The 57671-nt window shown below is 70.0% G+C and carries 47 protein-coding genes and 1 pseudogene (2 of these 48 only partly in view); 29 read left to right on the top strand and 19 right to left on the bottom strand.

Going from position 1 to position 57671, the window contains the following annotated elements; translation table 11 throughout:
* From STRCI_RS39020 to STRCI_RS39000, 5 genes are all read left to right on the top strand, one after another.
* Positions 1–728 carry the 3' end of a DUF4139 domain-containing protein gene (locus STRCI_RS39020; protein WP_269663739.1) on the top strand. 1342 nt of this gene lie to the left of the window's left edge, so 728 of the gene's 2070 nt are visible here — the last part of the coding sequence; its start codon lies beyond the left edge, outside the window; the stop codon is at positions 726–728.
* Positions 729–736: 8 nt separating this feature from the next.
* Positions 737–2296, top strand: coding sequence for a mucoidy inhibitor MuiA family protein (locus STRCI_RS39015; protein WP_269663738.1), 1560 nt, complete (start codon positions 737–739; stop codon positions 2294–2296).
* Between the two features lie 37 nt (positions 2297–2333).
* On the top strand, positions 2334–2870 hold the full coding sequence (locus STRCI_RS39010; RefSeq protein ID WP_269663737.1) for a GNAT family N-acetyltransferase: 537 nt from the start codon (positions 2334–2336) through the stop codon (positions 2868–2870).
* A 91-nt stretch (positions 2871–2961) separates the two neighbouring features.
* Positions 2962–3537, top strand: coding sequence for an ArsR/SmtB family transcription factor (locus STRCI_RS39005; protein ID WP_269663736.1), 576 nt, complete (start codon positions 2962–2964; stop codon positions 3535–3537).
* The gene (locus STRCI_RS39000) at positions 3534–4772 is read left to right on the top strand and encodes an MFS transporter (protein WP_269663735.1); all 1239 of its coding nucleotides are present in this window, start codon (positions 3534–3536) and stop codon (positions 4770–4772) included. The genes STRCI_RS39005 and STRCI_RS39000 overlap by 4 nt, the downstream gene beginning before the upstream one ends.
* 11 nt (positions 4773–4783) lie before the next feature.
* Here STRCI_RS39000 and STRCI_RS38995 read toward each other — a convergent pair whose 3' ends face one another.
* Positions 4784–5932: a hypothetical protein gene (locus tag STRCI_RS38995; RefSeq protein WP_269663734.1), complete on the bottom strand. Its 1149-nt coding sequence runs from the start codon at positions 5930–5932 to the stop codon at positions 4784–4786.
* 168 nt (positions 5933–6100) lie between these two features.
* Between STRCI_RS38995 and STRCI_RS38990 the strand changes: the two genes are divergently transcribed.
* The gene (locus tag STRCI_RS38990) at positions 6101–6649 is read left to right on the top strand and encodes a dihydrofolate reductase family protein (protein ID WP_269663733.1); all 549 of its coding nucleotides are present in this window, start codon (positions 6101–6103) and stop codon (positions 6647–6649) included.
* A 62-nt stretch (positions 6650–6711) separates the two neighbouring features.
* Here the strand turns inward: STRCI_RS38990 and STRCI_RS38985 are convergent, their stop codons facing one another.
* Genes STRCI_RS38985 through STRCI_RS38970 form a run of 4 tightly spaced genes read right to left on the bottom strand, consistent with a single transcriptional unit; the run spans position 6712 to position 9701 of the window.
* The gene (locus STRCI_RS38985) at positions 6712–7302 is read right to left on the bottom strand and encodes a P-loop nucleotide/nucleoside kinase family protein (RefSeq protein ID WP_269663732.1); all 591 of its coding nucleotides are present in this window, start codon (positions 7300–7302) and stop codon (positions 6712–6714) included.
* Positions 7299–7883 carry a hypothetical protein gene (locus STRCI_RS38980; protein ID WP_269663731.1) on the bottom strand — a complete coding sequence of 195 codons (585 nt, stop codon included), beginning with the start codon at positions 7881–7883 and terminating at the stop codon, positions 7299–7301. Before STRCI_RS38980 ends, STRCI_RS38985 begins: the two co-directional genes overlap by 4 nt.
* 32 nt (positions 7884–7915) lie before the next feature.
* The gene (locus tag STRCI_RS38975) at positions 7916–8995 is read right to left on the bottom strand and encodes a sensor histidine kinase (RefSeq protein ID WP_269663730.1); all 1080 of its coding nucleotides are present in this window, start codon (positions 8993–8995) and stop codon (positions 7916–7918) included.
* Positions 8996–9005: 10 nt separating this feature from the next.
* On the bottom strand, positions 9006–9701 hold the full coding sequence (locus STRCI_RS38970; protein WP_269663729.1) for a response regulator transcription factor: 696 nt from the start codon (positions 9699–9701) through the stop codon (positions 9006–9008).
* Between the two features lie 88 nt (positions 9702–9789).
* Between STRCI_RS38970 and STRCI_RS38965 the strand changes: the two genes are divergently transcribed.
* Positions 9790–10458 carry a M15 family metallopeptidase gene (locus tag STRCI_RS38965; RefSeq protein ID WP_269663728.1) on the top strand — a complete coding sequence of 223 codons (669 nt, stop codon included), beginning with the start codon at positions 9790–9792 and terminating at the stop codon, positions 10456–10458.
* Positions 10459–10520: 62 nt separating this feature from the next.
* Positions 10521–11549 (top strand): endonuclease/exonuclease/phosphatase family protein, encoded by a 1029-nt coding sequence (locus STRCI_RS38960; protein WP_269663727.1) that lies wholly within the window; start codon positions 10521–10523, stop codon positions 11547–11549.
* Positions 11550–11573: 24 nt separating this feature from the next.
* On the opposite strand, the gene STRCI_RS38955 is transcribed toward STRCI_RS38960, so the two are convergent.
* Together STRCI_RS38955 and STRCI_RS38950 are read right to left on the bottom strand one after the other, a co-directional pair.
* Complete coding sequence (locus STRCI_RS38955; protein WP_269663726.1) at positions 11574–12032, bottom strand: TIGR03618 family F420-dependent PPOX class oxidoreductase; 459 nt, start codon at positions 12030–12032, stop codon at positions 11574–11576.
* A gap of 7 nt (positions 12033–12039) precedes the next feature.
* A complete protein-coding gene (locus STRCI_RS38950; RefSeq protein WP_269663725.1) occupies positions 12040–12909 on the bottom strand; it encodes a helix-turn-helix transcriptional regulator in 870 nt (289 codons plus the stop codon).
* Positions 12910–13081: 172 nt separating this feature from the next.
* Between STRCI_RS38950 and STRCI_RS38945 the strand changes: the two genes are divergently transcribed.
* The 5 genes from STRCI_RS38945 to STRCI_RS38925 all read left to right on the top strand — a co-directional run bounded on the left by STRCI_RS38945 (position 13082) and on the right by STRCI_RS38925 (position 19685).
* Positions 13082–13882: an SDR family oxidoreductase gene (locus STRCI_RS38945; protein WP_269663724.1), complete on the top strand. Its 801-nt coding sequence runs from the start codon at positions 13082–13084 to the stop codon at positions 13880–13882.
* A 124-nt stretch (positions 13883–14006) separates the two neighbouring features.
* On the top strand, positions 14007–14162 hold the full coding sequence (locus STRCI_RS38940) for a hypothetical protein (protein ID WP_269663723.1): 156 nt from the start codon (positions 14007–14009) through the stop codon (positions 14160–14162).
* 97 nt (positions 14163–14259) lie between these two features.
* Positions 14260–14820: a GNAT family N-acetyltransferase gene (locus tag STRCI_RS38935; protein ID WP_269663722.1), complete on the top strand. Its 561-nt coding sequence runs from the start codon at positions 14260–14262 to the stop codon at positions 14818–14820.
* A gap of 244 nt (positions 14821–15064) precedes the next feature.
* Positions 15065–17911, top strand: coding sequence for a PQQ-dependent sugar dehydrogenase (locus STRCI_RS38930; protein ID WP_418953421.1), 2847 nt, complete (start codon positions 15065–15067; stop codon positions 17909–17911).
* 16 nt (positions 17912–17927) lie between these two features.
* Positions 17928–19685 carry a ThuA domain-containing protein gene (locus tag STRCI_RS38925; RefSeq protein ID WP_269663721.1) on the top strand — a complete coding sequence of 586 codons (1758 nt, stop codon included), beginning with the start codon at positions 17928–17930 and terminating at the stop codon, positions 19683–19685.
* A gap of 31 nt (positions 19686–19716) precedes the next feature.
* Here STRCI_RS38925 and STRCI_RS38920 read toward each other — a convergent pair whose 3' ends face one another.
* The gene (locus tag STRCI_RS38920) at positions 19717–21324 is read right to left on the bottom strand and encodes an FAD-binding oxidoreductase (RefSeq protein WP_269663720.1); all 1608 of its coding nucleotides are present in this window, start codon (positions 21322–21324) and stop codon (positions 19717–19719) included.
* A gap of 65 nt (positions 21325–21389) precedes the next feature.
* Here STRCI_RS38920 and STRCI_RS38915 point away from each other — a divergent pair, with 65 nt between their 5' ends.
* Positions 21390–22055 (top strand): TetR/AcrR family transcriptional regulator, encoded by a 666-nt coding sequence (locus tag STRCI_RS38915; RefSeq protein WP_269663719.1) that lies wholly within the window; start codon positions 21390–21392, stop codon positions 22053–22055.
* Here STRCI_RS38915 and STRCI_RS38910 read toward each other — a convergent pair.
* On the bottom strand, positions 21985–22878 hold the full coding sequence (locus tag STRCI_RS38910) for a sigma-70 family RNA polymerase sigma factor (RefSeq protein WP_269663718.1): 894 nt from the start codon (positions 22876–22878) through the stop codon (positions 21985–21987). The genes STRCI_RS38915 and STRCI_RS38910 overlap by 71 nt on opposite strands.
* A gap of 83 nt (positions 22879–22961) precedes the next feature.
* On the opposite strand from STRCI_RS38910, the gene STRCI_RS38905 reads away from it, so the two are divergent.
* From STRCI_RS38905 to STRCI_RS38895, 3 genes are all read left to right on the top strand, one after another.
* The gene (locus STRCI_RS38905; RefSeq protein ID WP_269663717.1) at positions 22962–23411 is read left to right on the top strand and encodes a carboxymuconolactone decarboxylase family protein; all 450 of its coding nucleotides are present in this window, start codon (positions 22962–22964) and stop codon (positions 23409–23411) included.
* Between the two features lie 78 nt (positions 23412–23489).
* Positions 23490–24257, top strand: a complete 768-nt coding sequence (locus STRCI_RS38900; RefSeq protein WP_269663716.1) for a hypothetical protein — start codon at positions 23490–23492, stop codon at positions 24255–24257.
* Positions 24254–24631 carry a hypothetical protein gene (locus STRCI_RS38895; protein WP_269663715.1) on the top strand — a complete coding sequence of 126 codons (378 nt, stop codon included), beginning with the start codon at positions 24254–24256 and terminating at the stop codon, positions 24629–24631. The genes STRCI_RS38900 and STRCI_RS38895 overlap by 4 nt, the downstream gene beginning before the upstream one ends.
* Positions 24632–24679: 48 nt before the next feature.
* On the opposite strand, the gene STRCI_RS38890 is transcribed toward STRCI_RS38895, so the two are convergent.
* Positions 24680–28756, bottom strand: coding sequence for a discoidin domain-containing protein (locus STRCI_RS38890; protein WP_269663714.1), 4077 nt, complete (start codon positions 28754–28756; stop codon positions 24680–24682).
* A gap of 263 nt (positions 28757–29019) precedes the next feature.
* On the opposite strand from STRCI_RS38890, the gene STRCI_RS38885 reads away from it, so the two are divergent.
* The 3 genes and pseudogenes from STRCI_RS38885 (at position 29020) to STRCI_RS38875 (ending at position 32137) form a co-directional block, all read left to right on the top strand.
* The gene (locus tag STRCI_RS38885; protein ID WP_269663713.1) at positions 29020–30237 is read left to right on the top strand and encodes an NAD(P)/FAD-dependent oxidoreductase; all 1218 of its coding nucleotides are present in this window, start codon (positions 29020–29022) and stop codon (positions 30235–30237) included.
* Between the two features lie 10 nt (positions 30238–30247).
* Positions 30248–31201 carry a sigma-70 family RNA polymerase sigma factor gene (locus STRCI_RS38880; protein ID WP_269663712.1) on the top strand — a complete coding sequence of 318 codons (954 nt, stop codon included), beginning with the start codon at positions 30248–30250 and terminating at the stop codon, positions 31199–31201.
* Between the two features lie 43 nt (positions 31202–31244).
* A pseudogene (locus STRCI_RS38875) lies at positions 31245–32137 on the top strand (phosphorothioated DNA-binding restriction endonuclease).
* 33 nt (positions 32138–32170) lie between these two features.
* Here STRCI_RS38875 and STRCI_RS38870 read toward each other — a convergent pair.
* The gene (locus STRCI_RS38870; RefSeq protein ID WP_269663711.1) at positions 32171–32998 is read right to left on the bottom strand and encodes a calcium-binding protein; all 828 of its coding nucleotides are present in this window, start codon (positions 32996–32998) and stop codon (positions 32171–32173) included.
* A gap of 165 nt (positions 32999–33163) precedes the next feature.
* On the opposite strand from STRCI_RS38870, the gene STRCI_RS38865 reads away from it, so the two are divergent.
* The 3 genes from STRCI_RS38865 (at position 33164) to STRCI_RS38855 (ending at position 35824) form a co-directional block, all read left to right on the top strand.
* Positions 33164–34234: a hypothetical protein gene (locus STRCI_RS38865; RefSeq protein WP_269663710.1), complete on the top strand. Its 1071-nt coding sequence runs from the start codon at positions 33164–33166 to the stop codon at positions 34232–34234.
* 2 nt (positions 34235–34236) lie between these two features.
* The gene (locus tag STRCI_RS38860) at positions 34237–35346 is read left to right on the top strand and encodes a hypothetical protein (protein WP_269663709.1); all 1110 of its coding nucleotides are present in this window, start codon (positions 34237–34239) and stop codon (positions 35344–35346) included.
* Between the two features lie 79 nt (positions 35347–35425).
* Positions 35426–35824, top strand: a complete 399-nt coding sequence (locus STRCI_RS38855) for a hypothetical protein (protein ID WP_269663708.1) — start codon at positions 35426–35428, stop codon at positions 35822–35824.
* A gap of 4 nt (positions 35825–35828) precedes the next feature.
* Here STRCI_RS38855 and STRCI_RS38850 read toward each other — a convergent pair whose 3' ends face one another.
* Positions 35829–36485, bottom strand: a complete 657-nt coding sequence (locus tag STRCI_RS38850) for a maleylpyruvate isomerase N-terminal domain-containing protein (protein ID WP_269663707.1) — start codon at positions 36483–36485, stop codon at positions 35829–35831.
* Positions 36486–36644: 159 nt separating this feature from the next.
* Here STRCI_RS38850 and STRCI_RS38845 point away from each other — a divergent pair, with 159 nt between their 5' ends.
* On the top strand, positions 36645–37004 hold the full coding sequence (locus tag STRCI_RS38845) for a hypothetical protein (protein ID WP_269663706.1): 360 nt from the start codon (positions 36645–36647) through the stop codon (positions 37002–37004).
* A gap of 10 nt (positions 37005–37014) precedes the next feature.
* Here STRCI_RS38845 and STRCI_RS38840 read toward each other — a convergent pair whose 3' ends face one another.
* Positions 37015–37302: a hypothetical protein gene (locus tag STRCI_RS38840; protein ID WP_269663705.1), complete on the bottom strand. Its 288-nt coding sequence runs from the start codon at positions 37300–37302 to the stop codon at positions 37015–37017.
* Positions 37303–37520: 218 nt separating this feature from the next.
* Between STRCI_RS38840 and STRCI_RS38835 the strand changes: the two genes are divergently transcribed.
* The 5 genes from STRCI_RS38835 to STRCI_RS38815 all read left to right on the top strand — a co-directional run bounded on the left by STRCI_RS38835 (position 37521) and on the right by STRCI_RS38815 (position 49311).
* Positions 37521–40499, top strand: coding sequence for a carbohydrate binding domain-containing protein (locus STRCI_RS38835; protein WP_269663704.1), 2979 nt, complete (start codon positions 37521–37523; stop codon positions 40497–40499).
* 127 nt (positions 40500–40626) lie between these two features.
* Positions 40627–41514 carry a hypothetical protein gene (locus STRCI_RS38830; protein WP_269663703.1) on the top strand — a complete coding sequence of 296 codons (888 nt, stop codon included), beginning with the start codon at positions 40627–40629 and terminating at the stop codon, positions 41512–41514.
* Entirely contained in the window at positions 41511–43700 is a 2190-nt protein-coding gene (locus STRCI_RS38825; protein WP_269663702.1) for a bifunctional serine/threonine-protein kinase/ABC transporter substrate-binding protein, read from the top strand. Before STRCI_RS38830 ends, STRCI_RS38825 begins: the two co-directional genes overlap by 4 nt.
* Positions 43701–43742: 42 nt before the next feature.
* Positions 43743–45890, top strand: a complete 2148-nt coding sequence (locus STRCI_RS38820) for a bifunctional serine/threonine-protein kinase/ABC transporter substrate-binding protein (RefSeq protein ID WP_269663701.1) — start codon at positions 43743–43745, stop codon at positions 45888–45890.
* 148 nt (positions 45891–46038) lie between these two features.
* Entirely contained in the window at positions 46039–49311 is a 3273-nt protein-coding gene (locus tag STRCI_RS38815; RefSeq protein WP_269663700.1) for a LamG-like jellyroll fold domain-containing protein, read from the top strand.
* 85 nt (positions 49312–49396) lie between these two features.
* On the opposite strand, the gene STRCI_RS38810 is transcribed toward STRCI_RS38815, so the two are convergent.
* From STRCI_RS38810 to STRCI_RS38785, 6 genes are all read right to left on the bottom strand, one after another.
* Entirely contained in the window at positions 49397–51760 is a 2364-nt protein-coding gene (locus tag STRCI_RS38810) for an AbfB domain-containing protein (RefSeq protein WP_269663699.1), read from the bottom strand.
* Positions 51761–51889: 129 nt separating this feature from the next.
* Positions 51890–52924, bottom strand: a complete 1035-nt coding sequence (locus tag STRCI_RS38805) for an ABC transporter permease (RefSeq protein ID WP_269663698.1) — start codon at positions 52922–52924, stop codon at positions 51890–51892.
* Positions 52921–53883 (bottom strand): ABC transporter permease, encoded by a 963-nt coding sequence (locus STRCI_RS38800; RefSeq protein ID WP_269663697.1) that lies wholly within the window; start codon positions 53881–53883, stop codon positions 52921–52923. Before STRCI_RS38800 ends, STRCI_RS38805 begins: the two co-directional genes overlap by 4 nt.
* On the bottom strand, positions 53876–55417 hold the full coding sequence (locus tag STRCI_RS38795) for a sugar ABC transporter ATP-binding protein (protein ID WP_269663696.1): 1542 nt from the start codon (positions 55415–55417) through the stop codon (positions 53876–53878). Before STRCI_RS38795 ends, STRCI_RS38800 begins: the two co-directional genes overlap by 8 nt.
* Before the next feature lies 1 nt (position 55418).
* Complete coding sequence (locus STRCI_RS38790; RefSeq protein ID WP_269663695.1) at positions 55419–56513, bottom strand: ABC transporter substrate-binding protein; 1095 nt, start codon at positions 56511–56513, stop codon at positions 55419–55421.
* A gap of 201 nt (positions 56514–56714) precedes the next feature.
* Positions 56715–57671, bottom strand: the 3' portion of a protein-coding gene (locus STRCI_RS38785; RefSeq protein ID WP_269663694.1) for a LacI family DNA-binding transcriptional regulator. 78 nt of this gene lie beyond the right edge of the window; the window shows 957 of its 1035 coding nt (coding positions 79–1035); its start codon lies beyond the right edge, outside the window; it ends in the stop codon at positions 56715–56717.

Raw genomic sequence — 57671 nt, 5'->3', positions numbered from 1 at the left:
TCGCGGCCGAACACCGCCGTCGTGCCGAGACGGTGGCCGCGCTGCCGCTGCCCGGGCATGCGGTGCGCCCTCGTGTGTCGGCGGGTTCCTTCGACCATCGCTATGACGCCGTCGCCCGCGCGGACATCCCCTCGGACGGCACCTGGCACACCGTCACCATCAGCGAGATCCCGGTCGGTCTGCGCACCGAGTACCTGTGCGTGCCGTCCGTGGAGCAGCGGGTGTACGGGACACTCGTGCTGTCCAACGCCACCGATCAGGCGCTGCTGGCCGGTCCGGTGGAGGTCACCGTCGACGACGACTTCCTGCTGACCGCCGCGCTGCCCACGCTCGCACCCGGCGGCGTCCGCCGGATGGGCCTCGGGCCCGCGGAGGGCGTCCAGGTCACCCGGCGTACGCACCTCAACGAGTCGACGGCGGGCCTGCGCAACAACGTCACCGTGCTGGACCACCGCGTACAGGTGGACCTGGCCAACCGGCTCGCCCGGCCCGTCTCCGTCGAGGTCCGCGAGCAGGTGCCGGTCACCTCCGATCAGGAGGTGCGGATCGACGAGCGGGCAGCCGACTGGACGGTTCCGGACGACGGCGCCGGACCCGATCACCATGCCCCGGGCACTCGCGTGTGGCGGGTCGAGCTGCCGCCCGGCGGCACCGCCGCCCTGCACGGCGGCTACGAAATCCGTATCCCGGCCGCGAAGGCCCTGGTCGGCGGCAACCGCAGGAGCTGACACACACCATGTCCACGGATCCGGAACTGATCCCCGCCCCCATCACCGCCGTCACCTGCCTGGAGGACCGCGCCCAGGTCGAACGCACCCTCACCCTGGATCTGCGGGCGGGCGTGCAACGGCTGCGCCTGGGACCGGTCAGCGCGCTGGCGGTCGACCGCACGCTGCACGCCGAGCTGACCGCCGACCATGAGGCGAGCGTTCTCGACGCCCGCATCGTGCGTGCCTGGACACCGCGCGGACCGCTGCCCACCGCCGACGACTCGGCGCTCCAGCTGCGGGTACACGCCCTGGAGGAAGAGCAGTTCGCGCTGGAGCAGCGGACCGACCGGCTGCGCACCCGCCTCGACGTGCTGGGCAAGCTCGCCACCGATCTGCTGCGCGAGATCGGCGAGGGAGCCGGTACGGGTGAGACGGAAACTGCCCGCTGGAGCGCGGAACTCGACCGCGTGGACGACGAACGCGACGCCCGCGGCGAGGAGTTGCGCACCACGCAGGCCCGGCTGACGGAGCTCGCCACCGAACTCCGGGAGACCGAGCACGCCGTCCATCTGTCCGAGCAGCGGCCCGCCGAGCTGCTCGGTCATGTCGAGCTGGCCGTCCGGTCCGACGTCGCGGGGCAGGCACGGCTGCGGCTGACCCACCTCGTCCCCTGCGCGCTGTGGCGCCCCGCCTACCGGGCCGTGCTCGACGGGGACACGGTGACGCTGGAGACGGACGCCATGGTGTGGCAGGGCACCGGCGAGGACTGGTCCGACGTGGCCCTGACGCTGTCCACGGCCCGCTCGGCCGCGGCCAACGAGCCGCCGCGCCTCGTCGAGGACCGGCTGACGCTGACCGACCGCTCCCCCGCCGAACGGCGCACGGTCGAGGTGGAGGTGCGCGAGCAGGAGATCGCCGACCTCGGCCCGGCCCCCGTGCTCGGCCTGCCCGGCGTGGACGACGGCGGTGAAACGAGGGTGCTGCGCTCTGCCGCGCCGGTCTCCGTCCCCGCCGACGGACGCGCCCACCGTGTGCCGCTCTCCTCCGCCGCCACGCCGGCGAGCAGCGAGTACGCCTGCTCCCCCGAACTGTCCCCGCTGGTCACCCAGGTGGTGCGGTTCGACAACTCCTCCGGGCACGCGCTGCTGGCCGGTCCCGTGGACCTGGTGCGCGGCAGCGGGTTCAGCGGCCGGGGCGCACTGGACTTCACCGCTCCCGGCGGGCCCGTCGAGCTCGCCTTCGGCAGCCACGACGACTACCGGGTGCTGCGGTACGCCGAGGAGTCCCGCGACACCGCCACCATGACCCAACGCACCACGGTGACCCACTCGGTGCGCCTGCACCTGTCCCGCTTCTCCGCTCCCGGGGCGCGGGGCGATCAGACGGTCGTGCTGCGGGAACGGATTCCGGTCTCCGAGGTCTCGGCGGTGGACGTACGCCTGCGCAAGGAGGACTGTTCCCCGCTCCCCGACACGGTGGACGACGAGGGCATCGCCCGCTGGGACATCGCCCTGCCGCCCGGCGGCCGCCGCACGGTCACCCTCGTGTACGAGATTTCCGCGAGCGGCAAGGTCAGTGGTGTGTGAGGACGGCAGCCGACGCGGTGCCGGAGCGCCTGCTCTTGTGGTGCTGGAGCCCCTGGACGGAGCGGCCGCGGTGCGGGCCGAGGACGCCTTCAGGCTGATCTACGCGGAGGCGTTCGCCGAGGCTCCGTACCACGAGACCGAGGACGACGTCGCGGCCGCCTTCCGGCGCTTCCCCGCACTGGCTCAACGGCCCGCCTTCCGCGCGGTGTTGGCCCGCACCGAGAGCGGCGGGCCGATCGGTATGGCGTACGGCTTCCCGCTCGGGCCCGACACGGTGTGGTGGGACGAACTGACCGAGCCCGTGCCCGACGACATGCGGCGCGAGGACGGGCGCCGGACTTTCGGGCTCATCGAACTCGCCGTGCGCGAAGCGTGGCGTGGGCAGGGGGTCGCGGGGCGTCTGCACCGGACGCTGCTCGAAGGCGTCGACGCCGAGCGGGTACTGCTTAACGTCCACCCGGCGAGCAAGGCACCGGCCGCTTACCGGGCGTGGGGGTACCGCAAGATCGGCGAGGCTCGGCTGTGGGGCGCGAGCGCGGACGTCCATGACGTGATGCTGCTCGATCTGCGCTGACGTCGATCTGCCCTGAGATCGATCTGCACCGGAGCGCTTTCGCAGCGCGCCCAGCATTGAGAAACTTTCTTTGCATAGATATCTTCTCATCGTGTCCGACCAACAACCCCGCGTGCTGTCCGACATCGACGCGCTCAAGGCCCTGGCTCACCCCCTGCGCCAACAGTTGCTGACCCGGCTCCAGCGGCACGGCCCGGCCACGTCCGCCGACCTGGCCGTCGAGTTCGACGAGGACCGCGGCGCCACCAGCTATCACCTGCGGCAACTGGCCCGGTTCGGGTTCATCGAGGAGGACTCGGCTCGTTCGTCCGGGCGCCGCAAGTACTGGAGAGCCGTACCGCAGGACGTACGGCTGCCTCGCCGCCCGGCGGATCCCGAAGTCGCCGCAGCCGCCGAGGAGATCGGGCGGCAGTGGATGGAGGGCGCCGACCGCGCTCTGACCTCGTACCTGACCGGCCGGGAGGCGTTCGGCGAGTTCGCCGCCGCGGCCATGCACTCCTTCGGCAGCACCACGCTCACCGCCGAGGAACTGGCCCGGTTCGGCGAGGAGTACATCGCCTTCCTCAACCGCTGGCACCGCGAGCCCGGGCAGGCATCCCACGGCAGCCGGCACGTCACCGTGGTGTTCCACGCGTTCCCCACCCCCGAGCAGGGGGACACGTCATGACCGACCCCGCCGCACGAGACACCGCCGAGCAGCCGTCGTTGTGGCGCAACCGCGACTTCCTCGCGCTGTGGAGCGGTCAGGTCGTGTCGACCCTGGGCGCCCAGATCAGCGGGACGGCGATGCCGCTGCTCGTGCTCGCGACGACGGGATCGCCCTCCGACGCCGGAATCGTGGGCGCCGCCGGCACCCTGCCGTACCTCATCGCGCATCTGCCCGCCGGACCGCTGGTGGACCGATGGAATCGCCGCAGAATCCTGCTGGTCAGCGAAGTCTGCGCGGGACTGGCCATATCCACCGTCCCGATCGCCCTGTGGGCGGGCACCCCCACGGTCGCGCACCTCGCCGTGGTCGCCTTCCTGCAGGGGCTGTGCTTCGTCTTCTTCGGGCTGGCCGAGCGCGCCGCCCTTCCCACCATCGTCCCGGCGGCGCTGCTGCCCACCGCGATAGCCCACAACGAGGCCCGCAGTCGCGGTGCGGCGCTGGCCGGGCCTCCCCTGGGCGGCCTGCTCTTCGGCGTCGGCCGCGCCGTACCGTTCCTCGTCGACGCGCTCTCCTACGCCGTGGCCGTAATCGGACTGCTGTTCCTGCGCGGCGAGTTGCGGAACCGGACGACGGCACCGGCGGAACCCCTGTGGCAGGCGGCGACCGCGGGTCTGCGCTGGATCTGGCGGCATCCCTTCATCCGAGCGGCGATGCTGCTGATCGCCATGAGCAACCTCGTCTTCCAGGCCCTGGTACTGATCATCGTGGTCCTCGCCCAGCACCACGGCGCCACGTCCACCACCATCGGCCTGATGCTCGGCATCTACAGCGGGGGCGGCCTGCTCGGCGCACTCGCGGCCGCCCGGCTCCATCGTCACTTCACCCCCAGAACCGTCATCATCGGCGTCAACTGGATCTGGGCCGCGCTGCTCCCCCTGTTCGCCCTCACCTCCAGCCCGCTGCTGATCGGGACCATCGGTGCCGCCTGTGCCTTCATCGGACCGCTGTGGAACGTGGTGATCATCAGCTACGGAACTCTGCTGGTCCCCAACGAGCTGCTGGGGCGCGTCATGAGCGCGGCCATGACCCTGTCCTGGGGCGTCATGCCCCTGGCCTCCCTGGGCGCCGGCTACCTCCTCACCGCGCTCGGCCCGGTCGGCTCCGTCGTCGTCCTGACCGCGATGATGCTCACAACCGCCGCGGTCGCCACGGCCAGCCCCGCCGTACGGCACGCCCCACCGCTCCCGACCTGACGGCGCTCCCGTCAGGCGTGCGGGCCCGTACTCCCGGGGTGGCTGCTCGGGCCACGGACCGCGTCCAGTACAGCTTGCCCCTGGTTGTCGACGAATTTGGTGAACAGTTGCTGGGAGTAGCCGAAGATGATCGCCCAGGCGATGATCTGGGCGGTGGAGTCGAGAGCGCTGAGCCCCGGGACGAAGCCGCCGCGCATGAGCAGCAGGCCGAGCCCCGCCGTCAGGGCCCCGGTCGGCAGCTTCAACAGGGCCAGTACGACCGGCACGTTGTACGGCAGTGCCGTCCCCCGGATCCGTCTCAGCGCTGCCGCGGAGGCGATGGCGGCGGACAGGACGCCCACGATCTCGATGATGAGATAGTCCTGGGCGCGCGCGGTGTCGGCGATCTGCTCCGCGGTGGGCGGCCCCTCGAAATCCTGGCTGAAGGACGGACAGACCACCTTGTACCGTCCGCCGCTGATCTCCGGGGTGAAGCAGAGCGGAATAGCGGTCTCCCAGATGCAGGACATCACCGCGACGCCGATGGCGGCGAGAAACAGGCCCACCGTCACCGACATCACGATCCCCACGAAACTGCGCACACGCAGTGTTTCCTTGCGGAGCAGTCGCCGGGCGTGGCTGACGGTCTCGGCGAGGAAGGCGCGTTCGCCCAGGCGCAATCCACGATTCTGGTCGTCGTGCTGGAGTCTGCGCGCGATCTCCGTCGCGCGAATGCGCCGTGGGTCCCTGGGAGCGAAATGCTCGTCGATGAGCGCCAGCATGTCGGGGAGCATCGCCTTGATGTCCTCGCCGGAGGCCATCCAGACCATGAGGTTCATGGCGGAATCGACGTGGGACTGCGCGACGCCCAGATGTGCGGCCCCCCGCATGCGTGGATGGGAGTCGTGTGCGAGCGCGGACTGGGCCTGTACGAGCTCGTGGCGTGCCTTGACGGCGTAGGACTCCGCCACGTCCGCACGCTCCTTGTCCGCCGACGCACGGACGGCCGCAGCGTCAAGGATCGCCTCCAGTTCGGCGATTCGTGCCCGCACCGCCTCCTTCTGCTCCCACGGCCCCATCTCGCCCCGCGAGGCACGAATGGGCGTCCTCGTGTCGTACCACGTCCGCACCCTGGTGAGCCATGGCTCCCTGTCGGGTCCGCCGCCCGTCGCATCGCTCATAAGGCCTCCCTCGCCGGCGTCACCACTTGACGTCATGGATTCGGCATCGGAGCGACGGACCGGCACGAGGGTTCGACCATTCGGTTCGCGGAATTCACCGGAGAAACGATCCTCACGCTGACTGGCGATGCGTCGGACCGGTCCGGCCATCGGCGGTACTCTCGCGAAATGCGACCTCTCCGGTATTCCATCAACGTCACCCTGGACGGATGCTGCGATCACCGTGAAATCACCCCGGACGAAGAAATGCACCGCCGCGCGGCCGAGAGTATCGGCCGGGCCGATGCCCTCCTCTTCGGCCGAGTGACGTACGAAATGATGGAGGAGGCCTGGCGGCCCCCGGCACCGGCGGGAGCGCGACCTGAGTGGATGGAACCCTTCGCCGCGACGATCGACGCGGCGAAGAAATACGTCGTGTCGAGCACCCTGGAACAGGTCGACTGGAACGCGGAACTCCTGCGCGGCGACCTGGGCGAAGCCGTTCAGCGGCTCAAGCAGGAGCCGGGCGAGGGCCTGTTCGTCGGCGGCGTGCAGCTCCCGCTGGCGCTGGCGGAGCTGGGCTTGATCGACGAGTACGAGTTCGTGGTCCATCCCAGGCTGGTGGGCCACGGTCCGACGTTGTTCGCGGGGCTGTCGCGGCGTGTCGACCTGAAGCTGGTGAGTCGGCTGGAGTACGGCTCGGGGGCGGTGGCGATGCGGTACGAACCGAGACGGTAGGCATCGGGTTTGCACCTCCGACTCGCCCCCGATTCACGGACGGCAGCCACCGGGGCACGCGGTCATCGGATCAGGGAGACGGCTGCCGCTTCTATGGGCTTGATGTCCGGATCAGCCGAGTCCGAGGTGTCGACTTCCACGACGCCGTCGAATCCGGCCGGTGGGGCGAAGATCGACGGCTTCATCTCGCCCCGCTGGAACTGGGCGGAGAGCTGTCGGTCGACGGCCCCGCCTTCGGCCGCGCGGGCCCGGAGGCGCTCACCGATGACCGACTCGCGTGCGACGACATGAACGGCGAGCATTCGGGCGTCGGATGCGCGTAGGGCGTCGAGCAGCTCGGACGACAGCACCGAGGACTCCACGACGAGGCTCACGCCCGAAGAGGCGAGCAGCCGCGCAGCGTTGACCATCACGTCCTCGGCGCGACGGCTCAACGGACCTCCGGCGACATGGAAGTCCGGGCCGAACTCGACACCGCCGTCCTCGGCGGCGGAGGCGGCGGACAGCCCAAGACCCCGTTTGATCTCATCCCTGGTCAGGAACAGCACACCGAGGTGACGCGCCGTGGCACGGGCGACCGTGGTCTTTCCGGCGCCCGGGGACCCGCACACCGCGACCACAACTGGCCCGACTTCGCCCCTGTGCCGTGTCATGCCTGTGTTTCCTCGGGGAAGCCCAACTCGTCGAGCAGCGTGCTGAAAAGGTCTTCTGCGAACGTCACGTGTGAGCGCAGCAGCCTTTCGATACCGGACACCTCTGAGGCGACCGGTATGCCGGCGGCCGCGGCCCAGGCCAGTGCGCCCTCGGCATCGGCTCGAACCTCCGCGTCGAGTTCCGCGCGCTTGCGGCTGACGGCGTCGTGGAACTCCGGCGTGTCCAGCCACAGCATCTGGTCTTCGAGGTCCTCGGGCTCCTCGGCCAGGACCCTGGCGGCGACGTCCAGGTTCAGCCATGCCTGCCAACGCCGTCCGGTGATGTCCACCCCGGTCACCAGGGCGAGGTCGCTGTCCGAGACGTCGGCGACGCAGGCGGGCGCGTTGCTCCAGGCGACCAGGGCGGGCAGGTCCTCGTCGTCCCACATCCCGTTCTCGAGCTGGAGCGTCTGCCAGCCGCCCGGCCGTGACTCCCAACGGTGCACGGTGGACTTGAGCTCAGCATCGATGCTGTCGAACACGGGGGCTTCCAGCAGCGGGGCGTCGCCGCGAGCGAAGACCAGGTGGCCCGAGAATCCCACGGCAATCCCTCCTTCGAGATCTTGGCCGCACCCTATGGGCTGCCACTGACATCGGGCGCAGTGGGCAGCTCGACGGTGACGCGGAGGCCGCCGGTGGGGCGTGGGGTGAGGGTGAGGGTTCCTTCGTGGGCGTGGGTGATGGTTTTGACGATGGCCAGGCCGAGGCCGATGCCCGCGTGATCGGTGTGGGCGCGTTCGGTGCCTCGTTGGAAGGGTTCGGTGAGGGTTGCGGCGAGCTGTGGGGCGACCTTCTCGCCGGTGTTCTCCACCGTGAGCGTCACCGTGTCGGCTCGGATGCCGGTGCTCACCCACACGGTGCCCTCTCCAGGCAGGTTGTGGATGATCGCGTTGTGCACGAGGTTCGTGGTCAGCTGAAGCAGCAGGGTCGGCGAGCCCGTCGTCGGGGTGACGTCGCCCCTCGTCTCGATGGTGACGCCGTTCTTCTCCGCGACGGGAAGGAGCGTTTCGGTGGCTTCTTCCGCCAGGAGGGACAGGTCGACGCGCTCTCGGGCGAAGGATCGCTGCTCTGCGCGGCTGACCAGGAGCAGTGCCTCGGTGAGGTCGATCGCTCGGGTGTTGACGGCGTGGAGGCGGTCGATGAGTTCGCCGGTGTCCTGGTCCGGGTCGGTGCGGGCCACGTCGAGAAGCGCCTTCGAAATGGCGAGCGGGGTGCGCAGCTCGTGGGAGGCGTTGGCGGCGAATCGCCTTTGCTCGGCGACGTGCGCTTCGAGCCGGGCGAGCATCGTGTCGAAGGCGTCGGCGAGTTCGCGGAACTCGTCCTTGCGGCCCGGCAGCCGGATTCGGTGCGCGAGAGAGCCGTTCGCCGCCATGCGGGTGGCGTCCGTGATGCGGGTCAGCGGGGCGAGCATCCGCCCGGCGAGAAACCAGCCTCCCAGGAGACCGAACAGCAGCAGGAACGCCAGTACGACGGCTGCCGCGGGGGCGAAGTTGCGCAGGAGGAGTTGGCGGTTGGGATTCTCGTACAGAAGTCGGCGGTCCCAGTCGTCGGGGACGTACTCCAGGAGGAACACCCAGACGGCCGCGAGCAGCAAGACGCCTGCGAGCATGAGGAACCCGGCGTAGCTGAGGGTCAGTTTGAGGCGAATGCTCATTCCGGGCGCCCTATCCACGGTCGCCTCCCTCCAGCCCGCTCTCGGACGGCGTGTCGATGCGGTAGCCGACGCCCGGCACCGTGGCGATCAGCCAGGGTTCGCCGAGCCGTTTGCGCAGGGCCGAGACGGTGATGCGTACGGCGTTGGTGAACGGGTCGGCGTTCTCGTCCCACGCGCGCGCCAGGAGCTCCTCGGCACTGACGACACCGCCCTCGGCGGCGACGAGGACCTCCAGGACGGCGAACTGCTTCCTGGTCAGCGCGACATAGCGGCCGTCCCGGTAGACCTCCCTGCGGAACGGGTCCAGCCGTAGACCCGCGAGTTCTCGCACGGGGGGTCTGTGGTGGGCCCGTCTGCGATCGAGGGCCCTGAGCCGGAGTGCGAGTTCCTGGAGTTCGAAGGGCTTCGTGAGGTAGTCGTCGGCGCCGAGTTCAAAGCCGGAGGTCTTGTCGTCGAGTCGGTCCGCCGCGGTGAGCATGAGGATCGGCATGCCACTGCCGGAGGCGACGATGCGTCTGGCGATCTCGTCACCGGAGGGTCCGGGGATGTCGCGGTCGAGGACGGCGATGTCGTAGGCGTTGATGCTCAGCAGTTCCAGTGCGGTGACGCCGTCACCTGCGATGTCCGCGGCGATCGCCGCCAGGCGCAGGCCGTCGCGGATGGCTTCCGCCAGAAAGGGTTCGTCCTCGACGATCAGCACACGCATGTCATCAAGGCTACGAGTCGGCACATATCGTCGGCGTATCGAAAACCGCAAACGTGTCGGCAACACCGCGCTGCCTTGACTGGCCGGCATGACTCGACCTCCACCGTTAACACGAACAGCACGAAAGGTGAGCCGTCGGAATCGCCGGCTCCTGGCTGTCGGCCTGGGCATCGTCGTCGCGGCGGTCATCGCGGCCCTCACCCACCAGACGCCGACGTCCTCGTCCTTCTCGGCCGTATCGCCCCAGAGACCGTCCTCGGGCGCGTCGCCGAACGGCTCTCCGGATGAGCTCCGTGATGCGCCCGGCGAGGCGGACGGTGTCGTTCCCGACGGAGTGACGGTCTTCGACGAGGCGATTCCGGCGGTGGCCAACCTCGATCCGGCGCTGCTCGACGCTCTCCACCGGGCCGCGACAGCCGCCGCGGACGACTGGGTCATGTTCTACGTCAACAGCGGCTGGCGTTCTCCGGAGTACCAGGAGCACCTGCTTCACGAGGCGATCGCCGAGTACGGGTCCGAGGGCGAGGCCGCCCGATGGGTGGCCACCGCGGAGACCTCACCGCACGTGTCGGGGGACGCCGTCGACCTCGGCCGCTCCGACGCGACGGCGTGGCTGTCCGAGCACGGCGCCGAGTACGGGCTGTGCCCGGTCTACCGGAACGAACCCTGGCACTACGAGCTGCGCACCGACGCGGTCGGTCGTGGCTGCCCGCCCATGTACGCCGACCCCACCCAGGACCCGAGGATGCGGCAGTGACCGGCAGTGAACGAGGACAGACGACGACGCAGGTGAACACGGACACGAACACGGACCCGGCCATGACCACGGCGACAGCGGAGACGGAGCAGCCCGAGACGGGCGGGCCGCATCGCGGCACCTGGCCGGGGATATGGCAACGCGGCCCGGTGCTCACCACGCTGGCGCTGCTGCTGGGTCTGCTCATGCTGCTGCACGCGTGGATCACGGACCGCGCCGGCCTCGGCAGTCTGGTGGAGAGCTTCCTGCCGTGGTTCGGCCTGTTCGTCCCGGTGCTGCTGGCCGGTGCGCTGTGGCGCCGCTCCGCCTCCGCGGTGGCCGCGCTGCTGCTGCCGGTCGTGGTGTGGCTGAACCAGTTCAGCGGGCTGCTCATCGACAAGTCCCAGCCGGGCAGCGACCTCACCGTGGTCAGCCACAACGTCGGCGACGGCAACCCCGACCCGCTCGGCACCGCCCGCGACCTGGCCGCCTCGGGGGCGGACGTCCTGGCCTTGGAGGAGATCACCCCGCAGGCGAAGCCGCTGTACGAGAAGGGGCTGGCGAAGGCGTATCCGCACCACACGGTGCAGGGCACGGTCGGGCTGTGGAGCAGGCTGCCGCTGTCGGACATCCGGCCGGTCGACATCCAGCAGGACGCCGGGCCGCTGGGCGACGCCAAGCCGGCCGACGTCAAGCTGGCCTACAACCGGGCCCTGCGCACCACGGTGGCCACGGATCAGGGGCCGCTCACCGTGTACGTGGCCCACCTCGGGTCCGTACGGGTGATGCCCAGGACCGGCTTCTGGACGGACAGCCGGGACCGCAACGCCACGGCGCTCGCCGAGGCCCTCGCCGCCGAACGCAGCGAGCGAGTGGTGCTGCTCGGCGACCTGAACGGCACCATGGACGACGGCGCGTTCGACGGCATCGCCGCGCAGCTGCGCTCGGCACAGGAGGAGGCCGGGGACGGCTTCGGCTTCAGCTGGCCGGCGCGGTTCCCGGTGGCGCGGATCGACCAGATCCTGGTCCGCGGCGTGGAGCCGAGGAGTTCGTGGGTGCTGCCGTCCACCGGCAGCGACCACCTGCCGGTGGCGGCCGGCATCAGCTGGTGAAGGCGGCACACAAGCGCCCGGAGGTCAGGCGTCGATGTCGAGCGCGGTGCCGTACAGCCGGTCCACCTTCAGCCGGATGACCACGCGGCGCTCGGCCACCAACTGCGCCAGGAACGCGGCCTCGTCCTCGGGCCGCGCGGCCGTCGGAATCATCCCGAGCAGTTCCCGCCCGACCTCGTCGCCCGGCACCGTCGTGGTCCCGGAGACCTCGGCGTCGCCCTCGGCCACGGCGAACGACCATACGTTGCCACCCTGCACATGCAGCGCCGCACGCGGATCGCGTCGCAGGTGCCCGACCTTGACCCGGTCGGCGGTCGTCGAGAACCGCACGATGCGGGCTTCGGGGTCCCAGCTGTACATCATGGTGGTCAGGTGGGGGTGGCCACTGCGCTTGACGCTGGCGAGCGTGCCGAACTGCTGTCGGCCGAGCAGGTCGGAGAGGGCTTCGTCGGAGAGTGAGCGGGGCGCCGCAGGTTTGGTCATGTGGTGATCAACGGCCTTGGTGGTGCGGCAATTCCCGCTCGGGCGCGGTCCAACTGGCCAGGACCTGGAGGGCCTCGGCGGTCTCGGAGCCCGGCTCGACGTTGTAGACGCACAGGGTCTGTTCCGCGTCGCCGGGGGCCTGGAAGGACTCGTAGGAGAAGTGCAGGTCGGCGACGAGGGGGTGGTGGTAGTGCTTGGCGCCGTGGGTGCGGCGCAGTACCCGGTGGTCGTTCCACCAGGTGGTGAACTCGGGGCACTGGAGAGTGAGTTCACCGACGAGGTCGGCGAGCTGCCGGTCGTGGGGGTAACGGCCCGCTTCGAAGCGGAGGATGGCGACCGTCTCCGCGGCGATCCGCTCCCAGTCCCCCACGCGCTCGCGGGCCACGGGGTCCAGCAGGTAGTAGCGGGCGAGGTTGCGGTGGGTGGCGGGCAGGGCGTCGAAGTCGGTGAGGACGGCTCTGGCGAGCTGGTTGGAGGCGAGGACGTCGGTGCGCCGGCCCAGGATGAAGGCGGGTACGTGGTTCAGGGTCTCCAGCATCAGGTGCAGGCCGGGCCGCACCCGCTGGGCCCTGGCCGGAGCGCGGCGTGCGGGCCGGGCGCCGGAGGCCAGCAGATCGGTGAGGTGTTCGCGTTCGGTCTCGTCCAGCCGCAGTACGCGGGCGACGGCGTCCACGACCTCGGTGGAGGGGTTGCGCGCCCGTCCCTGCTCCAGGCGCGTGTAGTACTCGGTGCTGACCCCGGCGAGGCGGGCGACCTCGTCCCGGCGCAGGCCGGGTACCCGGCGCACCCGCCCGTCGGAGGGCAGTCCGGCCTGCTCGGGGCTGACGTTCGCGCGTCGTGAGTGCAGGAAGCCGGAGATTTCGCTGGTGCGGTCCATGGCTCCAGTGTGCGTACTCCCATTGCCCGGTGTCCGGCCGAAGGTGGTCCTGCCAGTACCTGTTCGGGCAGGGCCAGTTATGGCGTCCTGCGGGGCTCGCCCCGGTGGTGTTCTGGGTGGGCGGCCGACCAGACCGTGCCGCTCACCTCCACTTCTTCGGAAGGCATGCAGCATGTCCACGAACACCACGTCCCAGTCCATGTCCCTGCCCCTGTCCCTGCCCCTGGCCGGTCGTGTCGCGGTGGTCACCGGCGCCTCCAGCGGCATCGGTGAGGCGTCCGCCGAGCACCTGGCGTCGCTCGGTGCCCGGGTCGTCGTCCTGGCGCGGCGTGCGGACCGGTTGGCGGAGCTGGTCGCCCGTATCGAGAAGCACGGCGGGAGCGCGGTGGCGATCGCCGCCGACGTGACCGACGCCCGAGCCGTGCGGGCGGCCGCCGACCGGGTCCAGGCCGAGCTCGGGGGCGCCGACCTGTTGCTGAACAACGCCGGGGTGATGCTTCCCGCTCCGATCGAGGAGCTGGCCGCGGACCAGTGGCAGCAGCAGATCGATCTGAACATCACCGGTCTGATGAACGCGATCGGCGCGTTCACCCCACAGTTGGTCGAGGCCGCCGCCGAGCGCGGGGTGGCCGACCTGATCAACACATCCTCGATCGCGGCGCAGAACATCTTCCCGAACTTCGCCGTCTACTCGGGTACGAAGGCCTACGTCACCCACCTGTCCCGGCATCTGCGGGCCGAGCTGGGCGCGAAGAAGGTGCGGGTCTCGGCGCTGGAACCGGGCATTGTCGGCACCGAGCTTCAGGGCCATGTCACGGACCAGGGCGCCCTGGACTGGCTGGCCGGCTCCAAGGAGACGATGGAGTGGCTCACGGCACAGGACGTCGCGGAGACCGTCGGCTTCATCGCCACGCTGCCGCCTCGGGTGAACCTCCAGCAGGTCACGATCATGCCGACCGGTCAGGCCGCCTGACCGTTTGGCCTGGCGTGATGCCCGCAAAGGGGCGATCCGTTTCCTGAAATGGATCGGCCTGGATGTTTCAAGTGCGAATTTCGGTTCACTTCGTAGGCTGTCTCACTCCAGGCAGGAGGCAGCCATGCTTCTCATAGGAATTGTCCTGCTCGTCATCGGCTTCGTCACCGGCATCTCGGTCCTGTGGACGATCGGGCTCATCCTCGCCATCATCGGCGGGGTCATGTGGGTCATGGGTTCCATGGGCCGCCCGGTCGCAGGCCGACGCCACTACTGGTGATACCGAGCAGGTGCTCCGTATCAGGGATTTGACCTGACCTGCAGCTGGTCCGACCCTTCCGGACCGCTGTCACGGGTGCTGCGCTAGGTTGCCCGGCATGACCGAACTCGGACAAGACGCCTGGCCACCCGCCCCGTTACGGACCGCACGGCTCGTACTCCGCGCGTCCCAGGCCCGGGACCGCGAGACTTTCATTGAGCTCTTCGCCTCGCCGGAGGTGGGCACCTACATCGGTGGCCCCCGCCCGCGGGGCGAATTGCAGCGCGCGATGCCCGAGGTGCCGGGGCGGCGCCCGGGCCTGTTCGTGATCGAACTCGACGGGGCGATGATCGGCATCATCACGCTCGACCGGCGCGATGCCGAGCGTCCGGGGCACATCCGTCCGGATGCCGGGGAAGCAGAACTCGGCTACCTGTTCCTGCCGCGGGCGTGGGGCTACGGGTACGCCGCCGAGGCATGCGCCGCGGCACTCGACTGGTTCACCGACGCGCTTCCCGGCGAACCGGTCGTACTCACCACCCAGACCGCCAACGACCGCGCGATGCGCCTCGCGGCGAAACTGGGGTTCACCGAGGTGGAACGGTTCGAGGAGTACGGCGCCGAGCAGTGGTTCGGGGTGCGGGTGTCGACTGCGGCAGCGCGTGACGGGCGTGCCTGACGGAATGTCAACTTCTGGGTTCATGGTGGGGATTCTCGCCCAGGACACTTTGTCCTGATCATGGAAGAAGCGGAGAGTTCTGGCGCGAAAGGGGTTACGCGTCAGGACCAAGGCCGCTAACTTCCCTGAAATGAACGGGTCATGCACATGAGGCCCGGTTCGTCGGCGCGACGGCGCGCGCCGGTTCTCCCCTCGGCAGGGCCGATCATGTCCTGCTGTCATCCCCACACCTCGGGAGACGACTGTGCGCACGAGACTGCTCAGACCCAGATTCATCCGTTCGTCGGCGCTGGCGGTGGTGTGTGCCGTCAGCTTCTTCGTGCCCGGAACGGCAGCAGCCGCGCCGCCCGATCCGGCTCCCCGCGCGAGTGCGGCCGCCGCGGAGTTCCAGCAGATCACGCTCGCCAAGGGCGTGGCCGAGATGGGCGAGCCCATGACACTCGCCGTGCTGCCGAACCGTTCGGTCCTGCATACGTCACGCGACGGCACCGTCCGGCTCACCGACGCCGCCGGGAACACCGGCGTGGCCGGAAAGCTCGACGTCTACAGCCACGACGAGGAGGGCCTGCAAGGCATAGCGGTGGACCCGGGCTTCGCCGACAACCGCTTCATCTACCTCTACTACGCCCCCAAGTTGAGCACGCCGAACGGTGACGCCCCCTCCGACGGGACCGCCGCCGACTTCGCGCCGTTCGACGGCGTCAACCGGCTCTCCCGGTTCGTACTGAAAACGGACGGCACGCTCGACACCGCCGGCGAGAAGAAGATCCTCGACGTCCCCGCCTCGCGCGGCACCTGCTGCCATGTCGGCGGCGACATCGACTTCGACGCGGCCGGCAATCTGTACCTGTCCACCGGCGACGACACCAACCCCTTCGCCTCGGACGGCTTCACCCCGATCGACGAACGGGCCTCCCGCAACCCGGCGTTCGACGCCCAGCGTTCCGCGGGCAACACCAACGACCTGCGCGGCAAAGTGCTGCGTATCAAAGTGAACGCGGACGGGACGTACTCCATACCGAGCGGCAACCTCTTCGCGCCCGGCACCGCCAGGACCCGGCCCGAGATCTACGCGATGGGCTTCCGCAACCCCTTCCGGATGAGCGTGGACAAGGCCACCGGCATCGTCTACCTCGGCGACTACGGCCCCGACTCCGGAACCGCGCTGCCCGGGCGGGGGCCGGAGGGCCAGGTCGAGTTCAACCGCATTACCCAGGCGGGCAATTACGGCTGGCCGTACTGCACCGGCAAGAACGACGCCTACACCGACTTCGACTTCGCCACGGGCGCGTCGGGCGCCAAGTTCGACTGCTCCGCCCCCAGGAACACCTCACCGCGCAACACCGGACTGACCGACCTGCCCCCGGCGCGACCGGCCTGGATCCCCTACAACGGCACCTCCGTACCGGAGTTCGGCGGCGGCTCCGAATCCCCGATGGGCGGCCCCGTCTACCGCTACGACGCCGCCTCCACCTCCGAAGTCAAGTTCCCCCAGGAGTACGACGGCGACTATTTCGCCGGTGAGTTCGGCCGCCGCTGGATCAAGCGCGTCGAGGCGGCGGGCGACGGGACCGTGCAGTCCATCAACCCCTTCCCCTGGACCGGCACCCAGGTGATGGACACGGCCTTCGGCCCGGACGGCGCCCTGTACGTCCTGGACTACGGCACCGGCTACTTCAACGGCGACGAGAACTCCGCCCTGTACCGCATCGAGCATGTCACCGACGGCCTCGCCCCGATCGCGCAGGCCGAGGCGAACGTCACCTCCGGAAAGGCACCGCTGGCGGTCTCCTTCTCCTCGGCCGGCAGCTCGGACCCGGACGGCGGCACCCTCAGCCACGCCTGGACCTTCGGCGACGGCACGACCTCCACCGCCGCCAACCCCTCGCATACCTACACATCCAACGGCCAGTTCACGGCCACGCTGAAGGTCACCGACCCGACCGGCAAGACCGCGACCGCGTCCGTGCGGATCACCGTCGGCAACACCGCGCCCACCGTGCGGATCGACCTGCCCGCGGACGGCAGCATCCATGACTTCGGGGACGCGATCCCGTTCCGGGTGACGGTGACCGACCCGGAGGACGGCACCGTCGACTGCGCCAAGGTGAAGGTCTCCTTCATCGTCGGCCACGACAGCCATGGCCACCCGCAGACCTCGGCCACCGGATGCTCCGGCACGCTCCAGACCCTTGCGGACGGCGAGCACGACCCCAACGCCAACATCTTCGGCGTTCTCGATGCCGAGTACACCGACAAGGGCGCGAACGGCCAGCCCCCGCTCACCACCCACGACCAGCGCATCGTCCAGCCCTCCCACCGGCAGGCCGAGCACTACGGCGACTCCGCCGGGGTCCAGGTCGTCACCCACGGCCCCGCCCACGGCGGCCGGACCGTCGGCTACATCGACAACGGCGACTGGATCTCCTTCACGCCGTACGCCCTCGGCAACGCCACCGCGTTCACCGCCCGGGTGTCCTCGGCGGGCGCGGGCGGCACCATCGAGGTGCGCGCCGGGTCCCCGACCGGTGCCCTGCTCGGCACGGCGACCGTGCCGGTGACCGGTGGCTGGGAGACCTTCCAGGACGTCAGCACTCCCCTGACCAACCCGCCCAGCGGCTCCACACAGCTGTACCTCGTCTTCAAGGGCGGCACCGGAGCGCTGTTCGACGTCGACGAGTTCTCCTTCACCACCTCCGGCGGCGGCCCCCGCTCGGGTGCGGTCAAGGGCGTGGGCGGCAAGTGCCTGGACGTCTCCGGCGCCAACACCGCCGACGGCACACAGATCCAGCTGTGGACCTGCAACGGCACCGGCGCCCAGACCTGGGCCCCGGCCGGCGACGGCAGCGTCCAGGCGCTGGGCAAGTGCCTCGACGTCTCCGGCGGCGGCACCGCCGACGGCACGAAGATCCAGCTCTGGACGTGCAACGGCACCGGCGCCCAGAAGTGGTCCGCGCAGGCCGACGGCACCGTGCACAACCCGCAGTCCGGCAAGTGCCTCACCGCGTCCGGAAGCACGTGGGGCGACGGCACACCCGTACAGCTGTGGACCTGCCACACCGGCGCCCACCAGAAATGGACTCTTCCGTAGAAAGGAGGCGACTGACATGCGTACGCGACTCAAGACGGTTCTCGGTCTGTTCACCGGCCTCGTGCTCGGTCTGACACCGCAGGCCACCGCCGTGCCCGGCCCGTCGTCGGACTCGGCCGCGCGCTCCGCCGCCGTCGCGGCGGCTGACCCGGCGTACAAGGTTCTCGTGTTCTCCCGGACCGCGGGGTTCCGGCACTCCTCGATCGACGACGGCATCGCGGCACTGCGGGCGCTCGGCACGGACAACAACTTCACCGTGGACGCCACCGAGGATCCGCAGGCCTTCACCACCGGCAACCTCGGCCAGTACAAGACGGTCGTCTTCCTCTCCACGACCGGGGACGTGCTGGGCGACGCCCAGCAGACGGCGTTCGAGCAGTACATCCAGAGCGGCGGCGGATACGTCGGCATCCACGCGGCGGCCGATACGGAGTACAACTGGCCCTTCTACGAGGGCCTGGCCGGCGCCCTGTTCCAGTCCCACCCCGCCATCCAGTCCGCCACCGTCGAGGTCGAGGACCGGGCCCATGCCGCCACCGCCCACCTCGGCACCACCTGGCAACGCACCGATGAGTGGTACAACTACCGCACCAACCCCCGCACCACCGCGCACGTCCTCGCTTCCCTCGACGAGTCCAGCTACGCGGGCGGGACCATGTCCGGCGACCACCCGATCGCCTGGTGCAAGGACTACCGGGGCGGCCGGGCCTTCTACACCGGCGGCGGCCACACGGACGAGTCGTACGGCGAACCCGCGTTCCGGCGTCATCTCCTCGGCGGCATCCGCTGGGCCGCCGGCATGACCGAGGCGGACTGCCGCCCCGAGACCGGCTACACCTCCCTCTTCGACGGCTCGTCCACCTCCGGCTGGCGCCAGGCGGGCCCCGGCGGCTTCACCCTCGCCGACGGCAGCCTCACCTCCTACGGCGGCCTCGGCATGCTCTGGTACGCCGCCGAGGAGTTCACCGGCGACTACTCCCTCAAGCTCGACTGGAAGGCCGCCGGTGACGACAACTCCGGTGTCTTCATCGGGTTTCCCGCCTCGGACGACCCGTGGTCGGCGGTGAACAACGGCTACGAGATCCAGATCGACGCCACCGACACGGCCGACCGCACCACGGGCGCCGTGTACGGGTTCAAGTCCGCCGACATCGCGGCACGCGACGCCGCGCTGAACCCGCCGGGTGAGTGGAACACGTACGAACTCCGCGTCACCGGCGAGCGGTTGGAGATCTTCCTCAACGGCCGCAAGGTCAACGACTTCACCAACACCGACCCCGCGCGCAGCCTCCAGCAGGGCCACATCGGCATCCAGAACCACGGCGACGGCGACGACGTCGCGTTCCGCAACATACGGATCGACGGGTCGGGCGGCACCACACCGCCCGGTCCTCGTTCGGGTGCGGTGAAGGGCGTGGGCGGCAAGTGTCTGGACGTCGACGGCAGCAACACCGCCGACGGCACGAAGGTCCAGCTGTGGACCTGCAACGGCACCGGCGCCCAGACCTGGACCCTGGCCGCCAATGGAACCGTCCAGGCGCTGGGCAAGTGCCTCGACGTCTCCGGCGGCGGGAGCGCGGACGGCACGAGGATCCAGCTGTGGACCTGCAACGGCACGGGAGCCCAGGCCTGGGCACCCCAATCCGACGGCACGGTCCGCAACCCGCAGTCGGGCAAGTGCCTGGACGCGTCCGGCGGTACGTGGAACGACGGGACGCCCGTCCACTTGTGGACCTGCCACACCGGACCCAACCAGAAGTGGACCCTGCCATGACCGGTACCGGCTGAGCACTCGTGGTCGACGGTCAGCGCAGAGGGTCGACGACCGTGCCGGGGTTGAGGATTCCCCGCGGGTCGAGGACCTGTTTCCCGGCCCGCAAGGCGGCGGCGAAGAGGTCGGGGCGCTGCCGGTCGTACCAGGGCCGGTGGTCGCGGCCGACCGCGTGATGGTGGGTGATGGTGGCGCCGCTCGCGATCAGGGCTTCGGAGACGGCCTGCTTGATCTCGTCCCACTGTTCCACCGTCCTGCCCCACCGGCCCGCCGCGTAGACCCCGAAGTACGGGGCGGGCCCGTCCGGGTAGACGTGGGTGAACCGACAGGTCACCACGCCTTCCGCGCCGACCTGGCGCAGGGCGTCCTGGGCCGCTTCGTCGACGGCTGCGCGCAGCGTGGCGAAGCGGTCCCAGGTGCAGGCCGTCTCGAAGGTCTCCACGATCATGCTCTGCGCGGCGAGTGCGTCGCGCTGGTAGGGCATGCGCAGGAAGGAGGAGCGCCAGGCGTCCGCGGATTCGGTGCGCGCGGCCTCTTCCGCGCTGTCGGTGTGGCGGGCCGGTTCGGGCAGGGTGCCGCCGTGGTCGCGGCACAGTTCCAGCGCCCGCGCCATCCACGCGTCCACGGGGTGGTCGGCCGATTCGAAGCCGAGGACCAGGACGGCGGTCGAGGAGCCCGCGTTGAGGAACGCTTCCACGGGGTCGAGGAGGCGGCAGTTGGCGGGGTTCAGACCGGACTGGGACAGCGCGCGCACGGCCTGGACGCCCGCGTCGTAGTCGGTGAAGGCGACGGAGGCGCCGGACCGCCGGCGGGGTCGGTCCTGGAGGCGGACCCAGGCCCGGGTGATGATGCCGAGCGACCCCTCGGAGCCCAGGAACATACGGTCCGGGGACGGTCCGGCACCGGAGGCCGGAAGCCGACGGGTCTCCACGACACCGGCGGGGGTGATGACGCGTAGCGATTCGGTGAGGTCGTCGATGTGGGTGAGGTGCGTGGCGAAGTGGCCCCCGGCCCGGGTGGCGAGCCAGCCACCGAGCGTCGAGAACTCGAAGGACTGGGGGAAGAAGCGAAGGGTGTATCCCTTGGGCCGGAGTTGCCGCTCCAGGTGCGGGCCGAAGGCTCCGGCCTCGATGAGTGCGGCCCGGCTGGTGGCGTCGACGTCGAGGACCCGGTCCATGGAGGTGAGATCCAGACTGACGACACCGGCGTAGTCATCACCGACACGGGGTTCGACGCCGCCCACGACCGAGGACCCGCCGCCGAAAGGAACCACCGCGATGTCGGCGTCGCTGCACCAGTCCAGCACGCGGACGACGTCGTCCTCGGAGGTGGGACGCACGACGAGGTCGGGCACGTGCGGCAACTGCCCCAGCAGCGCCCGGACGACATCACGGAACGCCTGCCCATGACTGTGCGCGAGCCGGTCCCGTACGTCCTCGGAGACGAGCGCCGCGAGAGCCGGCGGCGCCTGGATCCTGCTGGAGCGCACACCGAAGGAGTCGACGGAGGGCGCCTCGTGCACAGCCAGATCGGCACTGGGCAACAACTCAGCGGTACGGCGGGTGAGTTCAGCGCGCTCCCGGCCTGTCACCGCGTCCTCGACGTTGCCCCATCCCCACCACGATCGCGTCTTGCCGCTCACGTCCGCACCGCCGATCTGAACGCTGGGTAACTTACCAGGCGGTCACTTTCGCATAGGATGGGACCATGAGCAAGCAGGCCAACGTCACGCGCACCGTGGGCACCAAGGGCATGCCCCGCAAGGACCGGGAACGGCTGATCCTGGACGCGGCGGCGGAGGAGTTCGGCCGCAGGGGCCATGCGAGCGGCTCGACGAGGGACGTGGCGGCACGCGCGGGCATCTCCAAGCCCATGATCTACGAGTACTTCGGCTCCAAGGACGGCCTGTACCTGTCCTGCCTGGACCGCGCGGGCACCCGCCTCATCGCGGCCGTCGAGTCCGCACAGAAGGGCCCGTCCGACCTCACCCGCGCCGCACGCACCCTCCAGGCCATCTTCACCGCCCTGGAGCCGCACCCACACGACTGGGACCTCGTCTACGACCCCACCCTGCCGCCAGGCACCGACCTCCACACCATGGCCACCACCTACCGCCGCGAACTCAACCGACTCGGCGCGGTGGGCGTCGCTGAATACCTCAGCGACACCCGCGCGACCGACCCCCTCGACGCCGACTTCGCCACCCACCTTTGGTACGGCACCGTGACCGCGGCGGTGGCCTGGTGGCGGCACCATCCTGAACAGACCGCTGCGGAGATGAACTCGCGGTTCGAGCGGGTCTTCACAGCGCTCGCGCCTCTGGAGCCGGAATATCCAGCCGGGCGAGCTTGGCCGGATCGACGACAGCCGTGATCTCGGTGATCCTGTCGTCGGCGATCGTGAAAGCGAGGACGGAGAGTGGGGTGCCGTCCTCGTGCCAGGAGATGATTCCCGGAAGGCCGTTGACGAGTGCGGCACGCCCCAGGGTGGCCGCGCCCGCGGCCAGTTGGGCGCCGGCTGCGATCTTGGTGGCGCCGAGGGTGACGATGACTCCGGCGGGGGTGTCGACCGTCAGTTTCACCTCGGGGTCGAGCACGCGCAGCAGTTCCTCGAAGTCGCCTCGGTGAGCCGCCGCCAGGAAGGCTTGGACCAGCTTGTGTTGGTTACGGCCGACGCTCGACGGCTGTTCGGTCGCCCGCACCTTTCTCCGGGCGCGGCTCGCGGCCATCTTGGCGGCGGCCGGGGACTTGCCGAGGATCTTGGCGATCTCGTCGAAGGGCACTGCGAACAGGTCGTGCAGTACGAACGCCAGGCGCTCGCTCGGTCCCAGTGAGTCGAGGACGACCAGGAGGGCCAGGCCCACGGAGTCCGCGAGCACCGCGTCGTCCTCGGGAGCGGCGCCTTCGTCGACCGTCACGACCAGGTCCGGCAGTTGGTCGTCGTCGTAGAGCGATTCGGGGCGGGACTGGCGCGATCTCAGGACGTCGAGGCTGATTCGGCCCACCACCGTGGTCAGCCAGCCGGCGAGGTTGTCGATGGTCGCCGTGTCCTGGCGGGACAGGCGCAGCCAGGCCTCCTGGACCGCGTCCTCGGCATCGGCGTGCGAGCCGAGCATGCGGTGGGCGACCGCGAGCAGTCGGCCGCGCTGGGACTCGAACACCTCGGCCATCGGGTCCGTCGGGCTGGTGTCGGGCATGTGGTTACCTTCCTCGGCTTCGCTCCGTCACGGGTGATGACGGGCCCGGAGGGGCGCAAGTAACCGATGAAGGAGCACGACCGATGGAAGCACGTATGAAGGGCGCGATGAACCCGGACCTGGGCACCGCGATCCAGCACCTCTACAAGGCGATCGGCGCCGGGGGCGTCGACCGGCGCCTGCTCTCACTCATCCACCTGCGGGCCAGCCAGATCAACGGGTGCAGCCCTTGCGTCCACGCCTCGATCGGGTCGGCGAAGCAGGCCGGTGAGACGGAGGAACGCCTGCACAACGTGGTCGCCTGGCGCGAGACACCCTTCTTCACCGAGGAGGAACGGGCCGCGCTGGAACTGACCGAGGCCGCCACCCGGATCCAGGACGGTGCCGCGGGGGTGACCGACGAGATCTGGGACACCGTCGCCGACCACTTCGACGAGGGGCAACTGTCCGCGATCATCCTGGAGATCGCGCTGACCAACTTCTTCAACCGGATCAACCGCACGATCCGTGAGCAGGCCGGCAAGACCTGGTGAGCAACGCGATATCCGCTTGAACGTGTCCTCCCTTGATCGCATACAGTCAGCCGGGGTCAAGGGGAGGACAGCTCACACGTGAAGCACAGCATCACCAACCGAATCGCCGCCGCGCTGCTCTGCGCGGCCACGAGCGTGTTCGTCGTCGGCTGCGGAGCGGACGGCGAGGAGACCGGGGCGTCGGGGAACGGGCACCCCTTCGACACTCTGACCCCGGAGCAGATCGACAGTCAGGCCCGGGCGGCGCTCAAGAGCGCGCCGAGCATGCGCTGGACCGGCGAGTTCAACAGCGACGGCCGACAGGTGGAAGTCGATGTGGCCGCGGACGAGCACGGTTCCTGCAACGGCACGTTCGGCCTTGACTCCCCCATGCACATCATCAAGAAGGGCTCGCTCGTCCACGTCAAGGCCGAGGAGGAGTACTGGCGGACCTCCTTCAGCCGCGGCATGTCGCCCGAGCAGACGGAGGAGATGGTGGCGCAGTTCAAGGGCCGCTGGATCAAGCCTCCCAAGCTGATGTCGCGGACCTTGGGGAGCATGTGCGACGTCTTCCACACCCAGATCGAGGATCTCAGCCTTGCGTCGGACGGCAACCCCACTCGCGAGGACGACGCCACCGTGGACGGACAGCCCGTCGCCGTGCTCACCGACAGCACGACGACCGGGACCACGACTATCTACGTGGCCAAGAAGGGCAAGCCTTACCCCTTGAGGATCACGGTCACCGGCGGTGACGAACCCCTGGACGTCACGTTCACCGACTACGGCAAGCCCGTCGACACCACCCCGCCACCGGCCGACCAGATCCTCGATCCCACCACGCTCCGACCCGAGTTCAGCCGGTGAGGAACGACCGCCGCGTCCGTCGCCTCGTCACGGATGACGCCACCTGGTACTGGACCGTACGACAGCGGGTGAGACCGGACTACGCCGACTGCCGCGTGACGCTCTCCCTCTTCACGGACGGGCACACAACAGGCACCGGGCGCCGCTTGTCCTTCGTCTTCGCCCCCACCCCCACCGGAGTCGTCTCCAACTGCTACTTCGAGTCGGGCACCGTGGTACGGCTTCCGGACCGGCACTGGCTCAACCTCTACGAGCCGGGCACCGTCCGGCGCCTCCTGGACGCCGCGGCCCCCGCACTGGAGCTTCAACCAGCGGAAAGAACCCTCGAATTGGACGGCTGGCGCTACTTCGACGAGGCATCGCTCCACCGGTGAGGAGAGCCGTGCCCCGGCCCCCGGAAGGAAGACCGGGGCACGGGGCGCTCACCCGTGCAGCGTCGTCACAGGGCTGTTGTACGCCTGCGCCGTCAGCACCGGACGCCGGGACGTACATGCCTCCGACGGCCAGGACAGCCGGACGGTGCGGGACTCACCGGGCAGCAGCCACAGGTAGTTGTCGCTGTACAGCGTCGGCAGCACCCGGCGGCCGTGGGCTTCCTCCAGCAGGGAGAGCCGGACCATGGCGGCCACCGCCGATCCCCGGTTGTGGATCGTCGCCGTCAGCCCGTGCCGGTCCCCGGAACGCGACAGCTCGGTGATGTCACCGGTCAGCTTCACCTGCCTGGCCTTGTTCAGATCCCGCAGGGAGGATGCGTCGCGGTAACGCCAGTACGTGTTCCGTGACACCTCCCGGCCCTTGGCATCCGTCAGGGTCAGTCGCAGCAGATGCAGGTCCGGCAGGTCGTTCGTCCACTCCGACGTGAAGGCCTTCGCGGTGTCCGCCCGGGCTACGTCCACCCGTGCCCGCCTGGTCGAGCCGAGCTGCCGGCCGGTCAGGTCGAACAGGCGGGCGGTGACAGTGGCTCCCCGCAGGTCGGCCGAGGTGTGGTTGACCGCGATGACCTGCCAGTTCACCGGGTCGGCCTGGACATGCAGCGGTTCGCAGGCCGAACGGGCGCCGTAGTAGGTGCCGTTGACGTCGAAGTCGTAGTCGTAGGTCTGCCAGACCGTGCTGTGCCAGGCCGGATGGGACATCCACAGCATCAGTCCGGAGGCGTTGTCCCACAGATGGGCGTTCCACGCCTCGAACATGGCGCGCGTGTTCTCGTAGTTGACGAACTGCGCCTTGCGGGCGAAGTCGTCCAGGTCCCCCGACTCACCGAGGCGTGCCTCGATGGCCGCCTTGTAGTTCTGCGGCGCCTGGTTCCCGCGCTCGCTCCAGTCGTGGTGGTACCAGGCTCCCTTGATGGGCCATTCCGGCTCGTCGCCGGTCATGCTGCGGGTGCTCGCGGCGGTGGAGACGACGGGCATGCCGATCTCGGTGTGGAAGCCGAAGTCCTTGCTGCCGTACGTCATGGGGTCGAAGTACTTCTCCGGCTCCACCCAGCCGTAGGGCCCGCCGCCGGTGACGATGCCTCCGGCCGAGTTGTTCTGGTACAGCAGGCCGGGAACCTGCTCCTGCACGGCGTCGCGCATCCCCTTGTCGATGGCGGCCGGGGGGTTGCCCTCGTTGGCGCCGCACCAGATGACCACACTCGGGTGGATGCGGTAGCGCAGCACGGTGTCGCGGGCGAGCGAGATGAACGCCTCGCGGTCCGGCGGGTCCATGCCCCACGCGTTGGGGAAGTCGTTCCACACCAGGATGCCGTGCCGGTCGCAGGCGGCGAAGAACTCCTCCCGGTCACTGCTGCCGACCCAGTTGCGGATCATGGTGAAGTTCATGTCGCGGTGCATGCGCACGGCCGCGTCCATGCGTTCCGCGGGCATCCGGCGCAGCAGTTCGTCCCAGCCCCAGTTGCCGCCGCGGGCCAGCACACGCACACCGTTGACGCTGATCTTCAGCGGGTCGGGGGTGTTGGACACGGACTTGACGTCGGTCCAGTCCGAACCGTCTGCCGAGACCTGGATGACGTACGTCTTCGGGTACGCGCTCTCCCAGACGACGGCGACGCGGTCGAAGGTACGGGAGGAGCCGAGGTCGACCTGGATCCACTGATGGTCCTCGTAGGCGGAGGACCAGCGGGAGTTCGGGTCGCCGTCGGTGGCGTGGGAGGCGGGGTGGTCGGACTCCTCGGTGGATGCGGTGGCCTGCCGGCGCAGAGCGAGGTCGGTGCCGGGCTCATTGCGGTCGATAACACTGAGGCTCCACAAGGAGTTGCCCCAACTGGTGTTTCGGAGGCCGCAGTTCAGGCGGACGTAGCGTGCTGTCCGCGCCTCGAAGTCCTGCACCTGGAGGCTGGCGTTGCCGTTGTTGAAGGGCAGCGGCACCGCCCCGTTGTCCACGGACTTCACGTCGGTCCAGTCCGAGCCGTCAGCCGAGACCTGGACCACGAAGGACTTCGCGTACGCCTGCTCCCAGGTGAGGTCGACCCGGTCGAAGGACTGGGTGGAGCCCAGGTCGACGTGTATCCACTGGTCGTCCTCGTAGGCGGAGGACCAGCGGGTGCCCGCGTCGCCGTCGGTGACGTTACCGGGGCCGTGGTCGTCCTGGTCGGTGGTGGAGGCCTCGGCGGTGGCGTGCAGGGCGAGGTCGAGGCCGGGGCGGGTGCTGTCGCCGACGGAGAGGGTCCACAGGGAGCTGCCCCAGGATGTCGCCCGGGTCAGGCATCGGACGCGGACGTGCCGGGCCTGCTGCCGGTCGAAGGTCACGGACTGCGTGTAGGCGTCGCCGGAGGCGGTGAACGGCAGCGGGGTGTCGTACTCGTAGCCGAACTGGCGGATGCCGAAGCGGGTGACGCGCCGGTCGCTCTCCTGGCCGTCGGCCGACGCCGTGAGCGTGAGGTCGTGCAGGTGGGGCTCGCCCAGGCCGTTGGGCCACCACAGCTTGGGCTCGCGCAGCCTCAACTGGTTGAAGGCGCTGGGCGCGAAGACGACATTGACGCTCTCGCCCGCCTTCACGGTGACGCTCTTGGACACCCGCACGCCGCCGAAGGCCGCGGTGACCGTCGTCTCGCGGTCGGTGGTGTCGGCGTTGCGGACCGGTACGACGACGGTGATCTCGGCGACGGACACGTCCGGGAGGTCCGGGAGGACGGTGTCCACGCGCGGGTCGCCGATGACGACGTGCCCGGTCGATCTGAGCCGCACATGGTTCCAGATGCCGGCCGCACGGTCGCGTACGGCGGGCATCCAGTCCCAGCCCGAGGAGGCGAGGTAGGTTGGGGAGTTGAGGTTCATCTGCAGTGCGCCCGCGTCGACCCACGCCTCGCCCTTGGGGCCCTTGTCCCCCGGGCTGCCGGGCACCGGCATCGGTGTGATCCGCACGGCGAGCGCGTTCTCGTCGTCCGTGTCGAGGAGCCGGGTGGCGTCGAAGGCGGAGCGGGCGTACGGATAGGTCAGGTCGCCGACCTGCTTGCCGTTGAGCCAGACCTCGGCCTTGTGGTTGATGCCGTCGAACTCCAGCCAGACGCGCCGGCCGGCGCCGGTGCGCAGGCCGCGCGGCAGGGCGAAGTCCCGCTTGTACCACCACGAGTGACGGGACAGGGCCTCCGGGATGTGGAGGTTGTTCAGGCCCGCCACGGGGTCGGGCAGTCTGCCCTGGTCCACGAGCGAGCCGAGGACCGTACCGGGAACCGTCGCGGGCAGCCAGCCCTTGGTGTCCACGGAGGTCTTCGACAGAGCGGCGCCGTCCGCGTCGGCCCAGTCGTCCATGGTGAGCCGCCAGCCCGACTCCACCGGCACGGTCCCGTCGTCGGCGACCTTCAGATTCGGCGCCTTGCCGGGGTGGGATCCCCAGTCGGTCCAGCCGGTGGCCGAGGGGCGCTCGCCCTCGGCGCTGCCGTACACCTCGAAGCCGTTGAGGCCGAGGGGCAGCGGGCTGGAGCGCTTCTGGGACGTCAGCCGCACCCAGCGGGCCCGGCTCGGGCGCGGGAGCTGGATGTTCACGACGCCGCCGGTGCCCGCCGCGGTGCGGTACACCGTGGTCCACGACTTGTTGTCGAGCGAGGTCTCCACGACGAAGACCAGCGAGTAGCTCGACTGGATCTCCTTCCCGGTGGTGCCACTGTGCACATTTCCGCTGGTGGGCGGCGTGTACACCGGATCGGAGGCGTCGGCCTCGAAGGTCAGACGGACGTGGGTGACCTCGCAGGCCGCCTGGAGGTCGACGGCGATCCACTGCGGGTCGCCGCCCTCGGCGCGCCATCCGCTGCCCTTGACGCCCGGGGCGGCGAGACGGTCGACGACGAACGAGCCGGGCGTGGCGGCGTAGGCGGTGGAGGAGACCGAGACGGGTCGGTAGAGGGCCAACTCGCCGGTGCCGACGGGTGCGCCGGTGGGGGCGGCAGCGGCATTCGGCACGGGCAGCACGGAGCTGAGGCCGAATCCGGCCAGGAGCGTGGAGCCGGTGGTGACAACAGTCCGTCGCGACGGGAGGCGCGACGGACCCGACTGATCTGTCATGTGTGTGACGTCCCATCAAAAGCACAAGCCGAACCGGCTCCACGCCCCCGCGCTGAACCGGATGACAACGTTGCCAAATCCGCGATGACAACGTTGCCAAAGGCTCTGCCGTTCAGAGATTTCTGTCAACCCCTGATGCGTGAGCGCCTCGCTCGACATCGACCGGCACACTTTGTGACCCACGTCACATCATCTTCCTGTCAGGAATCGCATCGCTGTCCCGCTCAACTCACGTGGAACGAGCGAACCGACAGGAGCACCTCATGAAGCACCGCATCGTCGTCCTCGGCGCCGGCTACGCCGGGTCCCACGTGGCCGGGAACCTGGCCCGCCGCCTCTCCCCCGCGGACACCGAGATCACCGTGATCAACGCCGAGTCGGACTTCGTCGAGCGGCTGCGGCTGCACCAGTTGGCGGCCGGCCGGAAGATCGAGGCGCAGAAGCTCACGGACGTCTTCGCGGGCACCGGGATACGGCTGCGCGTGGCCCGGGTCACCGCCCTCGACCCCGAACGCCAGGTCGTCGCCGTGGCCGACGCGGACGGCGGCGGCGAACTCGGCTACGACACGCTGGTCTACGCACTCGGCAGCCGGGTCGCCGACCAGGGCGTCCCCGGGGTGGCCGAGCACGCCTTCAATGTCGCCGGACGCCCGTCAGCATTGCGTCTGCGAAGTCATCTGGACAGCCTCGAAGGCGCCGACAAGGGAGGCGAGGGCGGCACCGTGCTGGTCGTCGGCGACGGCCTCACCGGCATCGAGACCGCCACCGAGATCGCCGAGTCCCGGCCCGGTCTGTCGGTGACACTGGTCGCCGGCGGCGAGTTGGGGGCCCGCCTCTCCCCCGGAGCCCGCGCCCACCTGCGCCAGGCCTTCGACCGACTGGGCATCACCGTCCTGGAACACACGACCGTCGAAGCCGTCGAAGCGACGCGGGTGTTGTGCACCGACGGCACCGCCCTCGCGTCCGACGCCACCGTATGGACGGCCGGGTTCGCCGTCAGCTCCCTCGCCGCCACGAGCGGTCTTGAGGTCACCGAGAACGGTCGCATCGCCGTCGACCGCACCATGCGGTCGGTCTCGCACCCGAGCGTCTACGCCGCCGGTGACTGCGCCTACGCCCTCGACGACAACGGGCGCCCGCTGCCGATGTCCTGCGCTTCGGCCGGCTACACCGGGGCGCAGGCCATAGCCGCCATCATGGGAGACCTGACCGGCCGCAAGGTCCCGCACACCAAGCTGGAGTACGTGGCCAACCACATCAGCCTCGGGCGGCGGGACGGGATCCTGCAGATGGTCGATGACGAATGGCGGGCGAAGCCCAAGTACACGGGTGGCCGGAAGGCCGCGCGGATCAAGGCGGCCATCCTCTGGATGTCGCTGTGGGCCACCTCGCATCCGACGTTCGGGCTGCCCAAGCGCAGGCGCCGGCTGGCCGCCTCGCCCGCGACGTCCTCCAGGAACGCGGGGCGCGTTGCCGCTTAAGGTGATCCACGTGGACAACACCGTCGTCGATCGCTTCGACACCGATCGCTTCGAGGCCGGCCGCAACCGGCTGGCCTCGCTGGCGTACCGACTGCTGGGCTCAGCCACCGACGCCGAGGACGCCGTACAGGATGCGTTTTTGCACTGGCAAAGTGCCGATCGGCAGCGGATCAAGGTGCCGGAGGCGTGGCTGACCAAGGTCGTGACCAACCTGTGCCTGGACCGGCTCCGCTCGGCGCAGACCCGCCGTGAACGCACCGCAGGCGCCTGGCTGCCCGAACCGCTGCTGGACGGTGACCCGATGCTCGGCCCCGCCGACACGTACGAGCAGCGCGAATCGGTCTCGCTGGCCGTACTGACGCTCATGGAGCGGCTGTCACCCGTCGAGCGAGCCGTGTACGTCCTGCGTGAGGCGTTCTCCTACGGCCATGCCGAGATCGCCGAGATCCTCGACATCTCCGAGTCCGCGAGCCAGCAGCACCTCCACCGCGCCCGCCGCCGGATCACGGCCGCGCGCCGCGGCGGCGAGGAGGTCGACCGGGCATCGGCCCGCAGGATCGTCGAGGAGTTCCTCGCCGCGGCCTCCTCGGGCCGCACGGACCGGCTGGTGGCACTGCTCACCGACGACGCGACCGCCATCTCCGACGGGGCCGGACTGGCCGAGAAGCTGCTGCGGTTCGACACCGCGCAACGCGTGGCCGCCGTCGCACGGGGCGGCTTCAAACCCACCCCCGCGAAGCGGCGTTTGGCCGGCGGCACAGCCGTCATCCACTACGCGGTCGTCAACGGCACCCCCGCCATGCTCACCGTGGTCGGCGACCGGGTCGTCGGCTCCGTGACGTTCGACATCACCGGAGGCAAGATCGCCACCGTGCGCGGCATCGCCGCCCCCGCCCGCCTGGTCCGCCTCACCGAAGCCTGGCGGCGGCACGAACCGGACGCACCGCTCGTCGCCGAGTGGTGAACCCCCGACGCGCCTCGGGAGGGCGTGGCTACGATCACGGGTCATGGATTGGCTGGAGCGCGCCGCGAGCCTGAGGCAGTGGAGCCGGAAGGGGGAACGAGCCCCGCACAAGCCGTTGTTGCTGCTGTACGCGCTGGGCCGATTCCAGGCCGACGCCGAGGGCGAGTTGCGCTACAGCGTGGTGGAGGCCGAACTGAAGCGACTGCTGGCGGAGTACGGCCCCACGCGCGGGACCAGCCCCGCCTACCCCTTCCACCACCTGGCCAACGACGAGGTGTGGGAGGTACGCACCGACCTCGGCGCGGGCAGCCCGGGTCCCAGGATTCGCGAGCTGCGCTCCAGCGGCGCCGCCGGTCGGCTGGCCCCGGACCTGCGCAGGGCGCTCGTCCGGGAGCCGTCGCTGCTGGCCCGGATGGCCAGAGTGCTGCTGGACCTGCACTTCCCGCCGTCCCTGCACCCCGACCTGTGCGAGGCGGTCGGACTGGAACCGGACCTGCTGGAGACGGGCACCCCGACAGCACCCGGACGACGGCAACGGGACCGCCGTATGCGGGAGTTGGTCCTCACCGCCTACGAGTTCCAGTGCGCCTCTGCGGCTACGACGGCATGATCGACGCCGCACCCGTCGGGCTGGAGGCCGCGCACGTGCGCTGGTGGGCCTACGACGGTCCCGACGACGTCGACAATGGACTGTGCCTGTGCTCCCTGCACCACAAGCTCTTCGACAAGGGTGTCCTCGGCGTCGGCGACGGCCATCGCATCCTGGTCTCCCAGCGCTTCGTCGGTCGCGGCCCAGCCGCCCGCGAGCACGTGACCGCACTCGCGGGCCGCCCCCTCATCGGCCCTCAGCCGGGCATCCGTCCCGTCGCGGCGACCCATCGCGCATGGCACTTCGGACAGGTCTTCAAGGGCGAGCCTCGCTCCGGCGTCGCCTGACCGCGCTCGATTTCGGATCGCCTGACGCGGCCGTCAGCGTACGTCCACGTAGTCGCCGGCGGCCTTTGCCGGACCCGTGGTCGTGGTTCCGGCGAAGTTCCAGCGCCAGTAGCCGTCCTTGGCGGCCTTGACCTTGGCGTGCAGGTTGCCGGTGCTGTTGGTGTTCACCGTGGCGACGGTGGTGTAGGTGTCGCTGTCCTTCGGGCGGAACTGCAACTTCACCGCCTGGCCGGTGTATCCCGCGTACCGGTAGGTGTCCCAGTTGGCGCGGACGAGCTTGCCGGTGACGGTGATGGTGGCGCCCTTGGCCACCGGTTCCGGTGCGGCGTTCACCGTGAGGCGTGCGGCACGCTTGAGGCCGAACGAGGCCACGCCGGGGGCGAAGACGGAATCGCCGTCGTGGGTGTCGACCAGGGCGTCGACCTTCCAGGTGCCGGCGTTGGCGTTCGCCAGGTCCACGGGATCGTCGCTGCCCGGGGCGGGGTGGGCGTTGACGGTGAACGCCGTCGTGCATGCCGTCGCGGTCTCGCAGAACGCGTCGGTGGTGTAGAAGCCGCCGTGCGGCCCCTTCAGATCCACATCGACGAACGACAGCCCGGAGTCGTCCGCTCCGGTGACCGTGACCGGGAACGCCACATCGTGCGTGATCCCTACGATGACGTCCTTACCGGAGTTGACGACGGCGCCGCTGACCACGGGCTCGGTGGGCGTGGGACCAGGCGCGGCATCGGCCGGGGCGCCGATCCCGGCCAGTGCGACCACTACGGCCCCCACGACGGCACCGCGCATGGCGGCGCCGGGCGAGGCGACGTCGGCACGGCCGCGCTGTCTGACGTCGGACGGTGCGGTGCAGCGGCTCATTGGACCCTCCCAGGAATGACGGCCGATCGGCACTCCCTACGACAGCCGAACCGGCACAATCGTTGCCCTGATGCGGTGCCGGGATCCGTCCTCGACGGTGCGACGTCTGTTCACTGCGGGTACATGCCAATAAGCTGAGCGGCCTTCGCGTTCTGGGGAGGTCGTGTGAACCGTCTCCGTGCGTTCGTCTGCTGCCTTGTGCTCGCCTGTGCCGCGGTCGTCTCACCGGCCGCCGCCGTGCCGTCGGGTGCGGCCGGTACGGCGAGTTGGTCGGCGTTGCCCGTGCCGCCCGCGGCGGTCTCGCCGGTGACCGTGTCCGACCTTGCCGCTCGTGGGCCGGGGGAGGCATGGGCTAGTGGGTACGAGCATGCGGCCGATGGGCTGCGGCCGATGCTGTACCGGTGGGACGGCACCGACTGGAGTCGGGAGACCGGTTTTCCCGGCGCCGACGAGCTGGGCTGGCTCGGCAAGGTGCAGTTCGTCGGCGAGGAGGTGTGGATCTTCCACAACCGTGTCGGGGCGGGAGAGATTCTGCGCCGGTCGGCGAGCGGGTGGAGTTCCGTCCCGCTGCCGCAGGACCTGTGGACCTACCAGGACTTCACCGCCGTACCAGGAGCCGCGTGGGTCGTCGGTGAGGACGACACCGGGCTGAAGGTCCTGCACTACGACGGCTCCGCCTGGACCGCACAGGCCGTGCCCGACGGGGTGCACTACCTCATGGGGATCACCGCGCGTACCGCCACCGACGTCTGGGCGTGGGGGGACACCAGCACCGGGACCGCCATCCTGCGCTGGGACGGCACGGCGTGGCGGGACGCGAACGTAGTGCTGCCGGCGAACAGCAATGTGCACACGGTCCTGCTCGAACCCTCCGGCCGGGCGACGATCGGCGGCACCCAGTACACCGACGGCGTGGCCCGGACCTATCTGATGACGTTCAACGGGCATGCCTGGCGCACAACTTACCCGCCGCTGGGCGACTCCTACACCGAGGCCGTGGTGCGCGGCCCGGACGGCGCGCTGTGGCTGCCGGTGCGCAGCGACCGGGCGTTCCAGTCGAAGTACGCGCGGGTGGACGGCCGCCGCGCCACCTTCTCCTACGGCCCGGAGCGCACGAACGCGATCGACGTCAAACCCCGTGTCCTGGCCAGGGCCGGGTCCTGGCTGCTGTCCTTCGGGACCGTCGAGATCTACGGCTCGAAACCGAACCTGATGAGTGAGCGGCTGGGAGGCTGACCATGGCACGCCGACTTCTCGTCGCGGCCCTCGCCGCCGTCATGACCCTTGTGGGCGTCCTGAGTTCGGCCGCGGCGGAGGACCAGTCCTGGCAGCATGTCCCGGTCCCGGCAGGTGTACGTCCGCAGGCCACGCTCAACGAGGCGGTGGCCGTGGGGCCGACCCGGGCGTGGGCGGTGGGCGCCGATGCCGTCGGACGCGAGGCGCCGGGCTTCCCGTTGCTGCTGCGCTGGGACGGAACCGCCTGGCAGCGCCAGAGCCTGCCCGGGGCGGGCTGGCAGGGCGAGTTGCTGTCCGTCGCCGCGAGCTCGCCGACGGCCGTCTGGGCGGTCGGCCGCGACACGGCGGGCGGCGCCCGGCTCCTTCGCTCCGACGGCACCGCCTGGACCGAAAGCCGGCCGCCGCGCGGTGTCGTGCTGACCAAGGTCGTCTCCGGCGGCGGTGAGACCTGGCTGATCGGTTCGCGGGACGGCGTACAGGTGCTGCTGCGCTGGGACGGGCACGGCTGGCGGGATCTTCCGGTGCCGCCGGGCGCCGTGTACGGCCTGCACATCCTGTCGGCCGGTGATGTCTGGGCCGCGGGCGCGACCAACACCGGTGCGGCCGTGTCGCACTGGGACGGGGAGGCGTGGCAACAGACGCTCGTGGACGGCTTCCCGCGCTCGGCCGTGGGCAGTGTGCTGGCGGTCTCCCCCACCGAGGTGTGGGCGGGCGGCACGGCCGGGTTCGTCGGCGGCCCACCCGGCCGTCCCATCCCGCCCCTGCTGGTCCGCTTCGACGGGCAGGCGTGGAACCGGGTGGCCGTCCCGGCCGACTTCGGCTCGGTGACCGGACTCGTGCCCGCCGCCTCCGGCGAGCTGGCCTGGGTCTCGATGGCCCGCTCGCAGAAGTGGGGCCCGCCCGGCAGTACTCCCCCGCTGATCCCGGGACCGGACTTCCTCGCCTGGAACGGGCAGGCCTTCGCCGAGCACAGCGAACCGGCGGTGCCCGGAGAAGGCGACTCCCGCACGCTGAACCTGACACCGGTACCGGGCACGGCGTCGGTGTGGTCGGTCGGCCGGGCCGACGGCCCCGAGAACACCTTCGCGCCACGGATCCTGCGGTTCGGCTGACTTCGGGAGCGAGGCAGTCTCAAGGCCGGTACTCGGCTGCGCGACACTGTCCGTGCAGCTCGCCCAAGAGGAGGCCCCGATGACGAACCGAGCCCGCCCGCGCGTGCACCTCCTCACCGGCGGCCCCACGTGGGAAGTACGCAAGGCCATGCCCGACCAGCCCGGCTTCACGAAGCGTCAGAAGCAGGCCCGCAAGCCCCTCCTCCAGGCCATGAGGCGACTGGGTGAGGCCGTGAAGCGGCGGGACTGGCGCGCCGCCCGCGCCGCCCGGGCGGCTGCCTGGGACGAGGTCGACAAGCTCAACCCGGATCTGACGCGGGAGGAGCGGCAGAGGCTTTGGAAGTACAAACAGCAGATAGCCGCGGGCGAGACCCGCGATCGGCTCCGCCCGGTCCGCCCTGACCGCACCACGACACCCGGTCCGGCCCCACCGCAACCCGCTCCGCGCCCGGCGCGAGATGGCCGCACCCGGCATTGAGTGGCTATGCCCGAGGTGTGCCGTCCCAACGCCATGTGGTCAGGCGGGGGTGGCCGGGCAGTTCGGCGCGTCCGGTGGCCCACAGCAGAGTGGGCCAGGGGTCCGTGGACTCCGGGGCGTTCGGGAACAGGCGGGTGAGCACCCGCGCGCACAGGTCGGCGGGCGGGTCCCAGTCGAGCCCCAGCCCCTGGGCCAGGTCGTGCGTGTGCACGAGGGTCTCCACGATCCCCATCGCGGCGAAGCCCTCGGGGTCCGAGGCGCCGAAGACGTGGTGGGCGCGTACCTGCGGGGGCGTCGTACGCACCATGGCGACCAGCAGCGCGCCGCTCACTTCCAGCACCTGCAACAGCCCGACGGGCCCGGCCGCACGGTCGGCGTGAATCGCGTTCGCGGGACCTCCGGGCCGCCGGCTCTCCCAAGCGAACGGCACATTGCCGCCCACGGGCAGTGTTCTGGCGCCCAGTTGCGCGGCGTAGGCGAAGAGGTCGTCGCTGAGATGCTCGACGGTCTCCCAGCAGTCCCATTCCAGCGATCCTGCCTTCTGGTCCCACACGGTCGGCGGCGCCTTGCGGAGTACCTCCACAGCGAGCCGCACGGCAAGGTCGAGGTCGTCAGCGGTGACGGGGGACGAGGAGGGGCCGTTCTCGGCTGATCCGGACATGGCAGAACCGTATCCGCCGTTCAGCGAGCACAGCGAGCCCAATTCTTCCGCCGCGTCCTCCGTCGAGGCTCAGGGAGTTCCTTCGGGTCAGAGGGCCTGCCATCGCTGATGGAGCATGGAAAGCCGAGGTTAGACTCCACGCGCTTGGTTTCGCGAGCAATGGGGGACAAGGTGGCAGGTGCGGGCGACAGTTCTGGCAGAGCTCGGCGCGTCGACTTCGGCACAACGATGTTGTTCGGCGCGGTGTATGCCAGCGCGTTGTTTCTTCTGGTGACAGGCTTCGCTGTGGAACCGAGCGGCTGCGGGGGGCGCTTTCACGGTTCGTGTGCGGGCGAGACTTACTGGCGCCTCGGCGTCGGCTTCGGTCTCATCGTGGTGGTGGCGCCCGTCGTTCACAAGATTGTGCCGAGTGTTCCGTTCGAGCAGGGTGTCGGCCGGCCGGCCGCTGTCACCGCGCTGCTGTTGGGCGCAACGGTGGGTGTCGCTCTGACTGCGATGGCTGCCGGCACAGCGGGTTGAGGCGCGTGGATCAGTCCGGGTTCCGGGCAACGGGACGCTGGTGGCCGCACTCCAGCGCGGCTCCGCCACTGTCGACGACCACGTAGTCCACGATCACACGCTCGGGGTCGCCGCCTTCGTAGATCCAGACGACCAGGCAGTCGGTGGTGGAAACCACCGTGAACTGGGGATCCCGCGCGCCATCGGCCGGTACGACCGTGAACTCGTCTCCGGGCCTCAACCAGAAGTCCTCGCCGTACGGTTCGATGAAGAGACAGACGTCATCCTCACCGCCGTTCCGCACGGGGAGTCTGTTCACTCGGTTCAACTCCCCTTCGGCGTCCGCATGCTGACGTCCGCTCATCGTCATGCGAACGATTCAATCATCCGGCGAGGAAAGATCCGCGAGGTCTCTTTACGGCGGCGTCATCCGGCAGTAACTTCCAGCCTCGCAAGCGCTTGCAGCAACTTTCCGATGGTTCTTGCGCCAGTGTGCGGTCACCTCCTTCTGGCGCGGTCTGCTGACGAGGGAGTCTCATGAAACGCAGTCACGCCCGGCGGCTGAGACGGCCGCTGACGGCGTTGTTGATAACGGGCTCGCTGCTGAGCCTGGTGCAAGCCGTGCCCCGGGCCGATGACCTGCCCGCGGAACCGGTCGCGGAGGCCGCGGCCAACACGGCGACGGTGTTCTACTACACGAAGACCAGGAACTGGTCCCAGTACAACCTGCATTACGCCCCTGACGGCGGCGCCTGGACCACGGTCCCGGGCGTGGCGATGGAGGCGGCCTGCACGGACTGGGTCAAGAAGACGGTGGACCTGGGATCGGCCAGCGGTCTTCAAGCCACCTTCAACAACGGCAGCGGCACCTGGGACAACAACGGCGGCGCCAACTACGCACTGGGCACCGGGAACATCACCGTCAAGGACGGGGTCGTCGCCCACTCCGACCCCTGCGCCGACACCGAAACCCCGTCCGGCAACACGGCCACCGTCTACTACTCGACCGAGGCGCTCGGCTGGTCGACGGCGAACATCCACTACCAGCCCGCGGGTGGCAGTTGGACCACCGTCCCCGGCATCGGCATGCAGGCCGCCTGCACCGGGTGGTGGAAGCAGACCGTCGCCCTGGGCTCGGCGAGCTCCCTGAAGGCCGCGTTCAACAACGGCAACGGCACCTGGGACAACAACAACGGCGCCGACTACACGATCGCGACCGGCACCAGCACGGTCAAGAACCGCACCGTCGTCAACGGCGCCACCGACCCCTGCGCCGCGGAGGAGCCCGACACCGAGGCCCCCACCGCGCCCACCGAGGTCAGCGCGAGCGCCGACGGGGTCTCGGTCGTCCTGACCTGGGAACCGTCGACCGACAACAAGGGTGTCTCCAAGTACCAGGTGACGCGGACGGGCGGAGGCGGCGGCACGACCGTCACGGACACCGGCTCGACCGTCTTCACCGACACGGGCCTGGAGGAGAAGACCGAGTACTCCTACACGGTCAAGGCCGTGGACGCGGCCGGCAATGTCTCAGCCGCCTCGACTCCCGCCCAGGTCACCACGGGTGAGAAGCCCGACGCTCCGGCGGCCGGTACTCCACTCGGCACCGACCCGCGCAAGGACCCGATCTACTTCGTCCTCACCGCCCGCTTCAACGACGGCGACAGCTCCAACAACCGCGGCGGCAGCCAGCATGTGAAGTCGGGCAACGCGGCCAACAACGACCCCATGTTCCGCGGCGACTTCAAGGGCCTGGTCCAGAAGCTCGACTACATCAAGGCCCTCGGCTTCTCCGCCGTGTGGATCACCCCGGTCGTCCTCAACCGCTCCGATTACGACTACCACGGCTATCACGGCTACGACTTCTACAAGGTCGACCCCCGCCTGGAGTCCGCCGGCGCCTCCTACCAGGACCTGATCAACGCGGCCCACGCCAAGGGCATGAAGATCTACCAGGACGTCGTCTACAACCACTCCTCCCGCTGGGGAGCCAAGGGGCTGTACACGCCGACCGTGTACGGCGTCCGGGACACCGAGTGGAGCTGGTACTACGACGAGAAGAACGACGGCTTCGAGTACGACGGCCTGACCGTCGAGACCAAGAGCGGCAAGTCCTACTACAACGGCGACCTGTGGTCGACGGCCGAACCCTCCGGCAACACCTGCCTCAACTGGGGCAAGCCGACCGGCGGCAAGAGCGCCGAGGGCTACACCCTGTACAACTGCCAGTGGCCGAGCCCCACTTCCGGCATGTTCCCCACTGCGCTCTACCACCAGTGCTGGATCGGCAACTGGGAGGGCGAGGACTCCCGTTCGTGCTGGCTGCACGAGGACCTCGCCGACTTCAACACCGAGAACGCGACCGTCCAGAACTACCTGATCGGCGCCTACGACAAGTACATCGACATGGGCGTCGACGGCTTCCGGGTCGACACGGCCGTACACATCCCGCGCACCACCTGGAACCGCCGCTTCCTGCCCGCCATCCAGGAGCGCGTCACCCAGAAGTTCGGCGCCGAGGCCGCCCAGAACTTCTTCGTCTTCGGCGAGGTCGCCGCCTTCGTCAACGACAAGTGGAACCGCGGCTCGGTCAACCACTCCGCGCAGTTCTACACCTGGAAGGAGCGCAAGGAGTACGACGCCGACGACGCCAAGGCGGCGCTGGAGATGTACGACTACGAGCAGCAGCTGGGCACGGGCAACCAGCCCACCTCCACCAACGCCTTCCTCCAGGGCAACAGCTACCACACCCCGGACCACTCGAAGTTCTCCGGCATGAACGTCATCGACATGCGGATGCACATGAACTTCGGTGACGCGCACAACGCGTTCTCCAACGGCAAGGACTCGGACGACAGTTACAACGACGCCACCTTCAACGTCGTCTACGTCGACAGCCACGACTACGGCCCGAACAAGTCGAGCGAGCGCTACACCGGCGGCACGGACGCGTGGGCGGAGAACATGTCCCTGATGTGGACCTTCCGCGGCATCCCCACGCTCTACTACGGCTCCGAGATCGAGTTCCAGGCCGGCAAGAAGATCGACTGCGGGCCCAGTTGCCCCCTCGCGACCACCGGGCGCGCGTACTACGGCGACCACCTCGCCGGTGAGGTGACGGCGGCCGACTTCTCCAGGGTGGCGTCCGCGAGCGGCGCCGTCGCCACCACCCTGGACAAGCCGCTGGTCAAGCATGTGCAGCGGCTGAACCAGATCCGCCGGGCGATCCCGGCCCTGCAGATGGGCCAGTACTCCACCGAGGGCATCTCCGGCGGCATGGCCTTCAAGCGCCGCTACACCAGCGGCTCGACGGACAGCTTCGCGCTGGTCGCGGTCACCGACGGGGCCACCTTCACCGGTGTCCCGGACGGCCGCTACGTGGACGCCGTCACCGGCGACGTCCGCCAGGTCACCGGCGGCACCCTCACCGTCGCCGCCCCCGGCAAGGGCAACCTGCGGGTGTACGTACTCAACGGCTCCGGCCGGATCGGCACCGCGGGCCCCTATCTGAAGTAGGTCTCTGAAGGTCCACCCGGACCGTGAGGCACCCGCTTCGGGTGCCTCACGGTTGCAATGTGCCAACTCCGTTCCAGGCACGTCGAGTTGGCGTTCGAAACAGGGGTGATGCGGAAGACTGCCAGGCATGCGGATGACCGAGTGGAGACCGGCTGTGGCGGCGGTGGGGGCACTGCTGCTGGCCGGGTGCACCAGTGGGGCGGACGGGGATTCCGCCGGGGAGAAACCGTCCGGTCCGGCGCGGAGCGCGAACGGGGCCGACGGAACCAAAGAGGCCAGTCCGTCGGCTTCGGCGGCCGAGGACGAGCCGTACACGATGCTCGAGGAGCGGGCGCCACGGACCCGGGCCGAGGCCATCGCGTTCGTGCGCGGGCTCAGCACCCGCCCGGACCATTTCGGCGCCGGGTTCCGCAAGGCGCAGCCGTACGAGAGTGATCCCACCGAGTGGGCCGTGCTCGACGAGGAGTGCGTGTGGCAGCGGGAGCCGCTGCCCAGCACGGCGCTGGCCAGTCTCACCCGGAGGTTCGTCCTTCCGGGCAGCGGGGACAAGGGGCCCGTACAGGTCTCCCTGACGGTCACCGTGCACCGGGACACCACGGCCGCCCGCCGGGACATGGCCGTGTCCTTGCAGGAGGCGTTGCGCTGCCCGGACCAGCAGCTGAACGCCACCGAGCGGGTGATCGGGCTGTACTCGCGGGCCGATCCGTTCTCCGAGGCGCGCAACGGCGTCACCGACGACGATCTCGTCGAGAGCGGGGAGTTCCTCGTCGACGGCACGAAGGACCAGCTGCCCTTCGACTGGTTCAAGTACCGGCTCGGTCCGGTCACCGTGGCCGCGACGGACCGGATCGGGGCAGGCCACAGTGACGAGGAGGAGAGCGGGATCGCCTCGGAAGTGGCGCAGGGAGTCGCCTACACGGCGGCCGAGATCGACAGCATCGGCGGCAACCAGGCATCGGACGGCACCGGTGGCAAGGACAGTAGCGGCGACGACAAGGCGGAGGGCGCACGATGAGTGAGCCGCTGAGGCCCACCGACCCCTCGCGCATCGCCGGTTTCCGGCTGTTGCGGCGGCTCGGCGCGGGCGGCATGGGCGTGGTCTACCTCGGGCGCGACGACGAGGGCACCCTCGCCGCGGTCAAGGTGATCCGTGGTGAGAGCACGGATGACCAGGCGTTCCGCACGCGGTTCGGCCGCGAGGCGGAGCTGGCCCGGCGGGTGAGCAGCCGCTGGGTGGTGCCCGTGCTCGGCGCGGACGCGGAAGCCGCCGAGCCCTGGCTGGCGACCGCGTTCGTCCCCGGCCCCTCCCTCGTCGAGGCCGTGGCGGAACACGGCCCGCTGCCCGCCGCCACGACACGCTCGCTCGTGCGGCGGCTGGCCGAGGCCCTCACGGATCTGCACGCGGCCGGACTCGTCCACCGAGACGTCAAGCCCGGCAACGTGCTCCTCGCCCTGGACGGGCCCCGGCTGATCGACTTCGGGGTGGCGCGCTCCGAGGACGACACGGCGCTGACGGCCTCCGGCATGGTCGTCGGCAGCCCCGGCTTCCTCTCCCCCGAACAGGCCCGCGGCGGGACGGCCACCGCGGCGAGCGACGTCTTCTCGCTCGGCGGCGTCCTGGCCTACGCCCTGACCGGCCGCCCGCCCTTCGGCAGCGGAGCACCCGAAGCCCTGCTGTACCGCACCGTCCACGACGAACCCGACCTCGACGGTATCGACGACGACTCCCGGCCCCTCGTGGCCCGCTGCCTGGCCAAGGAGCCGGAAGACCGGCCCACGGCCGGGGAGTTGCGGACTCTGCTGGCCGAGGACGAGCCGGACGGCACGGTTCAACTCCCCGACCCGGTCGCGCGGATGATCGCCGCGCGCTCCGCCGAGGGCCTCGCGCTGCCCGAGATCGAGCCGACCCGGCTCGACGAGCCGACCGCGGCACCCCTTCAGGACACTCCGCCGGAGGACCGGCGCCCGAGCAGGCGCCGGCTGCTGCTGGCCGGTGGGGCGTTGCTGCTCGCCGCGTCGGGCGGGACCGCCGCGGCTCTGCTCGCGACCCGCGACGAGGACAAGGAGCCCGCCGCGGCCCGTCCCGTGTACGTCCTGGGCGTGCACGCCACCGAGGACACGGCGCTCGTCAGCCGGGTCAGCGAACGCGCCGCCCGGCTCGCCGTGGCCCAGCACAACGCCGTCCGGAATCGCGCGTACGACCTGAAGGTACGGGTCCTGCGCGACCCGGGCGACGCGGCCGGCGCACAGGACGTGGCGGGCCGGTTCACCGCGGACCGGGATGTGGTGGCCGTCCTCGGGCCCGTCGCCGAACTCCCGATGCGGTCGGCGGCGAAGATCTACGGCCAGGCCGGGCTGGCGCATGTGTCGAGCACGACGGGCCAGCAGGACTACTTCGTGACCTCGCCCAAGGCGTCCTTCCAGACCGGTCCGGCGCATCTCGCGATCGGTGGCTGGATCATGCTCCACGCCATGCTCACCAACCAGTTGGGGCGTATCGGCGTGGTCCTGGACCGCTCCGGTGGCACCACCATCCAGGACCAGGCCGGCCTGCTCGTACAGCAGTGGCGGGAACGGGGAGCCGAGGTGGTGCCCCAGGTCGTGGCAGAGGAGACCGGCGACGGTCCCGACGCGGTACGTGCGCTGCTCGCCGCAGAGGTGGCCGCCTTCGCGTACTTCGGCCCGCTCGACGCGACCGTCACCGCGGCCCGCCAGCTGGCCGCGGCCGGTTTCGAGGGCCCGCGCTGGATGCAGCATCTGCTGTACGGCACGGACTTCGCCGAGCGCGCGGGAGCCGCGGGCGAGGGCTGGTACGTCGTCAACGCCGCGGGCGATCCGTCCGCCCTCACCACCAAGGCGGCCCGGGACTTCACCGCCGCCTGGCGCAAGCGCTACGGCGCCGCTCCGGAACCGTATGCCATGGAGGCGTACGACTCGGTGCGCCTGCTGCTCGGCGAGTTCGCGCGGACCGTGCCCGCCAGGTCGGGTACCCAACCGGTACGGGCCGCCCTCGGCAAGCGGCTGGCAAAGGTCAACTACCAGGGCATCGACCGGACTTATACCTTCGGCGAATACCACAACTACCCCCTCACGGGGGAGGGCTGGCTGAGCAGTACGTACGTGCACGAGGTGCGCAACGGGCGCTTCCGGCAGGTCGGTTCGCTGGCGGACCTCCAGAACGCGGTCAATGCTGAGAGCTGAGTCGGGTACGGGCGCTTCGGGCGGGCAGATGGGGGGTGTGCCGTGGATCGGCTGCTGCCGTCCGATCCGTCGGTGATCGGCGAGTACCGGCTGGCGGCCCGGCTCGGCGCGGGCGGGATGGGCGTGGTGTACCTGGCGCGCTCACCGCTCGGCACCTGGTGCGCCCTGAAGTCGATCCGCGCCGAGCACGCCGACGATCCCGGGTTCCGGGCCCGCTTCCGGCGCGAGACGGAACTCGCGGCACGGCTCGGCGGCCGCTGGACCGTGCCCGTCCTCGCGGCCGACGCCGAGGCCCGCTCCCCGTGGCTGGCCACCGCCTATGTGCCGGGCCCCTCTCTCGCCGAGGCCATCGTCCGGCACGGCCCCTGGCCGGCGCCCCAACTGCGCTGCCTGGGCACCGCGTTGGCCGAGGCGCTGGAGGAGGTCCACGGGTGCGATCTGGTGCACCGGGATGTGAAGCCCGCCAACATCCTGCTGGCCGCCGACGGTCCCCGTCTGATCGACTTCGGCATCGCCCGCGCAGTCGGGGTGACCGCGCTGACCACCGACGGGTCGGTCATCGGCTCGCCCGGCTATCTCTCGCCCGAGCAGGCACGCGGCCGCACGGTCGGTCCGCCGAGCGACGTCTTCTCACTGGGCTGCGTCCTGGCTCACGCCGCCACCGGCCGCCCCGTGTTCGGCATCGGCGGCGCGGCCGGCGTCCTGTACCGCACCGTGCACGAGGAACCCGACGTGGACGGCGTACCCGAGGCGCTCGCCGGGATCGTACGGCGGTGTCTGTCGAAGTCGCCGGAGCAGCGCCCTCAGGTCGCCGAACTCCGGGATTTCCTGGGCCCGTTCGACGAGCGGAACTGGCTGCCGGAGGGGCTGCCCGCGCTGGTGGCGGCGCGTGCCGCGCGGGTGCTGGACCTGCCGGTTCCGCAGGGCACGGTCACCGACGGGACCCGCGTGGCCGACTTGGCGGACGCCTTGACGCTGACCGCCGAGCCGGCGACGAGCGCTCCGACAACCCGCCGCCGGGTACTGGCCGCCGGTGGCGCGGTCCTGGGAGTCGGCACGATCGGAGTGGGCAGCTGGTGGCGTTGGGGCCGCTCCGACCCGTCCGGGACCACCGGCTCCGGAAACCTGCCCCGGCACGTGCTCGGTCTGCTCGGTGACCGGTCCGACGCCGTGTTCACGGCGCAGGAGCGCGGCGCCCGGCTGGCGGTGAGCGAGCACAACGCCGACGATCGCCGCGTCTTCGACCTGGTCCTGCGCACCGCCGACGACGGCGGCACCGCGAAGCGGGCCGCCGCGGCGGCCGGGACACTGGCCGCCGACCCGGACCTGGTCGGGGTGATCGGCGCCGGTACCAACACGACCGCCCCCGCGGTGATGGAGGCTTGCGCGCAGGCCGGGGTGACGCACTTGGTCACCCGGGCCGACAGCAGCGAACTCAGCAACGTCAACGTCACCACCACACTGCTGCTCCGGCCCACGAAGACCGCGGGACCTCCGGCGATCCTGCGCTATCTGAACCGGGTGGTGAAACCCGCGCGCACCGCGGTGGTCCACGATCTGAGCGACGCCGACGCGACCCTGCCCACGGTCCGCATGGCCACCGTGCACAGGAAGCTCAACGGCGACACCCTGCTCGAGGACATCGCCCCGGACCGGGACTTCGACACCGCGGCCCGACGGATCACCGACCGTGACGACGACGCGGTCCTCTTCGCGGGCATCCGCCCCGACCGCGCCGCGGCCTGTGCTCGCGCCCTGCGCCGAGCGGGGTACCGCGGACCCTGCGTGGCGGACGAGCACGTGCTCGGTGCCCGGTTCCTCGCGGCGGCGGACGGCTGGCTGATCGGCACGGGGTACACGGACGCCGCCGACCCCCGGATCAAGGCGTTCACCGCCGCCCACCGCGCCCGATTCGGTGCCGCCCCCGCGCCCTGGGCGGCCGAGGCGTACGACGCCGTCCGCTTCGTCGCGCACGGTCTGACCGCCGCGGGCGACGACGCCCGTTCCGCCCTGCGCTCCGAACTCCTGCGCCACCCCTGGCAGGGCATCACCCGCAGGGCCAGCTACGACCGCGACAGCCAGTTCTTTGTCACGGGCGAGGACGCGGGTGAGTTCCTCTACCGGGTGACCGACAGTGCCCTGCGGTTCGTGAGCCGCGCGGACGACATCGGCGGGGCCGCCACGAACTAGCGGGTGCCGAGCGCCGGTTGACGGCGCGAGAGGTCTGGACAGCTTCCTGAGGCCGTGCTGTCATACCGCTGTCACCGGGTTTCCAACGTTGAAAAGGCGGCACCGGTCACCCCTACCCGGTCGCCGCCTCTGCACGAGGAAAGGTTCCATGACACAACACCGCACCCGCCCGAGAGCCAGAATGTGGGCGCTGCTCGCCGCAGCCGCCCTCACCCTCCCCCCGATGGGGCTGATGCCCGCCGCGACCGCCGCGGAGCAGCCCAGCACCGCATCCGCGCCCGCCGCCGAGGCCGCCGTCCAGACGCACGGTCTGAAGGGCGAGTACTTCAGCATGTCCGCACCCGGCGCCCGCGACTTCGCCGAACTGGGCGGCACCCTCCTCGACCCTCAGATCAACTTCTCCGGACTGACCAGCACCTTCGAGGAGTTGACCGGCCGGACGGAACACACGACCGCGCGCTGGACGGGACAGCTCACGGCGCCCGCCACCGGCGACTACACCTTCCACGCCATCGGCGACAACGGCTTCCGGCTGTACATCGACGGCGAGCCCGTCATCGACCACTGGGTCGGCGACTGGGACCGGGAGCAGACCAGCGCCGCCGTACGGCTGACGGCCGGTGAGCCGCACGACTTCCGCCTGGAGATGTTCCAGGACACCGGCGGAGCCAACATGTATCTGCGCTGGTCGACACCGACGCTGCCCAAGCAGCTCGTGCCGATGTCGGCGTTCACCCCGCCGGCCGACTTCGAGGTCTACCCGGTGGAGCCGTCCGTCGCCGCCGACGGCAAGCGGCTGCGCCTGCGCTTCGACGGCCGCGTCGGCAACCTCCGGGCGGTCAAGGACCATCTGAAGATCGAGGCCGACACCACCGCGATGCCCATCGGATCGGTCGCGCCCTACCCCGGCGACGCCTCGTCCGTCCTCGTCACCCTCTCCGAGCCGATCCAGAAGAACCAGCTCGTCCGGGTCTCCTACGACGGAGCGGGCGGCCTGACGGTCGGCGGCGAGAGCGTGCCCAAGGTCATCCGCTACGCCGAGAACGCCTCCACCCACCGCCTCACCACCAAGTGGGGAGACGGACTCGACAAGCAGCATCCGCTGCCGGAGTATCCGCGCCCGCAGCAGGTGCGCTCCAACTGGAAGAACCTCAATGGGCCTTGGCAGTTCAGCGCCGCCGAGGCGGGCGAGCAACCGGTCTTCGGGAAGAGCCTCGACGAGAAGATCATCGTGCCGTTCCCCGTCGAGTCCCAGCTGTCGGGCCTCGAACGGCACGAGGACCACATGTTCTACCGCAAGCTCGTCGAGGTCCCGGCGAGCTGGAAGGTGGGCAAGAGCGACCGGGCCAACCGGCTCAAGCTCAACTTCGGCGCCGTGGACTACCGGGCCACCGTCTACGTCAACGGCACCAAGGTCACCGAACACACCGGCGGCTACAACGCCTTCAGCGCCGACATCACCGACGCGCTCAAGGGCACAGGACCACAGGAGATCGTGGTCGCGGTCACCGACACCGGCGGTGCCAACCAGCCCATGGGCAAGCAGTCCACGAACCCGGGCGGCATCTTCTACACCCAGACCTCCGGTATCTGGCAGACCGTGTGGATGGAGCCCGTCGCCGCCGCGTCCATCGACGACATCGTTGCCACTCCCGACATCGACACCGGCACCCTCGCCGTCAGCGTCGGCTCCGACGACGCCTCCCCCGCCGCCCGTGTCGAGGCCGTGGCCCGCGACGCCCGCGGCAACGTCGTCGGCCGGGTCAGCGGACCCGCCGACAAGCAACTCACCCTGCCTGTGGCCAAACAGCACCTGTGGACCCCGGACGACCCCTATCTCTACGACCTCGACATCAAGCTCACGGACGGCGCGACCACCGACCGGGTCGGCAGCTACTTCGGCATGCGCGAGGTGGGCATCGAGAAGGTCGGCGGCTTCAACAAGCTCGTCCTCAACGGCAAACCGGTCTTCTCCCTCGCCACCCTGGACCAGGGTTTCTGGCCCGATGGTCTGTACACGGCGCCCAGCGACGAGGCCCTCGCCTTCGACCTCAAGGCGCACAAGAAGCTCGGCTTCAACGCCGTCCGCAAGCACATCAAGGTGGAACCGGCCCGCTGGTTCTACCACGCCGACAAGCTGGGCCTGCTGGTCTGGCAGGACTTCGTCTCCGGCAACCTCACCGACGAGACGGGCCAGAAGGCCTTCGTCGACCAGGGCAAGGAGATGATGCGGCAGCACCACAACTCGCCGTCCGTCATCGGCTGGATCGTCTTCAACGAGGGCTGGGGCGAGTGGAACCGCGAGGAGACCGGCCGGATCACCGAGTCGGTGCAGGCCCAGGACCCGTCCCGCGTCGTCAACGCCCACAGCGGCGTCAACTGCTGTAATTCCAAGGGCGATTCAGGCAAGGGCGACATCATCGACCACCACGACTACAACAACACCGACCCCGCCTTCCCCGACGACACCCGGGCCGCCATGGACGGCGAGCACGGCGGCTTCACCCTGCGCACCCCGGGGCACATGTGGCCGGGCGCCCCGACCGTGATCTACAGCGGTGTCACCACCAAGGAGGAACTGACCCGCAAGTACGTCGAGAACACCGAGCAGTTCTATCTCGCCCAGGCGGGCGCCGAACTGTCCGGATCGGTGTACACGCAGATCACCGACCTGGAGAACGAGCTCAACGGTCTCTACACGTACGACCGTCGCGACATCAAGGTGGATCCGGCCCGCGTACGGGACATCAACCGCAAGGTGATCGCCGCCGGGGCCGCCGCGGGCACCCAGAAGCCGCTCACGGGCGGCGGACACTGGACCCTCGACGAAGGCGCGGGCACGACCGCGCAGGACGAAGGCCCCAACGACCAGCCCCTCACCCTGCGCGAGGGCGCTTCCTGGATCCCCGGAGTCCACGGCACCGCGCTGAAGTTCGACGGCCAGAAGCAGTACGCCGAGACCGCGGGACCGGTGATCGACACCGCGGGCAGCTACTCGGTGGCCGCCTGGGTCCGCCTGGACCAGCTCCCCGGCAACTACGCCACCGCGGTCAGCCAGGACACCCGAGCCACCGCCAACTCCTTCTACCTCCAGTACGGACACGGCACCTTCGCCTTCAGCACACCCGGCGAGCGCCGCGCCCAGGTACCGACCGCCATCGAGACCGGCCGCTGGTACCACCTCGTCGGCGTCCGGGACGCCACGAGCAACCAGATCCGGCTCTACCTCGACGGTGAGCTCGCGGCGACCACCACCGGCGGGTCGGCCCTTCCGAGCACCGGACCGCTCACCGTGGGCCGGGCCCACTGGGACGGCTCGAACGTCGACTTCTGGAACGGCGCCGTCGACCAGGTCCACGCCTTCGACAAGGCACTGACCGCCGAGGAGGTGGGCGGCCTCTACGGCGACGAGAAGCCCTGACCCTCTGTCTCGTACGGAACGGCCCCGGTGGAGGGAGGTCAACTCCCTCCACCGGGGCCGCATTTGTTACCAGGAGGGTTTGGACTCACGGAGCCAAGGGCGCCTCCATCGACCAGGTCGTGTCCTCGGTGAAGAGTGCCGGGTTGTCATAGATGTGCGTACCGCCCGGGGTCGCCAGCCACAACTCGGCGTTGTAGTGGCGCAGATACTGCTCGGGGAAGTTGTACGCGGACAGCCGGATGCCGCCGTTCGCGCCGCGGACCGCGCAGAAGGTGGCATCGGCGCGGAACAGGTCCGTGTTGCCGGACTCCTTGTAGACGCGGTAGTCGCGGTGGCGCAGGTACTCGCCGGGGTAGTTCCGCGATTCGAAGCTGTAGCAGGTGTTGTTGGCCAGGCCGGGGACGATCTTCCAGGTGGCGTCGTTCTTCAGCAGCGCGTCGCTGCCGCTGCCGACGACCTCCGTGAAGACCGCGCCGTCCCTGTGCCGCACATACCGGTCGGTGTAGCCGGGTGTGGTCACGCGCAGGGACCGGTACTGGCCGGTGGGCAGGGTGGCCGGGGTGGTCGAGCCCTGGGAGGCGTCGATCAGCGCGCGGTTGGCGGCACGCACCCTGGCCTCGTCGACCTTGACGACCTGGCGGTCGTAGGTGAGCAGGCCGTTGGCCTCGTTCTCCACGTCGGTGATCTCGGTGTAGACGGACGCGGACAGGCCGCGCGGCATGCGCACCTCGCGGATGGCGTCCAGGAGGCCGACGAACCGGTTGTTCAGGTGGGCGAGGTCCGGCTGGTCCTCATAGCTGAAGCCGCCGCCGGGATACCACTCATGGCCCGGGACCTTGTACCCCAGTCCGCCGAACTCGCCGAGCACGGCGGCGCGGGTGGGGCTGGGCACGGTGGTGCCGGGGCCGACGTAGACATGGTGGTCGAGGAGGTCTCCGTTGCCGCCGTCGACCGCGCCGCAGCAGTTGATACCGCTCATGTTGTCGACGAGCCGGGAGGGATCGTAGGCCTTGACCTCGTTCGCGATGCGGGCCTGGTCGTACTGGCCCCAGCCCTCGTTCTGGTTGACCCACACGACCAGGGAGGGCGAGCTGCGGTGCTGGTCGATCACGCGGTCGTACTCGGCCTCCCACTGGACGCGGGCCGCGCTGTCGGGGGTGCGCAGGTCCATGGACGGCATGTCCTGCCAGACCAGCAGGCCAAGCCGGTCGGCCCAGTAGAACCAGCGTTGCGGCTCCACCTTGATGTGCTTGCGGACCATGTTGAAGCCCAGGTCCTTGTGCTTCTGGAGGTCGTGTCGCAGGGCCGCGTCGGTGGGTGCGGTGTAGATGCCGTCTGGCCAGTAGCCCTGGTCCAGGGTGCCGGTCTGGAAGACGAACTTGCCGTTCAGAACAGGGCGTTGATAGCCCCCGATGCTGGCGAGGCTGATCGTGCGCATGCCGGTGTAGCTGCCGACGGAGTCGACGACGGTGGCGCCGGAGAGCAGTTCGGCCTTCACGTCGTAGAGGAAGGGGTCGTCCGGGGTCCAGAGCCGCGGATCGGGGACCGGGACGGTGAACTCGGCGCCGACCGCGCCGGTGGCCGTGCCGATAGTGGTGCCGCCCGTGGACACCGTGACGCGGGCCTGGTGACCGCTGGTCCCGGAGCCGCGGACGGTCACCTTCAGCCGGTTGTTCACCGGGTCCGGCACCATGTCGAGGCGCGTGATGCGGGCGGAGGCCGTCGGCTCCAGCCACACCGTCTGCCAGATGCCGGAGGCGGCGGTGTAGAAGATGCCGCCGCCGGGGTGCGGGGCGACGTCGCGGATCCGCTGCTTGCCGACGGCCTGACCGCCGGTCTCGGTGGGGTCCCAGACCGAGACGACGACGGTGTTGGTGCCGCTGTTGAGCAGGTCGGTGATGTCGTAGGAGAAGGCGTCGAAGCCGCCGCTGTGGGTGGCGCCGGCCTGGCGGCCGTTGACCCAGACGGTGGTACGCCAGTCGCTGGCACCGAAGTGGAGTTGTACGCGGCGGCCGTTCCAGCCGGAGGGGACGGTGAAGGTGCGCTTGTACCAGAGCTTGTCGTTCTGGGTGATCTTGCGCTGGATGCCGGAGAGCGCGGACTCCGCGACGAACGGGACCCGGATCTGCTCGGTGAACGACGCGGGCTGACCGGCGTCGGCCGGGGTGACCGCGAAGTCCCAGATGCCGTTGAGGTTGGCCCAGTCGGGGCGGGTGAGCTGCGGGCGCGGGTACTCCGGCAGGGGGTTGTCGGTGGGGACCTGGTTCGTCCACGGTGTGGTCATCGGCGAGGGTTTCGGGGTCCACGCCTGAGGGGCGGCGGCCGCGGTGCCGGTGGCCGTCAGTGCCGTACCGGCGATCAGGGTGAGGGCGGCCAGCGCGGTGGTCGCCCATCGCGCCCGGTGTCTCAGCCAGGCCAATGGCCCACGGCGTAGGGGTACTTCACGCATCGTGACTCCTTGAGTTGGGGGTGGGGAGACGTGCGCGTGCAAGAGGCGGCCGACGCGTGAGCGTCCGACCGCCTGGAACCGGGCTCGGCGACAAGGCTTTGGACGCCCTGCCGCCAAGTCCGGGGCTTGTCACATCAGTTGCCGTCTGCGGCCCAGCCAGGTCTGGGCGATGACGACGACGGCCAGGAAAGCGCCGCTGACGACCTGTTGGTAGGAGGAGTCGAGGGAGCCGATCTGGTTGATGACGTTCTGGATCACCTTCAGGAGCAGGACGCCGACCAGTGAGCCGCTGACGTAGCCGAGTCCGCCGGTCAGCAGGGTGCCGCCGATGACGACGGCGGAGATGGCCTCCAGTTCCATGCCGTTGCCCAGGATGGTCACGCCGGACGCCAGCCAGGCCGCGTTCAGCGCCCCGGCCAGTCCGGCGAGCAGTCCCGACAGGGCGTAGACGAGGATCTTGGTACGGGCCACCGGGGCGCCCATCAGGGCCGCCGCGTCCTCGTTGCCGCCGACCGCGTACACATGCTGGCCGAACCGGGTCCGGCGCAGGACGACGGCGCCGCCGACGAACAGGCCCAGCGTGATCCACACGGGGTTGCCGAGGCCGAGGGTGGTGCCCTGGCCGAGTTCGGCGAGGAACGAGTCCTTGCCGATGAGGTAGGTGTCGGCGCCCTCGTCGGTCAGCGCCAGCATCAGTCCGCGCGCACCGAGCATGGCGGCGAGGGTGACGATGAAGGGAGCGAGCCGGGAGCGGGCGACGAGGAGTCCGTTGACGACGCCGATCAGTCCGCAGACCGCGAGCGGCAGCAGCAGTGCCACCAGCGTGCCGTGCCGCGATCCCCAGGCGGCCAGGACGCCGCCGAGGGCGAACAGGGAGCCGACGGACAGGTCGATGCCGCCGGTGATGATCACGAAGGTCATGCCGAGGGCGACGATCGCCAGGAAGGCGGAACTCGTCGCCATGTTGGAGAAGTTGTCGCCGGTGGCGAAGGAGTCGAAGGAGAACGACGCCACCAGGGAGACGATCACCAGGACGGCCAGCGCGCCGTGTTGCTGGAGCAGCGCGCTCAGTCGCTCGGAGCGGGCGGATCCGGTCGGCTCGGCCTGCTTCGCCGGCCCGGTGCTCGTGGTGGTCACGGGTTCATCCGTCTTCGTGGCGGTCATCGCTTCCCCCGTCCCCGAGCCGCGTAGACCGCGGCGACGATCACCATGGCCTGTGCGATCTGCGTCCAGGACGGTGGCAGGTCGTGCTTGATGAGCGTGGCGGTCAGGAGCTGGATGAGGACGGCTCCGGCCACGGTTCCGGCGATGTTGACTCGGCCGCCGGTCAGCGGGGTGCCGCCGACCACCACCGCAGTGATCGCGGAGAGTTCCATCAGGTTGCCCAGCGAGGTGGGGTCGCTGGCCTGGAGTCGCGCGGTGGCCAGCACTCCCGCGACCGCGGCGAGCAACGCGCTGACCACGTACACGATGATCAGCACGCGGCGTACGGGCAGACCGGCGAGCTGGGCCGCGGGGCGGCTGTCGCCGATGGCCAGCAGCTGGCGTCCGAAGGTCGTGCGGCGGATCACGAACGCCACCAGGACGGCCAGCACCGTGGCGATCAGGAACAGATACGGGACGCCCAGGACGTCGCCGGAGCCCAGCGAGGCCAGGGAGGGGTTGCGCAGGTCCTTCAGCTGCGGAAGCAGCACCAGTGCGAGGCCCCGGCCGCCGACCATCAACGCCAGCGTGGCGACGATGGGTTGCACGCCGATGAACGCCACCAGCGCGCCGTTGGCCAGCCCGACTCCGGCCGCGAAGAGCGCGACCGCGAGCAGCGCGGGCAGGAGGCCGTACCCGAGGTAGAGGGCGGTGACGGAGGCCGACAGGGCCATCACGGCGCCGACGGAGAGGTCGACGCCCTCGGTGCCGATGACCAGGGCCATGCCCAGGGCGACGATGATGACCGGGGCGACCTGGACGGCCTGGGTGCGGAAGTTCTCGGCGGACAGGAAGTGCGGGGTGATGAGGATGTTGACGACGAGCAGCACCGCCACGCCGGCGTAGACGCCGTACGTCTGCAGCCACTGGAGGACGCGGTCCTTGTCCAACGGGGTGGTGCGCAGGGCGACTTCAGCCATCGGCGGTCGCCCCTTCCCGTACGTCGTTCCCGGCGATGGCCCGCATCAGCCTCTCCTCGGTGACGTCGTCGCCGCTCAGTTCGCCGACGACGGCGCCGTCTTTCAGTACGACCACGCGGTCGGACCCTTCGATCAGTTCCTCCAGGTCGGAGGAGATGAGCAGGACACCCAGGCCGTCGGCGGCCAGTTCGTCGACGAGCTTTTGCACCTCGGCCTTGGCTCCGACGTCGATGCCACGGGTGGGTTCGTCGAGCAGGAGCACCTTGGGATGCATGGCGAGCCAGCGGGCCAGCAGCACCTTCTGCTGGTTGCCGCCGGAGAGTTCGCCCACCTTCTGCCGCGGTGAGGACGCCTTGATCCGCAGCCGCTCGATGAAGGTGTCGACGATCGCGTCGACCCGCGCCTCGGAGACCAGGCCGAAGCGGGACAGTCTCGGCAGCACGGCCAGGGCGATGTTCTCCCGCACCGACAGCCCCGGGACGATGCCCTCGCTCTTGCGGTCCTCGGGCAGCAGGCTGATCCCGGCGCGGATGGCGGCCGGCGTGGAGCCCGCGCGCAGCGGCACACCGGCCACGGTGACCGTGCCCGAACTCACCGGGAGGGCACCGGCGATGGCCTTCGCCGTCTCGGTGCGGCCGGAGCCGAGCAGCCCGCCCAGGCCGACGACCTCACCGGGACGGATGCTCACCGAGACCCCGTGCAGCTGGTGCGGAACCGTCAACTCTGCGGCGCGCAGGACTGGTTCGGCATCGGTGGCGCCATGGTCGCCGGTGAACTTGGTCAGGCCCTCCTCGCGGACCTCGCCCAGATCCCGGCCGAGCATCGTCGACACCAGCGAGAGGCGGTCGAGTTGAGCCAGCGCGCCGTGGTGGACGCGCCGCCCGTCGCGCAGCACGGTGACGGTGTCGCACACGGCGTAAAGTTCGTCCAGGCGGTGGCTGACGTAGACGACGGCGATGCCCTCGTCGCGCAGCCGTCGGATCACCGTGAAGAGGGTCTCCACCTCGCGTGGTTCCAGCGAGGAGGTCGGTTCGTCCATGATGACGATCCGCGCCTCGGTGGCGACGGCGCGGGCCAGGGCGACCATCTGCTGGGCGCCGACTCCCAGGCTGCGCAAGGGCCTTCGGACGTCGACCCGGACTCCGTAGGTGCGCAGTGTCTCCTCTGCCTCCCGGTTCATCCGGGCGATGTCCAGCACGCCGAACCGGTTGCGCGGTTCGCGGCCCAGGAAGAGGTTGCGGGCCACGCTGAGCAGCGGGATGAGGTTGACCTCCTGGTAGATGGTGGAGATCCCCGCCTTCTGCGCCTCCAGCGGGGTGGCGAAGGCGACTTCGCGGTCCTGGAAGACGATCTGTCCGGCGTCCGGCCGGTACACGCCGGTGAGCAGTTTGATGAGCGTCGACTTGCCGGCGCCGTTCTCGCCGATCAGGGCGTGGACCTCACCGGCGTGCAGGGTGAGGTCCACGCCGTCCAGGGCCCGGACGCCGGGGAAGGTCTTGCTCAGTCCGCGGACGGCGAGGACTTCGGCGGGCATGTCAGTACGCCTTGCCGAGATCACTCTTCGCGTTGTCCGCGCCGTAGGCACCGTCCTCGATAACGATGTCCTGGGCGACTTCCTCACCCTGGGTAAAGGTGTCGAGGGTCTGGAAGGCCAGCGGGCCGAAGCGGGGGTTGGACTCGATGACCCCGCTGATCCAGCCGTCCACGATGCCCTGGACGGCGTTGCGGGTGCCGTCGACCGTGACGATCTTGACGTCGCCGGCCTTCTTCCCGGCGCCCTTCAGCGCGGCGACGGCACCGAGGCCCATCTCGTCGTTCTCGGCGTAGATGCCCTTGATCCCGGGCTTGGACTGGATGAGCTGCTCGGTAACCTGCTGGCCCTTCTCGCGGGCGAAGTCTCCGGTCTGCTCGAACACGACCTTCAGCTCGGGGGCCTTCTCCGCGATGCGGTCCTTGAAGCCCTTGGTGCGCTCGGTGGTCACGTTGTTGCCCGCGGCGCCGAGCAGGATCGCCACCTCGCCCTTGGCGCCGGTCGCCTCGATCATCTGGTCGGCGGCGCGCCGCCCCTGCTCGACGAAGTCGGAGGCGATGAAGGAGACATAGTCCTTGCAGGCCGTGGCGTTGATCTTGCGGTCGATGGTGACGATGGGGACCTTCTTGGCGGCCGCCGCCTGCAGGACCGGGTCCCAGCCGTCGGAGTTCAGCGGGGCGATGACCAGCAGGTCGGCCCCCTTGGCCAGCAGGTCCTGGACATCGCTGATCTGCTTGGAGAACTGCGACTGGGCGTTGGCCGTGAGCAGTTTGACCCCGCGCTTGTCCGCTTCGTCCTTGATGGACTGCGTCTCGGCGATACGGAACGGGTTGGCCTCCTTCTCGGACTGGGAGAAGCCGACGGTGGCGTTCTTGAGGTCGAGCTTCTCGGCGCCGTACGCCTCGATGGTGCAGGTCTTGCCGCCCGGTGCGGGCGAGGCGACCTTCTGTTCGGCGCCTGCGGCGGTCGCGGAGGAGGTGCCGCTCGACGCGTCGTCCTCCGACTTCGCGCAGGAGGTGGCGGTCAAGGCCACCGCGGCGGCCAGGGAGACGACCACGGGGTGGGCGAGTGGGCGACGACGGTGCGTGGTGCGCTGCATGGTGACCCCGATCCGGGCGACGCTGAAGGGAGTTGAGGTGGTGGTGAACGAGCGGATTGGCGCTTCTCCCTGGCGGGAAAGGCCGTTCGACCTGCCGCACAGAGGTTTTTACATCGTTGGAAGGATGCTGTAAACCCCCTGTGCACCAAGGGGACTTGGGAGGCGTTCGGGAGTGCGGGGAGTTGGCGACCGGCGGGCGGATCAGCCCTGGCCGTCGCGGTGCGGCGCACCGCGCCCCAGCGTGCTCTCCCGCTGCACCAGGCGGTAGTCCGCCCATACCCGGCGCGGTTCGGGCGCGTCACCGCCACCGAGCCGGGCCAGCACCGACTCGACCGCGAGCCGGCCGATGGCTTCCTTGTCCGGCGACACGGAGGTGAGCGTCACCGCGCCGAACCGCCCCTCGACCACGTCGTCGAACCCGACGATCGCGATGTCGTCGGGCACGCGGAGCCCTCGTTCGTGCAGGACGCGCATGGCGCCGATGGCCATCGGGTCGTTGTAGGCGAAGACCGCGTCGGGGCGCCGTCCGGATTCCAGGATGCGCGCCATGGCGGCGGCGCCGTCCGCGTGCCCCCACCCGTCGGTGGCGGCGACCAGCCCGTCGTCGGCGGGCAGTCCGGCTGCGGTGAGCTCCTCGCGCCAGCCCCGTACGCGCAGTTGGGCGGGCTCACTGCGGCCGCGCCGCGCGCCGATGAACGCCACCTCCCGCCGACCGAGGTCGATCAGGTGCCGTACCGCGGCGCGGGCCGCGGCGACGTTGTCGATGGCGATGTGGTCGTACGGCAGGGCGTAGTCCCGTTCGCCGAGCAGCACGAGGGGGACGTTCTCCGACTGGTCGCGCAGATCCTCGGTCTCCAGCTCGATCGGGCTGAGGATGAGTCCGTCGATGACCCTGGCCCGGAAACCCTGACTGACCAGGATCTCCTGCTCGCGGCGGCCGCCGGTGTGGTCCAGCAGCACGATGTAGTCATGCGCGGCGGCGGCGTCGATGACGGTGGCCGCGAGTTCGGCGAAGTAGGGGTTGCCCAGTTCGGGCAGGGCGAGCGCGATGATGCCCGTGCGCCCCTTGCGCAGGTGCCGGGCGGCGAGGTTGGGCCGGTAGCCGAGCGCGTCGATCGATCGCTGAACGCGCTCGCGCATGGCCGGCGTGACGTGCTG

The organism is Streptomyces cinnabarinus (genome assembly GCF_027270315.1).
Taxonomy (GTDB): domain Bacteria; phylum Actinomycetota; class Actinomycetes; order Streptomycetales; family Streptomycetaceae; genus Streptomyces; species Streptomyces cinnabarinus.
This window is presented reverse-complemented; position numbering and strand designations above follow the sequence as displayed.

Excerpts from the sequence above, each read along its gene's own strand:
- STRCI_RS38995 (WP_269663734.1), bottom strand. The coding sequence starts at position 5,932 with ATGAGCGATGCGACGGGCGGCGGACCCGACAGGGAGCCATGGCTCACC.
- STRCI_RS38830 (WP_269663703.1), top strand. The coding sequence starts at position 40,627 with ATGCGGATGACCGAGTGGAGACCGGCTGTGGCGGCGGTGGGGGCACTG.
- STRCI_RS38985 (WP_269663732.1), bottom strand. The coding sequence starts at position 7,302 with ATGACACGGCACAGGGGCGAAGTCGGGCCAGTTGTGGTCGCGGTGTGC.
- STRCI_RS38935 (WP_269663722.1), top strand. The coding sequence starts at position 14,260 with ATGACCGAACTCGGACAAGACGCCTGGCCACCCGCCCCGTTACGGACC.
- STRCI_RS38825 (WP_269663702.1), top strand. The coding sequence starts at position 41,511 with ATGAGTGAGCCGCTGAGGCCCACCGACCCCTCGCGCATCGCCGGTTTC.
- STRCI_RS38855 (WP_269663708.1), top strand. The coding sequence starts at position 35,426 with ATGACGAACCGAGCCCGCCCGCGCGTGCACCTCCTCACCGGCGGCCCC.
- STRCI_RS38915 (WP_269663719.1), top strand. The coding sequence starts at position 21,390 with ATGAGCAAGCAGGCCAACGTCACGCGCACCGTGGGCACCAAGGGCATG.
- STRCI_RS38955 (WP_269663726.1), bottom strand. The coding sequence starts at position 12,032 with ATGACCAAACCTGCGGCGCCCCGCTCACTCTCCGACGAAGCCCTCTCC.
- STRCI_RS39015 (WP_269663738.1), top strand. The coding sequence starts at position 737 with ATGTCCACGGATCCGGAACTGATCCCCGCCCCCATCACCGCCGTCACC.
- STRCI_RS38885 (WP_269663713.1), top strand. The coding sequence starts at position 29,020 with ATGAAGCACCGCATCGTCGTCCTCGGCGCCGGCTACGCCGGGTCCCAC.
- STRCI_RS38965 (WP_269663728.1), top strand. The coding sequence starts at position 9,790 with ATGACTCGACCTCCACCGTTAACACGAACAGCACGAAAGGTGAGCCGT.
- STRCI_RS38950 (WP_269663725.1), bottom strand. The coding sequence starts at position 12,909 with ATGGACCGCACCAGCGAAATCTCCGGCTTCCTGCACTCACGACGCGCG.
- STRCI_RS38910 (WP_269663718.1), bottom strand. The coding sequence starts at position 22,878 with ATGCCCGACACCAGCCCGACGGACCCGATGGCCGAGGTGTTCGAGTCC.
- STRCI_RS38845 (WP_269663706.1), top strand. The coding sequence starts at position 36,645 with ATGGGGGACAAGGTGGCAGGTGCGGGCGACAGTTCTGGCAGAGCTCGG.
- STRCI_RS38960 (WP_269663727.1), top strand. The coding sequence starts at position 10,521 with ATGACCACGGCGACAGCGGAGACGGAGCAGCCCGAGACGGGCGGGCCG.
- STRCI_RS38835 (WP_269663704.1), top strand. The coding sequence starts at position 37,521 with ATGAAACGCAGTCACGCCCGGCGGCTGAGACGGCCGCTGACGGCGTTG.
- STRCI_RS38890 (WP_269663714.1), bottom strand. The coding sequence starts at position 28,756 with ATGACAGATCAGTCGGGTCCGTCGCGCCTCCCGTCGCGACGGACTGTT.
- STRCI_RS38795 (WP_269663696.1), bottom strand. The coding sequence starts at position 55,417 with ATGCCCGCCGAAGTCCTCGCCGTCCGCGGACTGAGCAAGACCTTCCCC.
- STRCI_RS38970 (WP_269663729.1), bottom strand. The coding sequence starts at position 9,701 with ATGCGTGTGCTGATCGTCGAGGACGAACCCTTTCTGGCGGAAGCCATC.
- STRCI_RS38905 (WP_269663717.1), top strand. The coding sequence starts at position 22,962 with ATGGAAGCACGTATGAAGGGCGCGATGAACCCGGACCTGGGCACCGCG.
- STRCI_RS38810 (WP_269663699.1), bottom strand. The coding sequence starts at position 51,760 with ATGCGTGAAGTACCCCTACGCCGTGGGCCATTGGCCTGGCTGAGACAC.
- STRCI_RS38940 (WP_269663723.1), top strand. The coding sequence starts at position 14,007 with ATGCTTCTCATAGGAATTGTCCTGCTCGTCATCGGCTTCGTCACCGGC.
- STRCI_RS38790 (WP_269663695.1), bottom strand. The coding sequence starts at position 56,513 with ATGCAGCGCACCACGCACCGTCGTCGCCCACTCGCCCACCCCGTGGTC.
- STRCI_RS38925 (WP_269663721.1), top strand. The coding sequence starts at position 17,928 with ATGCGTACGCGACTCAAGACGGTTCTCGGTCTGTTCACCGGCCTCGTG.
- STRCI_RS38800 (WP_269663697.1), bottom strand. The coding sequence starts at position 53,883 with ATGGCTGAAGTCGCCCTGCGCACCACCCCGTTGGACAAGGACCGCGTC.
- STRCI_RS38850 (WP_269663707.1), bottom strand. The coding sequence starts at position 36,485 with ATGTCCGGATCAGCCGAGAACGGCCCCTCCTCGTCCCCCGTCACCGCT.
- STRCI_RS38815 (WP_269663700.1), top strand. The coding sequence starts at position 46,039 with ATGACACAACACCGCACCCGCCCGAGAGCCAGAATGTGGGCGCTGCTC.
- STRCI_RS38860 (WP_269663709.1), top strand. The coding sequence starts at position 34,237 with ATGGCACGCCGACTTCTCGTCGCGGCCCTCGCCGCCGTCATGACCCTT.
- STRCI_RS38990 (WP_269663733.1), top strand. The coding sequence starts at position 6,101 with ATGCGACCTCTCCGGTATTCCATCAACGTCACCCTGGACGGATGCTGC.
- STRCI_RS38975 (WP_269663730.1), bottom strand. The coding sequence starts at position 8,995 with ATGAGCATTCGCCTCAAACTGACCCTCAGCTACGCCGGGTTCCTCATG.
- STRCI_RS38945 (WP_269663724.1), top strand. The coding sequence starts at position 13,082 with ATGTCCACGAACACCACGTCCCAGTCCATGTCCCTGCCCCTGTCCCTG.
- STRCI_RS38805 (WP_269663698.1), bottom strand. The coding sequence starts at position 52,924 with ATGACCGCCACGAAGACGGATGAACCCGTGACCACCACGAGCACCGGG.
- STRCI_RS39000 (WP_269663735.1), top strand. The coding sequence starts at position 3,534 with ATGACCGACCCCGCCGCACGAGACACCGCCGAGCAGCCGTCGTTGTGG.
- STRCI_RS38870 (WP_269663711.1), bottom strand. The coding sequence starts at position 32,998 with ATGAGCCGCTGCACCGCACCGTCCGACGTCAGACAGCGCGGCCGTGCC.